The sequence below is a fragment of the Sphingobacterium sp. JUb56 genome (genome assembly GCF_014191365.1).
Taxonomy (GTDB): domain Bacteria; phylum Bacteroidota; class Bacteroidia; order Sphingobacteriales; family Sphingobacteriaceae; genus Sphingobacterium; species Sphingobacterium anhuiense.
Genome location: NZ_JACHWL010000001.1, coordinates 2,018,504 through 2,076,174, shown reverse-complemented (window position 1 = coordinate 2,076,174; position 57,671 = coordinate 2,018,504). Strand labels below are relative to the sequence as shown.

The 57,671-nt window shown below is 39.3% G+C and carries 48 protein-coding genes (1 of these 48 cut by a window edge); 20 read left to right on the top strand and 28 right to left on the bottom strand.

What is annotated here, in order from left to right:
* The 7 genes from FHR29_RS08645 to FHR29_RS08615 form a co-directional block, all read right to left on the bottom strand.
* On the bottom strand, positions 1-156 hold the 5' portion of the coding sequence (locus FHR29_RS08645) for a HEAT repeat domain-containing protein (RefSeq protein WP_260291985.1). It extends 2,070 nt beyond the left edge of the window; only the first 156 of its 2,226 coding nucleotides appear in the window; its start codon is at positions 154-156; its stop codon lies beyond the left edge, outside the window.
* Between the two features lie 31 nt (positions 157-187).
* Entirely contained in the window at positions 188-1,750 is a 1,563-nt protein-coding gene (locus tag FHR29_RS08640; protein ID WP_183913832.1) for a DUF6850 family outer membrane beta-barrel protein, read from the bottom strand.
* 5 nt (positions 1,751-1,755) lie between these two features.
* On the bottom strand, positions 1,756-2,958 hold the full coding sequence (locus FHR29_RS08635) for a DUF4876 domain-containing protein (RefSeq protein ID WP_183913830.1): 1,203 nt from the start codon (positions 2,956-2,958) through the stop codon (positions 1,756-1,758).
* A 6-nt stretch (positions 2,959-2,964) separates the two neighbouring features.
* Positions 2,965-5,736: a TonB-dependent receptor gene (locus FHR29_RS08630; RefSeq protein ID WP_183913828.1), complete on the bottom strand. Its 2,772-nt coding sequence runs from the start codon at positions 5,734-5,736 to the stop codon at positions 2,965-2,967.
* A 622-nt stretch (positions 5,737-6,358) separates the two neighbouring features.
* Positions 6,359-7,198, bottom strand: coding sequence for an SDR family NAD(P)-dependent oxidoreductase (locus tag FHR29_RS08625; protein WP_183913826.1), 840 nt, complete (start codon positions 7,196-7,198; stop codon positions 6,359-6,361).
* Positions 7,199-7,270: 72 nt separating this feature from the next.
* A complete protein-coding gene (locus FHR29_RS08620) occupies positions 7,271-8,179 on the bottom strand; it encodes an AraC family transcriptional regulator (protein ID WP_183913824.1) in 909 nt (302 codons plus the stop codon).
* Positions 8,180-8,328: 149 nt separating this feature from the next.
* Positions 8,329-10,086 carry a M60 family metallopeptidase gene (locus FHR29_RS08615; protein WP_183913822.1) on the bottom strand — a complete coding sequence of 586 codons (1,758 nt, stop codon included), beginning with the start codon at positions 10,084-10,086 and terminating at the stop codon, positions 8,329-8,331.
* 669 nt (positions 10,087-10,755) lie between these two features.
* Between FHR29_RS08615 and FHR29_RS08610 the strand changes: the two genes are divergently transcribed.
* The 10 genes from FHR29_RS08610 to FHR29_RS08565 all read left to right on the top strand — a co-directional run bounded on the left by FHR29_RS08610 (position 10,756) and on the right by FHR29_RS08565 (position 24,636).
* Positions 10,756-11,412, top strand: a complete 657-nt coding sequence (locus FHR29_RS08610; protein WP_183913820.1) for a MarR family winged helix-turn-helix transcriptional regulator — start codon at positions 10,756-10,758, stop codon at positions 11,410-11,412.
* Between the two features lie 252 nt (positions 11,413-11,664).
* On the top strand, positions 11,665-13,989 hold the full coding sequence (locus tag FHR29_RS08605; protein ID WP_183913818.1) for a TonB-dependent receptor: 2,325 nt from the start codon (positions 11,665-11,667) through the stop codon (positions 13,987-13,989).
* Between the two features lie 4 nt (positions 13,990-13,993).
* Complete coding sequence (locus tag FHR29_RS08600) at positions 13,994-14,794, top strand: DUF4249 domain-containing protein (protein ID WP_183913816.1); 801 nt, start codon at positions 13,994-13,996, stop codon at positions 14,792-14,794.
* 52 nt (positions 14,795-14,846) lie between these two features.
* Entirely contained in the window at positions 14,847-15,683 is an 837-nt protein-coding gene (locus FHR29_RS08595; RefSeq protein ID WP_183913814.1) for a squalene/phytoene synthase family protein, read from the top strand.
* Positions 15,684-15,904: 221 nt separating this feature from the next.
* Positions 15,905-16,459 carry an RNA polymerase sigma factor gene (locus FHR29_RS08590; protein WP_183913811.1) on the top strand — a complete coding sequence of 185 codons (555 nt, stop codon included), beginning with the start codon at positions 15,905-15,907 and terminating at the stop codon, positions 16,457-16,459.
* 53 nt (positions 16,460-16,512) lie between these two features.
* Complete coding sequence (locus tag FHR29_RS08585; protein ID WP_183913809.1) at positions 16,513-17,505, top strand: FecR family protein; 993 nt, start codon at positions 16,513-16,515, stop codon at positions 17,503-17,505.
* Position 17,506: 1 nt separating this feature from the next.
* A complete protein-coding gene (locus FHR29_RS08580; RefSeq protein WP_183913807.1) occupies positions 17,507-20,545 on the top strand; it encodes a TonB-dependent receptor in 3,039 nt (1,012 codons plus the stop codon).
* Positions 20,546-20,549: 4 nt separating this feature from the next.
* Positions 20,550-21,893, top strand: coding sequence for a DUF4876 domain-containing protein (locus FHR29_RS08575; RefSeq protein ID WP_183913805.1), 1,344 nt, complete (start codon positions 20,550-20,552; stop codon positions 21,891-21,893).
* A 32-nt stretch (positions 21,894-21,925) separates the two neighbouring features.
* On the top strand, positions 21,926-23,470 hold the full coding sequence (locus FHR29_RS08570; RefSeq protein WP_183913803.1) for a DUF6850 family outer membrane beta-barrel protein: 1,545 nt from the start codon (positions 21,926-21,928) through the stop codon (positions 23,468-23,470).
* 20 nt (positions 23,471-23,490) lie between these two features.
* Positions 23,491-24,636, top strand: coding sequence for a cytochrome-c peroxidase (locus FHR29_RS08565; RefSeq protein WP_260291983.1), 1,146 nt, complete (start codon positions 23,491-23,493; stop codon positions 24,634-24,636).
* Between the two features lie 143 nt (positions 24,637-24,779).
* On the opposite strand, the gene FHR29_RS08560 is transcribed toward FHR29_RS08565, so the two are convergent.
* The 5 genes from FHR29_RS08560 to FHR29_RS08540 form a co-directional block, all read right to left on the bottom strand.
* Positions 24,780-25,787: a tartrate-resistant acid phosphatase type 5 family protein gene (locus tag FHR29_RS08560; protein WP_183913800.1), complete on the bottom strand. Its 1,008-nt coding sequence runs from the start codon at positions 25,785-25,787 to the stop codon at positions 24,780-24,782.
* Positions 25,788-25,799: 12 nt separating this feature from the next.
* On the bottom strand, positions 25,800-27,449 hold the full coding sequence (locus tag FHR29_RS08555; RefSeq protein ID WP_183913798.1) for a RagB/SusD family nutrient uptake outer membrane protein: 1,650 nt from the start codon (positions 27,447-27,449) through the stop codon (positions 25,800-25,802).
* A gap of 15 nt (positions 27,450-27,464) precedes the next feature.
* A complete protein-coding gene (locus FHR29_RS08550; RefSeq protein WP_183913795.1) occupies positions 27,465-30,491 on the bottom strand; it encodes a SusC/RagA family TonB-linked outer membrane protein in 3,027 nt (1,008 codons plus the stop codon).
* 29 nt (positions 30,492-30,520) lie between these two features.
* Positions 30,521-31,618: a FecR family protein gene (locus tag FHR29_RS08545; protein WP_183913794.1), complete on the bottom strand. Its 1,098-nt coding sequence runs from the start codon at positions 31,616-31,618 to the stop codon at positions 30,521-30,523.
* 162 nt (positions 31,619-31,780) lie between these two features.
* The gene (locus FHR29_RS08540; protein ID WP_183913792.1) at positions 31,781-32,305 is read right to left on the bottom strand and encodes a sigma-70 family RNA polymerase sigma factor; all 525 of its coding nucleotides are present in this window, start codon (positions 32,303-32,305) and stop codon (positions 31,781-31,783) included.
* 342 nt (positions 32,306-32,647) lie between these two features.
* Between FHR29_RS08540 and FHR29_RS08535 the strand changes: the two genes are divergently transcribed.
* The 3 genes from FHR29_RS08535 (at position 32,648) to FHR29_RS08525 (ending at position 34,459) form a co-directional block, all read left to right on the top strand.
* Positions 32,648-33,022, top strand: a complete 375-nt coding sequence (locus tag FHR29_RS08535; RefSeq protein ID WP_183913790.1) for a hypothetical protein — start codon at positions 32,648-32,650, stop codon at positions 33,020-33,022.
* A 146-nt stretch (positions 33,023-33,168) separates the two neighbouring features.
* Entirely contained in the window at positions 33,169-33,549 is a 381-nt protein-coding gene (locus FHR29_RS08530) for a hypothetical protein (RefSeq protein WP_183913788.1), read from the top strand.
* 31 nt (positions 33,550-33,580) lie between these two features.
* Positions 33,581-34,459, top strand: a complete 879-nt coding sequence (locus tag FHR29_RS08525) for a helix-turn-helix domain-containing protein (RefSeq protein ID WP_183913786.1) — start codon at positions 33,581-33,583, stop codon at positions 34,457-34,459.
* Between the two features lie 148 nt (positions 34,460-34,607).
* Here the strand turns inward: FHR29_RS08525 and FHR29_RS08520 are convergent, their stop codons facing one another.
* The 9 genes from FHR29_RS08520 to FHR29_RS08480 all read right to left on the bottom strand — a co-directional run bounded on the left by FHR29_RS08520 (position 34,608) and on the right by FHR29_RS08480 (position 42,047).
* Positions 34,608-35,099: a cytochrome c family protein gene (locus FHR29_RS08520; protein WP_260291978.1), complete on the bottom strand. Its 492-nt coding sequence runs from the start codon at positions 35,097-35,099 to the stop codon at positions 34,608-34,610.
* A 56-nt stretch (positions 35,100-35,155) separates the two neighbouring features.
* Positions 35,156-36,067, bottom strand: coding sequence for a transporter (locus FHR29_RS08515; protein WP_132840622.1), 912 nt, complete (start codon positions 36,065-36,067; stop codon positions 35,156-35,158).
* 116 nt (positions 36,068-36,183) lie between these two features.
* Entirely contained in the window at positions 36,184-37,248 is a 1,065-nt protein-coding gene (locus FHR29_RS08510) for a cytochrome-c peroxidase (RefSeq protein ID WP_183913784.1), read from the bottom strand.
* A gap of 3 nt (positions 37,249-37,251) precedes the next feature.
* Complete coding sequence (locus FHR29_RS08505; RefSeq protein ID WP_183913782.1) at positions 37,252-38,133, bottom strand: MbnP family protein; 882 nt, start codon at positions 38,131-38,133, stop codon at positions 37,252-37,254.
* Positions 38,114-39,226 (bottom strand): cytochrome-c peroxidase, encoded by a 1,113-nt coding sequence (locus tag FHR29_RS08500; RefSeq protein WP_221197826.1) that lies wholly within the window; start codon positions 39,224-39,226, stop codon positions 38,114-38,116. The genes FHR29_RS08505 and FHR29_RS08500 overlap by 20 nt, the downstream gene beginning before the upstream one ends.
* A gap of 1 nt (position 39,227) precedes the next feature.
* On the bottom strand, positions 39,228-40,094 hold the full coding sequence (locus FHR29_RS08495) for an MbnP family protein (RefSeq protein WP_183913780.1): 867 nt from the start codon (positions 40,092-40,094) through the stop codon (positions 39,228-39,230).
* Between the two features lie 34 nt (positions 40,095-40,128).
* Positions 40,129-40,962, bottom strand: a complete 834-nt coding sequence (locus FHR29_RS08490; RefSeq protein WP_183913778.1) for a FixH family protein — start codon at positions 40,960-40,962, stop codon at positions 40,129-40,131.
* A gap of 24 nt (positions 40,963-40,986) precedes the next feature.
* Positions 40,987-41,646, bottom strand: coding sequence for an SCO family protein (locus FHR29_RS08485; RefSeq protein WP_260291976.1), 660 nt, complete (start codon positions 41,644-41,646; stop codon positions 40,987-40,989).
* 191 nt (positions 41,647-41,837) lie between these two features.
* Positions 41,838-42,047 (bottom strand): hypothetical protein, encoded by a 210-nt coding sequence (locus tag FHR29_RS08480; protein WP_183913776.1) that lies wholly within the window; start codon positions 42,045-42,047, stop codon positions 41,838-41,840.
* Positions 42,048-42,602: 555 nt separating this feature from the next.
* Between FHR29_RS08480 and FHR29_RS08475 the strand changes: the two genes are divergently transcribed.
* Positions 42,603-43,313 carry a type 1 glutamine amidotransferase domain-containing protein gene (locus FHR29_RS08475; protein WP_183913773.1) on the top strand — a complete coding sequence of 237 codons (711 nt, stop codon included), beginning with the start codon at positions 42,603-42,605 and terminating at the stop codon, positions 43,311-43,313.
* A gap of 483 nt (positions 43,314-43,796) precedes the next feature.
* Here FHR29_RS08475 and FHR29_RS08470 read toward each other — a convergent pair whose 3' ends face one another.
* Positions 43,797-43,988, bottom strand: a complete 192-nt coding sequence (locus FHR29_RS08470) for a hypothetical protein (protein WP_084825366.1) — start codon at positions 43,986-43,988, stop codon at positions 43,797-43,799.
* A 174-nt stretch (positions 43,989-44,162) separates the two neighbouring features.
* A complete protein-coding gene (locus tag FHR29_RS08465) occupies positions 44,163-44,771 on the bottom strand; it encodes a hypothetical protein (RefSeq protein WP_183913771.1) in 609 nt (202 codons plus the stop codon).
* Between the two features lie 207 nt (positions 44,772-44,978).
* Here FHR29_RS08465 and FHR29_RS08460 point away from each other — a divergent pair, with 207 nt between their 5' ends.
* The 4 genes from FHR29_RS08460 (at position 44,979) to FHR29_RS08445 (ending at position 50,026) form a co-directional block, all read left to right on the top strand.
* Positions 44,979-45,428 carry a hypothetical protein gene (locus tag FHR29_RS08460; protein WP_183913769.1) on the top strand — a complete coding sequence of 150 codons (450 nt, stop codon included), beginning with the start codon at positions 44,979-44,981 and terminating at the stop codon, positions 45,426-45,428.
* A gap of 125 nt (positions 45,429-45,553) precedes the next feature.
* Complete coding sequence (locus FHR29_RS08455) at positions 45,554-46,303, top strand: AraC family transcriptional regulator (protein ID WP_183913767.1); 750 nt, start codon at positions 45,554-45,556, stop codon at positions 46,301-46,303.
* 61 nt (positions 46,304-46,364) lie between these two features.
* Positions 46,365-47,072, top strand: coding sequence for a transglutaminase family protein (locus FHR29_RS08450; RefSeq protein ID WP_183913765.1), 708 nt, complete (start codon positions 46,365-46,367; stop codon positions 47,070-47,072).
* Between the two features lie 257 nt (positions 47,073-47,329).
* Positions 47,330-50,026 carry an alpha-L-rhamnosidase gene (locus tag FHR29_RS08445; protein ID WP_260291973.1) on the top strand — a complete coding sequence of 899 codons (2,697 nt, stop codon included), beginning with the start codon at positions 47,330-47,332 and terminating at the stop codon, positions 50,024-50,026.
* A gap of 346 nt (positions 50,027-50,372) precedes the next feature.
* Here FHR29_RS08445 and FHR29_RS08440 read toward each other — a convergent pair whose 3' ends face one another.
* Both FHR29_RS08440 and FHR29_RS08435 read right to left on the bottom strand, forming a co-directional pair.
* Positions 50,373-51,428 carry a serine hydrolase gene (locus FHR29_RS08440; RefSeq protein ID WP_183913763.1) on the bottom strand — a complete coding sequence of 352 codons (1,056 nt, stop codon included), beginning with the start codon at positions 51,426-51,428 and terminating at the stop codon, positions 50,373-50,375.
* Between the two features lie 190 nt (positions 51,429-51,618).
* Positions 51,619-51,948 (bottom strand): DUF6122 family protein, encoded by a 330-nt coding sequence (locus FHR29_RS08435; RefSeq protein ID WP_183913761.1) that lies wholly within the window; start codon positions 51,946-51,948, stop codon positions 51,619-51,621.
* Between the two features lie 408 nt (positions 51,949-52,356).
* Here FHR29_RS08435 and FHR29_RS08430 point away from each other — a divergent pair, with 408 nt between their 5' ends.
* Both FHR29_RS08430 and FHR29_RS08425 read left to right on the top strand, forming a co-directional pair.
* On the top strand, positions 52,357-52,803 hold the full coding sequence (locus tag FHR29_RS08430; RefSeq protein ID WP_183913759.1) for a nuclear transport factor 2 family protein: 447 nt from the start codon (positions 52,357-52,359) through the stop codon (positions 52,801-52,803).
* Positions 52,804-52,862: 59 nt separating this feature from the next.
* Positions 52,863-54,668 carry a serine hydrolase gene (locus FHR29_RS08425; protein ID WP_183913757.1) on the top strand — a complete coding sequence of 602 codons (1,806 nt, stop codon included), beginning with the start codon at positions 52,863-52,865 and terminating at the stop codon, positions 54,666-54,668.
* 66 nt (positions 54,669-54,734) lie between these two features.
* Here the strand turns inward: FHR29_RS08425 and FHR29_RS08420 are convergent, their stop codons facing one another.
* From FHR29_RS08420 to FHR29_RS08410, 3 genes are all read right to left on the bottom strand, one after another.
* Positions 54,735-55,274: a GNAT family N-acetyltransferase gene (locus FHR29_RS08420; RefSeq protein WP_183913755.1), complete on the bottom strand. Its 540-nt coding sequence runs from the start codon at positions 55,272-55,274 to the stop codon at positions 54,735-54,737.
* Between the two features lie 111 nt (positions 55,275-55,385).
* The gene (locus FHR29_RS08415; RefSeq protein WP_183913754.1) at positions 55,386-56,234 is read right to left on the bottom strand and encodes a sialate O-acetylesterase; all 849 of its coding nucleotides are present in this window, start codon (positions 56,232-56,234) and stop codon (positions 55,386-55,388) included.
* 224 nt (positions 56,235-56,458) lie between these two features.
* Positions 56,459-57,538 carry a hypothetical protein gene (locus FHR29_RS08410; RefSeq protein WP_183913751.1) on the bottom strand — a complete coding sequence of 360 codons (1,080 nt, stop codon included), beginning with the start codon at positions 57,536-57,538 and terminating at the stop codon, positions 56,459-56,461.
* Positions 57,539-57,671 lie beyond the last annotated feature (133 nt).

The following is a 57,671-nucleotide window of genomic DNA, read 5'->3' as shown; positions in this document are numbered from 1 at the left end:
ACGTGCACTTTCAAAAGTTTTGCTGTCAATAACAATTGCAAAGCTTGTTTTTGATTGTACAGATGGACGGATCAGCTCTTGGCCGTAGCTATAGGCAACGGCGGCGAAAGAACTTAGCAGTAGGATTGCTTTTTTTATTTTAATGGTATTCATCATGTCTATTTTCCGGATCTTTTTTGAGTGTAAATTAAAATGTATTGATGCCAATTGATAATTGTGTCATGTATCGGTTGTCTCCTTTTTGAATGATGCCGCTGTTATTCATAGCGCTGCTGATCAGTCCGGAAGCTTTTATGTAAAGCTGATTTTCTCTTTTTCCAAAGGGTTTCAAATGGTATTTGATATGTGCTTCATTTGTCCAGGTATTGACCTTGTTGTAATCGTGCATGGGAAGAAATACTTCATGGGCAACGAAATTACTGGAGTAGGATTTGTCGGTGTACAAAATTTCATCGTGAACAAGAAAGTCATAGGCAGATTTAAGCTGCCAGGATAGGGCTCTTTTGTTTGACAATGGATAGCGTTTATCAAAGCTTAGATCCAGATTGATTTTATCGATCAGCTGTTTGTTCTTTGGGTTTGCATATCTATTATCAAGACTATGATAAGCGGCAGTCCCTTTTAACCACCAATCAACCTGACCATCTTTTCTTTCTTTACTCAATAAATAGGAGAGACGGGTATTGTTTCTTAACATGGTGCTCATGATACTGGAGTATACGGTCTCATACTGCTTGGTATCTGGATTTTGTATTTGATGATATTCCGTATTGTCCATGTCTTTCAATGTCCATGTTAGCCCGATCTGATGGGAAGTTCTATTTATTTTCCAATCGAAGGAAGAAGATGCCTGATATTGTTTAAAAGCGTGTTTTCCTGCTTGCTGTAAGTAGATGCTCCCATCTGTGACGTCCTCGTATCCATTGCGGTAATCCAAGTTTATTGTCCATTGTTTTCCGGCACTGCGATGAACGTAATCCACTGCTCCGCCCAATGTGCGGCCTTCATAGGTGCGATTGTAACCTACCGTTAAGATATAGGGCGCACTATTCTGGTACTCGCCGGCTCCTAATAAGCGATATAAATTAAACTGACGGTTTTTTCCAACTGTTTCTATACTCAGATCCTCTTTATAGAAAAAGTAATTTCCTGTAAGCCCAACGATATTTTGATCATCAAGTTTATACGTGATGCTGGGCGACAGGCTGAGGTTGCTGGAATTGTCAAGTGGTCGTGGATCTTTCTGCCGAGCTCCGGTCTGCATATCGTACTGAATACGGATACCCGCATTTATTCGATCATGTGCAAAAGTCGGTGTGGCGACCTGAAGCTGTAAGCCATATTTTTGTTTCTTCCAATCGGCAGATAGTGAATCGATCAGTTGGTAAGGGTTGTCACGGTAGGGATCGGTGTGTGCCGTGAGTCCTACTTCTTTATCTTTGCTGGATTGAAAATTGAAATGACCATAGAAGGTCCAATCGTTGAGACGCTGATAACGAGCTGACGAAAAATTGACTCCCTGGGTTGACTTTGAGCTGTAAGGCGAGCGGAAGTCTCCACCTTTGTAGTACGCTCCAATTTCATTTTCTCCCTCTAATGGAAGGGTCATATAGCGTAATAGTGCCGCATTGGAACTTTTGAGTAGGGGTTCTTTGATTTTAAAATAATCGAATGTTGGTACTGTTTGTGCCATAGCAACATGACCAAGACCGAGTATCAGATATATGCTGGCAAATAGGTTCGTTTTCATGATTACTATTTAATTTTTCTTGGTGTTGGATTGTTGTTTACTTCAAAATCTTCGGATGAATTGTTGGTATCCATCAGTACAGCCCGTTGTCCGATTGTACTTTTGACTTTCCGGATCACCGATCTGCCGGAATTAGCAACCCCGACGTAAGTCAGTCCGGCATCTACCGTTTCGGGCAATCGTTTCTTGTCCATCGTGATGGTAGAATTGCCGACGCAATCTACGGCATCGAGTACCGCACGCACTGGTACCTGTAGAAAACGTGTTGTACCGCTTACATTAGGTTCTGTCATCGAGGGGAAATCAGCTACTGAAGCATCTCTGAATAAAACTAATCCTGCACCATTGATCCCAATATTCCAGTCAAATCCAGCAGTGGTATTGTAATATTGATGGATCATGTTAGGGACATCGGGGTTGTCGGTATCCCGTATATTAGTACCTGTAGGATTGAAATAGGTCTCAAAGTCAGCAATACCTTTTCCTAGGTCGGTCGGGGAATTGGGGTTACCGTTTGGATCTGTTTTGTGATTAAGTGCTGTAACAGCAATTACAATAGATGCTCCAGGTTCTACCGGATATTCTTTACCTGAGCCGGGAACCATCCAAGCCTGTGCGAGGTAAACATAGTTTTTGTCTGGATAAAACCCATAGACTGAATTGGATGATGTTTTTGTATTTCCAACCACGAGACTATCGGCATATTGCACCGCTGTGCTATTGTTGTATATTTCGATGAAGCCATCATAGAGATAGTTGGTTCCTGCGGGAGTTTTTGATCCGGTATAATAGAATTCCTTGATCACAAATCCGCCAGCTACACTTCCAGTTAATTGGATCGTACTGGTTGCCGCTTCGGTGATCCGAAGGGTCGGGATGTTGCCATTGCAGAAGATTTCTTCGGCAATACCTACCAATTGTTCTGCTTCTGCAGGGGTGATCGTTTTGGAAGCAGTGACGGTATAGATACCGGGTGTGATATCCGTCATACTGATACGGCCTTCACTATCGGATCTGTATTCTTCACTGGCTCCGGTAATGGTATTTTTAAGTGTTACTTTGACTTCACTTGCCAGCTTTGTGCTGTAATTTTCGGGATAATGTACGGTAAAATTATAGTCCAGTGTATCGTAGCTGTAATAGTCTTTACGACAGGAAGTCAGCAAGAATAGGAGCCCGCTTAGGATCAGTATATGAGTGTTTTTCATGTCAGTTTAGAATTTAATCGTTATTTCTGTTCCGTAGAACATGCTGATATTACGTTTCGAATATTCTTGTGGATATCGCGTGCTCGCTTGTAATGGACGATGGTTGAAAACATTGTTGGCGTAGAATGAAAAACCCATGTTATTGGCAAATTCTTTTGTCATCTTGAGATTGAAGAGCCATAGCGGTTTCCAGCTTTCGGCCTTGAAATAACCATCATTTAAACTCAGGTAAATATCGCGATCTGCTTCTGTGATGGATTGGCGTTCGGTTTCTGTAAAATAAGTGATCTGAGGTGAGCTGCCGGCAGCACCTACAGGGATGTAACCAACCGGTATGCTGGAATAATTGAGATATTGATGTTTATCTTTCCAGATGGTCTGTGCGGTGGCGGTAATGATAAACCTAAATTCTGGGATGTTATGTATCGCCCTTAAAGTGGTTACAAATCGCTCTTGCTGCATACCTCTTGCTTCAAATACCCCAATTCTCTTTAGGGGCATATTAGGCGCATTTTGCAATAGGATATACGGATTAGCGGTCGTTAATTTCGTGGATAGGTATGCTCCATTTAAAACAAATGATGTACGGATATTGTCGAATCGACCAAAATCAAAATCAAACTCTATTCCTTTATTGAGGATATTTCGATCATTACTCGGGGCGTTGAATGTTGAAACAATGACGCTTTCGCCAACTTCGGTGCTAAGTACAGGAGGCTGACCTACGGGCGACTCCAGGACAGAATACGTTGGAATGGAGAAAAATTTAACACTATTGAGGTTGGTGTTCATCTCATAGCCGTTTTTGGTCTCTTCATGGTAGCCCGTCACCGAAAATCGTTTTTTACCGCGCGTATAATCCAGTCCCAATTCTTTTTTTGTGGCTTTTGCAATCTTCAAATCTGGATTTGCGGTATCAAAAACCCGTGTGCTGATGATGGCCATTGCCTCTACAGGATTTTCCTTATAATGATTTAAGCTGAAGGCGTCATAATAAGCGCGATCTGGATAAAGATAGAGGAGAGTAGGCGATTTTGCAGTCATACCATATCCACCGCGGATGGTAAAGTCTTTGATGAATTCATAGGAAGCATTTATTCTTGGGGCAAGTACGGATTGCGAGAAACTTCCGAAAGGCTGTATCTGGTCCCAACGTACTCCTGCCTGTACATGTAGGTCACGATCAAAAATCTGCATGGAATAGCGATCTTCAAGATATACTCCGAATTGATTTAAGGAAGGGATATCTTTGTAAGAACGTGGTCTAAACCCTAAAGGATCGGCTGTTCTGTAAGGATTGTTTGGGTCAACTGTTCGACCAGAGCCAAAGTTGGCATCTAGGCGATAGTCTGCTCCGAGAAGGAAACGGTGTGTACCTTCACCTGTTTTCAGGTAAAAATCATCAGAGAGCTTGGCAAAGATGTTGAGAGGCTTGCCCTCGATCCATAACTGATTGAGGAATGTCGCCGGTAGATAAGGGACTTGCTGCGTTACATTTTCGGTGGCCATACTATTAGCTGACACACTGAGGGTGTTTAAACGTTGCTGATATCCTTTTTGTAAACTGTAGTTACCCGATAGGGTATAATTAAGATTACGGGCAAACTGCTTGTTTAATTTCCATTTACCATTGGTTGAAAACTGGTAAGCGTAATTTTGTGCCTTATTGATGATCTGCTCTGCTTGATAATCGGGATCTACTTTGTTGTCATCCAGATTCATACCGAAGGAGAATGTCGTATTGGAATATAGCGGACGTTCTTTTCCAAAGGTATTGGTATACTGCATGGACCCGGTCATGCGTTCGTATGCAGAATAAGCAGTTATCTGGTTGTCGTAAGCCTTTGTAAAATCAAGATCGACAAATAAATTGCCTTTATTTTTTCCGAGGCTAAAACCTTGGCCAGCCCAAAACTGCGTGAGTTTGGGATTGAGCCTGGCTTTTACCTGTAAGGGTTCTACACCGGCTTTGGTACTCACAAGTATAGCTCCGGAGGTAAGATCGCCGTATTCAACGGACGGAATCCCGCGTATGACTTCTACCGATTCAATGTTGTCTGCTGAAAGTTGACGCATGTCTGTACCCATACCACTGGATGTAGAAAAACCAGCAAGCACACCGGAGGTGACCGTGTTTATGGACTGGAGGTTGGCGTTGTTAGACTGCGGTGCACCATTGACAATGACCGATGTACCCATTGAACTCATATTGTCGCCGGGAGATGCGGCATCTCCTGAATATTGGCGAATACTCGTTTTATTAGGGTTTGTGAAGCTCGGATTGGAGACTATCGCTCCCGGTAACAGCTGTAGGATCTCGCCCAAATGTGTTGCCTGCATATGCTCGATAGCCTTACGGGAAATCACTGTTGAAGTGGCACCATCTCTACGTTGTTCTTTTCCAACAACAACGACATCTTTTAGGGTAATGCTGTTTTCTGTCAACAGAAACTGAAGCTCACCGGTTGGAAAGCTAATTTTTTGTTGTTCTTCCAGCATACCGAGATATTGTACGACTACGGTACAAGTACCTTTTGGGATTTTAGAGAAAGAGAATTTGCCCGATGCATCGGTTTTACTGTATAAACCCAGTTCTAAAATTTGAACGGTGGCTCCGACTAAAGGATCTTTATTGCTGTTTCGTCTCACAGTTCCTGTCAGATTTTGTTGTTGCGGCGATAGCTTTGTTTCTATTGATGCTGACTGTTGGGCCATTGAATCATCAATAAGCGTGGTTTGCAAAGATAAAAGCGCAAAGAAAAGTATAGGTTTTCTCATTGTACTCGTATATCAGAATAAGTTAATATTATGCATGTTGGTGCAGATTATAGGTGATGTGCCAGCAAAGATAGGTAAATCATTTTATTTAGAAGCTGTCTAAATAAAATGATTTGTCATTTATATGTCGGCTTTACATTTCTCTGACGATTGAAGCGAAATACGTTGAAAGTATTAATAGACGCTCAGGCTACCTATTTATAGGAAGTAGCTATAGTTGCCACTTTTAGCTTTTACCTCGGGTAGCATAAGATTTTATTGCTCGTAAAGACGCTACGTTTTGGGAGTACGTACTGAAAAGCTTATTTTATTGTTAGCATAATCGGCAAAATTCGGCAGAATAGAAATAGTAGAATTCATTTGTCACAGGTTCTGCTAAATATGATTTGGAAGGAAATATTGCGATTATCAATATTTTACACAAACGTAATTATCAAAGCGGTATCGATGGCGATATTAATGCTAGAGTTATGTAAGATTATCAAAAAGTGATTGATGGTAATTTTACCCATCAATCACTTTTTTCTATTACTTTTGACAATGCAGATTATTATATAAGTACCCTATCTTCTTCTGTAAAATATCCTGCCATGCTGCATTCATTTCGTTCCTTAGAACATCACTACAATGCAGTTGAGAGGGTATAACTTTTCCATTGTTCAACATCATGTGTGATGATATCCATTTTTTTGTAGACAACGTCATAGGCATCACTTCCTAAGAACAAATGCACCGGTGGGTTTTCTTTCTTGCTTATCGCGATCAATACATCGGCCGCTTTTTCGGGATCATTGGGCTGGTTGCCATCAATGTCATTCAAGTGTGCTTGTTCAGACTGGCGTGCTGCTTCGTAATCTGCTATGGTATGCTGCGGTGTTTTGACCGATCCTTTAGCAAGGAAATCGGTGCGAAAATATCCGGGATATACAACCGTTGCTTTTATTCCGAAACCTTTTACTTCTTCAGCTAAACTTTCTGTTAAACCTGCAACAGCAAATTTAGTGGCACAGTAAATACCCCAACCTGCAAATCCACCTGAATAACCACCTATTGAAGCGATATTGAAAATATGTCCCGATTTATTTTGACGTAAGTGGGGCATTACGTTTCGAATGATATTCAAGGTGCCAAAGACATTGATGTCAAAATTGCTTCTTGATTCCTCGTCCGTTAGTTCTTCTATGGTGCCTATCTGTCCAAAGCCCGCATTGTTAACAACAACATCCAGTTGCCCAAAATGTGCGATACTTGTTGCAATTGCTTTTTTTACATCCTCGTTATCGGATAAGTTTACTTCTATCGGAAGGAATAGATCCGATATAGCGCCGATTTCTTTGATTAATGGCTGTGTATTCCGTGAGGTTGCAATAACCCGAAATCCTTCTTGTAGTAATTTTTTTACTAATGATAAGCCTAAACCTTTCGAGGCACCTGTTACCAACCATACTTTTTGTGTTTCCATCGTTTTGATTTTTATGATAACACAAATGTAGGGCGACGATGAGGGAAGGGATAACGAAAAGCTAACAATACCTTACGAAATTCTAACATTTCGAAATTGAGTCGGATTAATAGCTAAGTGTTTTTTGAAAAAATTATTGAAATGGGTCACCTCGGTAAAGCCTAATGCAAATGCAATTTCAGAAACGTTCCAATCGGTTTGGATTAAAAGAACTTTAGCCTCTTGGAGCAATCGTTCGGCAATGATTTGAGTTGGCGTTTTATGTGTGGTTTCTTTTACTACTCTGCTCAAATGATTGACATGTACAGCCAATTGACCTGCAAAATCTGATGCGGAACGGAAGTGAACTCTTTGTCTTGCATCTTCAATGGGAAATTGCCTTTCCAGTAATTCTAAAAATAAAATAGCAATACGGTGTGAGGCATTGATTTCCTGTTTTTCAATCTTTTTTGCGGGTTGCATTTTTAAGGTCTGATGCAAAATTTCAAATACCAGATTCCGCAATGCATCGTACTTGTGCACATAATCGGAATCGATCTCTTCGAACATACTCAGGTAAATATGTTTTATCTTTTCGGTTTGTTCGTTGCTCAGTTCAAAAATAGGGGTTCCATTGGGCTGGAAGACTTCATAATTTCTTAGGTTACCAAAATGATGAAAAAATGAAGGTGTAAATACACAGAAAAAACCGGACTGCTCGTCATCGAGAGATTCCCAATTATAGGGAATCTGAGGATTGGCAAATAGTAGTGCCTGTTTTTTTATCTCGATTTCCTTATCGGCATAATAAATTTTGTTTTTACCAATGATCAAGCTGATTTTATAATAGTCTTTTCTGCTATATGGAACTGGTTTAGCATGGCTACCAACAAAATCATCAAGCCTAAATACATTGAAATGGCCAATCTCTTTTCGGATACTGTCAGGCACCCAATTGAGTTTGGTTTTATAAAAATCTTCGATTGATTGTGTCTTTTCCATTTTTCAAAGTTACAAAAAACAAACATACAGTTTTGTGCTCGTCTTTCGGTAATCATCTTAATTCAAAAAGCCCTCAGAAGGTTACTCTATTCTGAGGGCTATTGAATTAATGTATGGTTACCCGTGACGTTAAAATATAATTTCAGCTTTTAATAAACCGATACTTCTGCCATGGCGGCATTTTGGGTGAAGTCAAATGCGGATTTGAAAACAAGTTTAAAATAACGGAAGGATTGGGTTGATGGTAAGTCAATGTTTTGTGGCACACTATTTTCCTGCAGGGTAAATGTTCCTAAATTGGTCCAGTTTGTGTTGTTCTGACTCACCTGAATTTCAATTTCTCTTACTTTACGAGAACCATTTCTTTGGGTCAGCGTAAATCCGGAAACCGTTTTGCTGGTTTTCATATCTACTGTAATAAAATAGGGATATGTTTCGGGATTGCTTGACCAGCGTGAATGCCAGAATGTATTGGCATTGCCATCAATTATGTTCGCTGCCCTTCCATTTTCTGCACCGGTTTCCTGATTGGTATAATCGATCACAAGCCACTTATTTTCCCAATTAGGATCATCGGTCTTAGTCGTAAGATCCTCAGTAGGTGTTGGTAAATTGAGATTCTGTATTTCTGTATATACTGATTCATCGACTTTAAGTCCCCATTTGCGGAAAAAACCGCTTAGATTTTTACCTGAAATTGTACATGCTTTTAACATAAAATAGCGCATCTTCTGTGCTCTTGTCGTCACATTAGGTTGCTCTATTCTGGTTTCTTTGTGCAAAGTTTGATAGAAAGTATCTCCAAATGCTAACCAGAGTTGCTGGAACATGGCTAAGCGCGCAAATACACTGGTACTTGATGCATTAAAATCTTTTTCAGCATAAGGAATGATGAGGTAGTCCATGACCTCTGTCCATACGTTATCACGGGTCAGCCTCGAGTTTTGAGCGCCCATTTTTCGTTCCGCAGCCAGGGAATAAATGTTAACGGTGGTTTCACCTAATTCTTCCCATGTCCAGGCGGACTGCTGATGCATATGTCCCAGTTCATGCCACGGACCCCAGCCGTCATTTCTAGCACCGGTTACTGTGAGCAGTGTATTCATTGTGGAGGTGTAGTAAGCAGTCCGATACCAGGTGGCAACCATGAAATAGTCTGCATTATCGGTCTCGGTCATTAATATTTTATGGATATTCTCATCATGCTGTGCCGCTGAACCGTCTATACCACTGATCGCATATTCTGCTTTGACAATTTCATCGTATGTCTGCATGAGCTGTTCTTGATTTTCCAGTCTGTGGTCTAAGGCCTTTCCGCGGGAAGCTACTAACATGGTCTCTTCGCTTTCTAATAGCACATCGGGTGCTTCAGTCCAGGTATTCAGCATGACCTGCCACTGTGCATTGGTTGTTTTTCCGAGTATGTAATGTGGGACAGGTTTATGACCTGCTCTGAATTCTATGCGGGCTTTACCGCTCGGTAAACTGTTGTCATTCGCATTATAACGTATATATAATAAGCCCCCGTACTGATCTGCCTGTATGGTATTGAGGCCCTGTGTCAGCGGAACAACTGTCGGATTCCATTTGTCTTTATAGCGTGAATAGGTTCCTATTAATAAGGTCGGAAGGCCGGTGCCATCTTCCAGCTGGTCTACGTAAATGGATAAAGTGCCACTTGGTGCTACGTAAAACCCGGTAGCGGTAAAATCTGATGCGGGAAATGATTGCCCAAGTCTTTTAGATTCTTTGACTCCCGAGGGCAGTTCATTGAAAACCTGGATGGTATCGTAGCTGATCGCTAAACTATCAAGCGGGATTGTTTCGATAGGAGCTATCGTTTTTTGACAGGCTGAAAGAATGGCGATGAACGCTATCAGCCCTAATTTGAATGTGTTTTTTATCATAATTAAAGTTTAAAATTTATGTAATTGATCTGTAAATCTATCTTGATATCTCCCCATATCTTTCTCGCAAGATCTAAAAAAGGGGCGTTTCTTTTTGAAAAACGCCCCTGATCGCCACTTATAATCTACCTAATTTTCGTTTATTCTCACCTTATTTCAAATAGGATGTTTATCCAGCTTATATCTTGATATTTAAGATCTAATTTAATAAATATTTATGGATAAGATATTTTTTATTTTGTTTTTAATATAATTACCTTGAAAAGTTTGTCAGATCTTTCTTCTCGCAGATATTCTTTTGTAACAGTGTAGTTAAGTTTGTAGCATGAAGTAACAATCTTCGATTTTTACAATCAAAATGTTGTCCGAATCCCATCTAATTCTGTAAATGAGCAAAGGCCAAATGGAATCGGAGCGATCATTGGTCTGTTATTACAGCATATCATTGATAGGCTGTGATTGTATTAACAGATGAATTTTTAGTTCAATATCATATGTAAATTATCAACCTGTTATTGGTAACGATAAGCAAAAGGTGATCTTTGCTGAAAATTGGTGTCAGCATATAAAGTCCATCAACCTTAAATAGTAAAATTATGGAATCAATTGTTGGTTTTACTTTTTTTTTACCAGTAAAAATGCTTCATTTGTAAAGAGGATAAAGATGCGATGATAAGAAAAGATCTATTGATAGAAATAGCTGAAGAGCTTGAAGATTACTGCTCGAATGAGTCAGCTAACGGAACGCTCGCTGATTTTTTGAATTACATGTATCTGAAAAACTCTATTGCGCTAACTCAATCACGTAAAGTGGGAGGTGATCATGCTATTGTTGAAGGGCGTGATGTGCCGGCAGAAGATTTGGGGAAACTACTCCTGATGATGAACCGGTATGCCAAACATTATATCAAAATAGCCTTTGAGGGGAGCTTGCTCCAGACTCCGGAAGACTTTACATACCTGATGGTTCTGTTTTCTTATGATAAACTGTTGCAGACAGATCTTATACGTAAAAATGCCATGGAGAAGGCCTCGGGTAATGAAGTCATCAAGCGCCTAATGCGGTTAGGACTTATCGAAAGTGCCGCTAAAGTCGATGACAAACGTGCTAAACCAATTTCAATTTCTAATGCAGGAAGAGCTGAGCTGTTTAAAGTATTGCCAAAGATGAAAACGGTTGGTAATATTTTGATCGGAAATCTGTCTGCTGAAGAGCGTGATTTACTTATTATACTTCTTTCCAAGCTCGATCACCATCATCATGCGCTGATGGATAAAAAGGATGTATCCGAACTGGACCATTATCTTCATCGAGATTCTGATTAAACTACTCTGCTCAGAGGGTCAGTAATTTTGTCAATAATATCGGGGGGCAATCCTACTCTAATAAATTTCTTTCCATTTCTTTTTTATGGCTTTTATATGCCATGAATGCTATTGGTATCGCGTTGATCATTTCATCGGGTGTATGGAATCATAATGTGCGGCATCATTCTTTTTTATATAAATTGTAGTATTTAATACTAAAATAGTATTTAAATAAACTATATTTGTTTGTCGATTATTACAAATTAATATATGATTAGGAAGAAATACTATTTAACCACTTTATTTACTACTTGCATGATGGCAAGTTTTGCACAGCAAACTGTACTTTCCGGTACCGTTAAAGATGCAAAAACTGGAGAAACACTGATTGCCGCTGTTGTGGCCGATTCAGAAACGCAACAGGCGACCGCAACAAATAGTTATGGTTTTTATTCTCTTTCCTTACTTAAGGGTGAACGGAACGTTATTTTTAGTTATGTCGGTTATCAAACACAAACCATAAAAATCCCTTTAAACGCACCAATGAAATATGATATTGAGCTGATGCCCAATGAAAATGCCCTTGAAGAGGTGGTTGTGTCCGGGACAAAGCGGAATCAAAATGTGAGCAACCCTCAAATGGGTGCATTTAAGTTCAGTATGGAAGAAATAAAGAATGTTCCCGTACTATTTGGAGAACGAGATCTGCTCAAAACCATCCAATTGCTTCCGGGTGTTCAGAGTGGAGGTGAAGGAAGTGCTAATTTTTTTGTTCGGGGTGGCGGTGGCGATCAGAATCTGATCTTGCTGGATGAGGCAATAGTTTACAACGCTTCCCATCTATTAGGTTTTTTTTCCACCTTTAATGCTGATGCTGTTAAGGATGTGCAATTGTACAAGGGGGGGATTCCGAGTCAATATGGTGGCAGAATATCTTCAGTTTTGGATATCACGATGGTCGATGGTAACCAAAAAGAATTCGCGGCGGAAGGTGGGGTAGGTCTGATTGCCTCCCGACTCAAAGTTTCTGCTCCATTAGGTCATGACCGTGGCTCTTATATGATCAGTGGTAGACGGACATATGCAGATATGTTTCTTAAACTTTCTAAAGAACAGGATGTTAAACAGAGTAAATTGTATTTTTATGATCTTAACGCCAAGTTGAATTATAAAATAAATGAGCGAAATAAAATTTTTTTCTCGGGTTATTTTGGAAAAGACGATCTGGGATTTGCAGATCGGTTTGGATTTAACTGGGGAAATGCAACTGCAACTGTTCGCTGGAACCATATTGTGAATGAAAAACTGTTTAGCAACACCTCTTTGATCTACAGTGAATTTAATTATAATGTTGGCGTGACCGGCAATAGTGGGGATTTTGATATTGCTTCCAAAATAGGCAATTGGAATCTGAAGCAAGATTTTTCGTATTATGCATCCAATAAGTCAACATTTCGATTTGGACTGAATGCGTTACGTCAAACCATACGACCGGCCAGTCTGAATGCCGGGGAAGATGCAAATGTTAATTCGATTACTATTGAAAAACGAAATGGCTTGGATATCAGCGGGTATTTGTCCCATGAATGGAAGCCTACTGATCGATTATCAATGCTTTATGGGGTGCGCATTGTAGACTTTATGGTTATGGGGCCAGGTACATATTATCGCTTTGATCAGGCTGCTGACGTTGTTGGACAGGAGGAATATAGGAGCGGTGAAATTGTCAAACATTATATCAATCTTGAGCCTCGACTGTCAGCAAGCTATCTTTTAAATTCCAATAACAGCATTAAGGTTTCCTACAACAGGCTGGCGCAAAATCTCCATCAGCTGACCAACTCAACTGCTGCACTTCCAACTGATCAGTATGTGCTGAGTAGCCTAAATATCAAGCCTCAATTGGCAGATCAGGTTGCGGTGGGGTATTTCAGGAATTTCAAAGATAATTTATATGAATTTTCAGTAGAATCCTATTACAAAGCCATGAGCAATCAGATCGATTTTCGCACAGGAGCAGATTTGCAGGCTAATAATCTTCTGGAAGGAGAGCTATTATACGGCAAAGGCAGGGCTTATGGTCTTGAATTTTTCCTTCGTAAAAATTCTGGCAAACTCAATGGTTGGATCAGTTATACGCTTTCAAAGAGTGAACGAAAATTTGATGAAATCAATAAGGGAAACTGGTTCAATGCACGGCAGGACCGAACCCACGACTTATCTGTGGTTGCAATGTATAAATTATCGGATATTTGGACTTTAGGTGCCAATTTTATCTTTAATACGGGTAATGCAGTTACCTATCCTGCCGGGAAGTATGAAATTAACAATACGACACTTTTTTACTACACAGATCGAAATACACATCGATTCCCTAATTATCATCGCTTAGATCTATCGGCGACTTACGAACCTCTACAGGTAAATAAACGCTTTAAGTCGAGCTGGACATTTGGGTTATATAACGCTTATAATAGAAGGAATGCTTATATCGTGGATTTTAGAGAAAATGAAAATAATCCTAATATTGCTGAAGCATATAAAATCGCTTTGTTCGGAATTATTCCTTCTGTAACCTGGAATTTTAAATTTTAAAACAATGAAAACAAGATACTTTTTACTACTGTCCTTAACTTCTTTTTTAAGCTCATCATGCGAAGAGGTAATTGACCTTAATCTGGATAGTGCTGGTCCAAGAACCGTGATTGAAGCTAATTTAAACGATTTAAGTTCTGGTCAAACGATAAGAGTTTCCAAGACCATCGCGTTTGGTGTAAATGGGAGAAATACACCCATAGAAGATGCTGCAGTCGTTGTCCGTTCATCGGCAAAGGAAGAGATTCTATTTACCTATGATCGGGATGGATATTATCGTGCCAAGAATTTTGTGGTCAAACCTGGAATTACTTATTTTCTTGACGTAAAATCGGAGGGGGTTAACTATGTTAGCCAGTCACAGATGCCCGAATACGTAGCTATTGATTCGTTAGGAATTACAAAGGAAAAAGTATTCAATGAGGAACGCTTTTATCCAACATTTACTTTTAACGATCCGGTAGGAATAAAAAATCATTACCTGTATGAAATAGCGATCAAGGGTTCGCCGATTCGCTTTGCCTCTACGTATAATGATAAGTTCAACGATGGTAAGTATGTGACACACGAGATCTCAGACCGCACAATTGATCTTGAACTGAATGATGAAGTGAAGGTCATCCGCTATTGTATTGATGCCAATGTTTATCAATACTGGAGTGATTTTCAGTCTGCCAATCCTGGTGGTGCTGCGCCAGGAAATCCTACTTCAAATATATCTAATAATGCACTGGGGTACTTCTCTGTTGCTTCTGCTAAGAAGCATAAGTTTATAACGAGCGTATACATGGAAAAATACCAATGATGACAACTCAAGAATAGTTCGTCGAGAAGGCAATACCCTAACTGATAAACGTATGAAAAAACTGTTTGATGAACTCGCTTATGAAGTGAGTAAGAAAACTACGGTTAAATATAGCACCAGCTTTTCATTAGGTATTTTAGCATTAAAACCCTGTATCCGGGATAGTATTTATGCTATTTATGGTTTTGTGCGCCTGGCTGATGAAATTGTTGACAGCTTTTATGCTTATGATAGGCGGGTACTTTTGGAAAGACTGCAGTTAGAGACAGACTTGGCATTACGGGAGAATATAGCCCTGAATCCTATACTGCAGTCTTTTCAAGAGACTGTACATAAATATGGTATTGACCACCAGCTTATTGATCAATTTATGAACAGTATGCATATGGATCTTAAAAAGATAGCATATAATGCTGAGCTATATGAAGAATATATCTACGGATCGGCAGAGGTAGTCGGGTTGATGTGTTTGCAGGTATTTACAGAGGGTAATAAAAAATTGTATCTGGAACTAAAACCTTATGCCATGAAGCTCGGATCGGCATTTCAAAAGATAAATTTTCTAAGGGACTTAAAAGATGATTATCATATACTGGGGCGTACTTACTTTCCTAATATCAATATGAAGTTCTTTGACGATACAGTAAAAAAACAGATAGAAGAAGAAATTAAAGATGAGTTTCTGGAGGCATTATCGGGCATTAAAAGACTTCCGAAGTCTTCTAAATTTGGTGTGTATTTAGCCTATAAGTATTACCTCTCTCTGTTTGCAAAAATAAAAAAGAAGTCTTCGAAGCAGATTTTGACTGAGAGAATCAGGATTCCGAATCTAGGAAAAATATATGTCGCGTTTAAAAGTTATGTGCGCTATCAAATGACTTACTTATAATCTATAACCTGTTAAAAACAAAATTTTAATGTGTTTTATCTAAATTATTAATACCGATTATTGGATTCACGATCAATACTTGGTTTATAAAGCTAGACTACCAATTAGCTTTCAATCATTTTTCGTTGCAATGTTTATATTTCGGAGAATAGTATTCCAAGTATTCGTTATTTTTTATTTGGAATTAATCTAAACAATATAGTATCTTAGCGACCTCGAAAATGAAAACGCACTGGGTCAATATTACAAAAGGGGATAAGGAAAGTTTCTTTGTTTTCTATGATGCTATTTATAGGTCTCTGTTCCAGTATGGTATGGTTATCGGTAAAGATAGAGAAATCGTAAAGGAATCGATCCATATTCTATTTTATGAACTTTGGGAAAAGCATGAACGCCTACCGCAGGAAATCAAAGATCCTAAATTCTATGTCTTTGTTTGGTTGAAGAGGATTATATACCGGCAACTTAAATCGCAACAGTCTTCGCTGGAGAGTATACTAAATGAACCTTTTGAGGAATCTGTGGAAGATCAAAAAATAAAGGTAGAGGAAATCATCGAGAAAGAGCAGTTGCTGCATGCTGCACTGGCTAAGCTCACCAAAAAACAGCGCCACTACATAGATCTGAAATTTTTTCAGAACAAGTCCTATGAAGAGATTGCAACCGAGGAAAATGCGGCCGTTCGGACCGTATATAACGTTATTTACGAAGCCATAAAGAGCCTGAAAGGTAATTTAACGCCTATTTTGATTTTTATTTTAAATTATTATAAATAAAATAGGTAAAATTCGAGGGTTTCATGCACTACTCTTAAAATGCATGAAAAACAATGGTTAACCCTACTATAGAAAAACTCATCTGTGATCCTTCTTTTATTGACTATTGTCTGGATCATGAATCAGAAAATTTCGTTTACTGGCAAAAATGGATTGCAGAAAATCCGCAATATGAACATTTGATCGTAGAAAGTAAAACGTTGATTTTACAGCTCCAGGCTATGCCGTCTGAGGAAGAGATTGCAACGGAAAGACTGCGTCTGTCTCAAGCGATTGATGAATTGCATGTGAACCGCTTCTTTCAGTTTCGCAAATGGTTGCCCTATGCCGCAGCATGTTTGGTTGTTTTGGGTATTTCCATCTTTTTCTACCAGGAAAGACAGGTTCCGCTGCAATCCTCAATGGCAACAGTGGAATTTTTAGAACAAAAAGTGCCTGCAGGTAAGTACATGAACATGCAGTTGATGGACGGAACAAAAGTACGATTAGGCCCTACTTCGACATTAAATTATCCTCAGAGATTTACTCACGGCGAAAGGAAGATTGCACTAAAAGGTGAAGCTTTCTTTGATGTTGCACATAATGCCGACCAGCCATTTATTATCCAGGCTGGTGAATTTGATGTGAAAGTGCTAGGAACTTCATTTAATGTTCATGCTTTTGAAGAAGACAAATTAGCGAAGATTGCCTTATTTACAGGAAAGGTCGAAATCTCCAATGAGAGCATGCATCTGGTGATCGTGCCCGGACAGGCATTTGTTTATAACAAAGCCTTAGGAACTTATACAATAGAACCTTTTGATCGAACCAAAGAACGCGAAACAATGGAAGGAATTCTACACTTTAAGCACGCAGGTTATTCGGAAATTGGTTCACAGCTGGCTCGTAAATATGGTGTTGTTTTTCAACCTGATGCAACTATAGAGCTTGATTTTTCTGGATCGATTGCACATGAAAGCTTGGCACAGGTGCTGGAAAAATTAACTTTAACTACCTCATATCACTTCTCTCTTGAAGAGAACACCTTAATTGTCCGTAAAAAATAATATGAAAAACAATAATAAGCCCAGCGCAATCTGGGTTCGTTCTTTATTTGTTGGTGTCGCACTGACCTGTCATGGTTTTTCAGTGACTGCACAACAGCTTAAAGTCGAAAGTAAAAGTCAGTCGCTTAAATCTATTTTGGAGCAGATCGAAAACCAATCGGGCTATACTTTTCTATATGATGAAAAAACCGTCAATCTGAATCGTAAGGTTTCTTTACAGATGAGTGGTTCTCTGACTCAGATTTTACAAAGTCTGGAGCAGCAGACCTACTTACAGATGAAGCTGTCGGGACGAAATATTTTAATTAATAACGGTTCTGTAGGTCTTTTAACGGGTAAAGTTACTGATGAGGAAGGACTACCGTTATCATTGGTCTCGGTATTCTTTAGAGAACTAAACCAATATTTTTTAACCGAGCAAGATGGTTCGTTCAGATTCCAGTTTCCGGCACACCGTCTTAAATCTGCCGAAGTCCGTTTTTCGATGATCGGGAGGCAGGGGACAACCATAAACCTATCGCTGGACAAACAGCAGACAGTTGCATCGACTGTTACCTTACCGTTATTAAGTGTGGGACTTGAGGAAATTTCAGTAACTCCGCGTACGAATCAGAATTTAGAAAGTAATACTTCGCTGTATATAAACCGCGAAGTGATTGAGCAGTCAGGAGCGCTCAGTCTTAATGACCTGTTGAGTTTGGTCCCTGGACAGAAGATTGCCGCGCCTTCTTTACAACAGGTGCAACAAGCTAATCTGCGCAGTGCTTCGATGGGGACAAATTCTCTGGGGACAAAAGATCCTTTTTCATTAAATAATTCGTTTGGTATTGCTTTGATTATGGATGGTATAGCACTTTCTAATAATGCAAATATGCAGACGCTTAATCCAGGGATTAGCGGAATGGGTAATTCTTATGTGGGCGGTGGTATATCGGGATTGATGGGGAGTGCTGACCGTGGCGACCGATATACCGGTGATTACACGTTTGGAGGAACAGATTTACGTCAGATTGCGACGGACAACATTGAGAGTGTGGAAGTGGTGGCTGGTATTTCCTCCGCAAAATATGGGGATATGACCAATGGTGCTGTTATTATCAATCGGGTAGCGGGTGGAACTCCTTTCAACTTTAATATGCAACTTCGTGATAATGCTACGGTATACGGATTGACAAAAGGGTTTAAAACAAAAAAACTGGGCGCTTTTACTTTTGGGGGTAATTTTACACGTTCGTATAATGATAACCGTGATAAATTAAAATCGTATGACCGTGTGGGGAGTAATCTGATGTGGAGTACTGCCGCTGGAAAGGACCGTGCTTTTACCAATACCTTCACAGCGGATTATGGTCGTCATCTGGATAATGTACGCCGTGATCCGGATGATCCTACGGCAACCATACTGCGCTATAAAGCTTATAACTTTTCTATAGGTAATCGTCTCAATTATAGAATTGACAATAGTTTCTTGACTAATATTGGTTTTAATGTACGCTATAGTGAGACCTATCAGAATACCTACAAAGAGCAGTATATGAATAATACCTACATCATATATACCGATGCAACTGATGTAGGAATCACCAATGGACAATATGCTTCTGGTATCTACACGGCAGTGACCAATCTGGAGGGAAAGCCTGTGGATTTTACAGCCAGATTGGATTTGAATGGTAGTTTCCATACAGGCGATATCTTGCACCAGTTGAATTTTGGATCCTCTTATAATTATTCTAAAAACAAGGGGCGGGGGCAGATCGTTGATCCGACACGTCCGCGAAATAATACCTCGGTTGCAAATGGAGACAATCGCTCGGAACGATATTATGATTTTTCACGGCTACATGCTCAAAATCAAATCGGTCTATATGCTGAAGATGTTTTTAGAACCACTATAGCGGACCGTAACCTGAATGTGCGGTTGGGTACACGATTGGATCTCTTTGAAGGTTATGTAACCTTTTCACCGCGTACAAATATCAATTATGAGCTTACACCCGATTTGCGTATTGGTTTAGCTTATGGTTGGGGAAGTAAAGCACCGGGATTGGCGCAGTTATATCCAGGTCCCGTTTTCTATGAAATCCCCTTATACCAAAAGACTGCGGTAAAAGATAATGGTGCCGTAGATGAGGCGAATAGTGTGTACTTGCTCTATGTTGATAAATTTACACCAGACAATAGCAAGCTGAAACCTGCGCTTTCTCAACAGTTGGAGTTCTCGGTAGCCTATGAGCACCGCGGATTTAGAGCTGGGGTGAATGTGTATAGTAAACGCAATTATCGGGATGTATACTCCGAAATGTCTTATACACCGATCATTTTGCCAACCTATGTAGACAATCCTGATCCAGAGGCTGAGGTACCTTATGTTACTTTAGGAACTAAAAGTCATCGTTTGTCCCGCTATACTTTTGTGAATGGTGGAACCACAAAAAATCAAGGTGTTGAACTCATGTTATCCACACCAAAATGGACGGCGATTGAGACATCGCTTAATCTGCGTGGCGGGATCACAAAATCAATTTATAGACCGGTTCAAAATTTTAGAAATTTCACCAATAATACCAATAACCCAAATTATGCTGTGACAGGTCTATATCCTGTATTTGAGCGTTCTACTTGGACAAGTAATGCCGCAATTACTTCGAGTACGCATATTCCAAAGGCTAAGCTCTTATTAAATTTTACGACCGAATTTAATATTTTGAATAGAACCAATACACAAGCGACTGACGGTATTCCGCTGGGTTATTTTACAGAAAATGGTGTCTACCATGAGATTAATGAATTTGATGAAAAAAATATTGACTATAAGCATCTATTGATCCCTATTGAGGAAGTGAGAAACCAAAACCAACCGGGGGTATATACTAATTTTCACCTCAATTTATCTAAAGAAATAAGTAAGCGCTTGAGCTTAACATTTCATGTTTACAATGTTTTCAATTATCGTCCGCAGTATAAACGATCGGATAATACGATGGTTATTCCGAATGGTAAACCGAGTTATGGTGCACAATTACGACTTAAACTTTAAGTATATGAAATTACAAAAATATTTAATGCTGCTGTTTATCTGTACGGGTTCATTTAGCAGCTGTCAAAAGGAACTGACGCCAAATAATGGGCCGGTGGATATCACGGCAGATGTTACTTATGCAAGTCAGGAATATCAAGAAAAATTACCTGTGGACACCATCACGGTGAATATCTATTCGTTAAAGGGAAAATTGATCTATAGTGCTAAGACTGGGCAGGATGGACATATTGCTTTTCCGGATCTTGCGCCAAATACGTATAGAATCCAAGCTGTGATCAGTTTTAAGGTCGATCTATTCAATCAATTGTTGAACAGGGAAGAAGACTTTGACGTAACTTTTAGTTCCGAAATAAAGGAAATAATGGTCGGTAGAGAAGTTGAAAATCATTGGGATCTGTCGTTGGTAAGCGGCAATTCTAATCCAAATGGATTGGTGATCAAGCAGATCTATTATGCGGGTTCGCATGCGACCTTGGGTGCAAGTTTTAGAGATCAATTTATTGAGATCTTTAACAATTCAAATCAGGTTCAATATGCCGATAGTTTATGTATTGCTGAAGCCTATGGAGCAAATAGTAACAATGCGCTGTACGCTTACCAAGCGAATAGTAAACAATACGATTGGAGTAAATCTTATGAAATGCCTCCAGATATGAAGGCAAATGCCGATTACGTTTATGCGCAAACGATTCTCCGATTACCGGGTAGAGGTCGGGATTATCCGATTGCTCCGGGTGAAAGTATTGTCCTAGCAGCTACGGCAACTAATCATAAAGCACCATATGAAGGAGCAGATGGTAAAGTGATCGCTGTTCAAGATCCAAGTTTAACGGTAGATCTCAGCAACGCTGACTTTGAAGCTTATTATGCTCCTTATATCGGAACGTCAAGACCATTGGCATCGGATGTTGATAATCCGAATGTTCCGAATGTTGAGGTACTGCGCCGGGGTAGTGGGTTAGATCTGATTATGAATCAGGCAGCGCAACAGAGCTGGTTTATCTTTCGTGAAGATGAGGTATGGAATGAAAAGAAGTGGAAGGGCTATGGATTGCCTTTTGCTGATGGACGTGTCAATACCTCGGGGACTTATATTCAGGTACCGATTGATCTTATACTGGATGCTGTTGAGCTTCAGTCTTCTACTTCAACACAATATCCAAAAAAGTTTTCTGCTCAAAATGATGCGGGATGGACGGCTGTTGACGGTGGGGCGCGATCTTCGTATGCTGTGATTCGGAAAACAAAAGAGCTGGTTAATGGCAGGCGGGTGCTGCAGGATTCAAATAATTCTAAGGATGATTTTGTGTCCATTAAAGCTAACCCAAAGGGATTTGCGGACTAGTTTAGGGGCTTGATTACAAATAATACGATTCAATGAAGAAATTACATATAGTAGGACTGTTATTTTGTGTCTGGGGGACTTATCTTCCTGTATATGCGCAACATGCTGTCGAGCAGGATACCATAGCACGTCGTATACGTGCGTATACCGTGGATAACCCCATGTGGTTGGAGAAGTCTGTGGAACCTCGATACAGCCTTATTCAAATGGGGTATAGTCAGGTAAGTGGTGAATATCGCACCGCTCAGGATGCGCAGAAAATAAAAAATATCAATTTTAATTCGGAGGGTGCGGTAACGATCAAAGATATTCGCCTTTGGGGAAGATTTGCTTATAACCGTAGTACGGAAGATAGCACGAGATTTGCGCATCAAACGCGGGAAAATCCAGCATCGCCCTGGTATTTTGGTTCATATGGATATAATCATTATGAGAGAACCAATTACTTCATTCAGACAAGGGGGCAGAAGTATTTTGCAGATCGTAAATACTCGGTCTTTGGTGGGCTGGATTACCATGTAGGCAATCATTTTAGTAACAACGACCCTAGGAGCACAATCGATGCGATTCAGGTCAATGGAAGTCTTGGAGCCAGTGCCCGTATTAGCTCAGGATGGGAGCTCGGGCTAGAGGGAAAATATGGTTATGGTCAAGAACGGGTAGAAATAGCTTACCGTAATGAGCAATATGCGCTAAGTGCTGTTGAATCGCCGTATATGAACTACATCGTGAGAGGCTACGGTTGGAAAGTGAGCGACTGGCTTAGTGAGCGCAATATGTTTTACCAGAATAATATGAAGCGTTATGGTGCGAAGGGTTATTTATCTTGGGGCGGTGATCTGGGTAAATTTTACGGAAATATTGGATACCTACAGGAGGTGCAGCACTATCGACAGACACTTAGAAATGATTCGCGGATCAATGAATTGAGTAAGTTTAATCTGGATCAGTTGAGTTATCAGCTCATGTGGAATTTAAAACGGGGTAACAAAACCTATCTGGCTTCTTTTAATAGCTTGAACCATAGTGGTAAAGACTGGGTCACTGAAAGTGGTAATGCACAGAATTATGTGTACAGAAAGGAGCGTCAAACCTTAGATCTTTCGTATTTGATTAAAAAGAATAAGTGGCAGCAATTTTATGAGGCAAATATCGGTTATACCCATGAGGTACGCCATGACGGCGGTACGGAAACTCGATTGGATTATGATCGGATGGACTATGCCTTGTCTACATTGTTGACTTATGCTACAACTCGAAATCAAGAGGTGGAGTTTGGGGTGACTGCTTTTGCCGAAACAAACATGGGTACTTCGTGGACGCTTCCTTTGATTAACGAGAATGTTTTTCACCAGTATGTGTTTTACCATGATATTCGCTATCATGAGGCAGATGTATGGGGAGGTAAGCTACGTTTAGGGTTTACGCAGCGTCTTAAAAAAGGTAATTTCATTAAGTTGGTCGGTACGTATACGTACCGAAAAGCAGATTTAGGGAGTGCGCTGGATCGCGTGAATTTGGCTCCTTTGGGTCGCACTCGTGAGGTAGGAAGTGTACGTTTAAGTTATGGTTTTTAAGTAGGGGCTCGTTGATTTTGATGAAGAGAAATAAGTTTTTGATAGCATTAACAGTTTGTTTACCGATGCTGATCAGTGCTTTTGTGGATCAGGTGGATACCGTTTTACCTCTGGCTGATCTTCGTCGCCGCTATAGCAGTGGTGATGTTGGGCAGTGGCCTGAACCGCATTTGGATGCTTCTGTTCAGCAGGGATTTGTTGATATCGGTATTTTGCCAGCTGTTGCATATCCGGCGTCAAATCCTTTTAGTAAAGAAAAGGCCTCACTTGGGAAACTCCTGTTCTTTGATGCGCGATTATCGGCATCGAAGCAACTTTCGTGTGCGAGTTGCCACGATGCGCAGCTCGGTTTTGGCGACGGTAAGAGTTTGGCGCATGGTCATGGTCGAAAAGAGGGGAAACGCAATGCCATGACGCTCTATAATGTCGGTTATTACAAGAGCTTTATGTGGGATGGAAGAGCTAAAACTTTGGAAGACCAGGTTTTGTTGCCGGTTCAGGATCATGTGGAGATGAATACGTCTTTGGATACGATGGTGGCACATGTTCGCATAATCAAGGGGTATGGTCCTTATTTTAAAAGTGCTTTTGGAGATGATCAGGTGAATTTATTGCGCATCCAACAGGCAATAGCAACTTACGAGCGTAGTATCGTGAGTTATCCTACTAAGTTTGACCGTTTTGTTTCGGGTCAGTCCGATGCACTTAATGATCAGGAGTTAGAAGGACTTCATCTTTTTAGAACAAAAGCACGTTGTATTAATTGCCATAATACGCCATTATTTTCGGATAATCTGTTTCATAACGATGGGCAGACTTTATATGGAACGAAGCAGGAGGACTTTGGACATTACCATATAACAGGCGACCAGAAAGATATTGGGGCATTTCGGACACCTTCATTGCGTAATGTGGGTTTGACCGGACCTTGGATGCATCACGGAAACTTTCCCACGCTTAGGGATGTGGTAGAACTATATAATCTGGGTAATCCGGCTCCTATACAGCGTAGGGTGCAGGTGGATGAAAAGACAAGACCGATCCCTTCACCGTTATTAAAGAAACTTGATCTTTCTAAAGCAGAAGTAGATGCGGTACTCGCATTCTTGCAGGCTTTGAGTAATCCGACACAACGTCGGATAGCGATGCCTGATTTTCCGGAATAGGAAGGGCATTTTGTTATTTTGCATAAATACCGTATGAGACTATACCTGAATACGATAAGTGCTTGGCCATGTTGAAATTTAAATGTGAGCTCATAGATAAACTCCCGAGGGATGCAGTACCTCGGGAGTTTTATTTGATATACCTATGGGGTTAAGGGGATAATGGTACTGTAGATCATCTTTCCTTCGTGATCGATGCACTGCGCCTGTAATTGTTGTTGATTTAGAGCGAAGTACATGAACCCATAAGTTGAAGCTTCAAAGCGGCTATAACTTAAACCTTTTTTGACAGGGGTTACTTCAGATCCGCTTCCGGAGATGAACTGATGGAAACAATTGTCCTGTACTTTTAAGTGTTGCATGGAATGTTCATGTCCAGACAAATACAACGGAATACGATGTTTTTCTAACAGGGGTTTCAAGACCTTTCTCACGGCTAATGTGTCATAATTTTCTGTGCGGGGACCTGCTGTATAGACCGGATGATGACCAACGACGATCTTCCATTTTGCTTTAGAAGATTGCAGTAGATGGTCTAACCACTGCAGTTGTTTTTCTGGTTGCTGCCCTTTGACATGTTGCCCATATTCGCTATTCTGATAGAATTCTGGTATCAAGGGATTTGTATCTATAAAAGCGATCAGGACTTCATCGTTATCCTTGATTTTAAATGTTTTGCTGTAATAACGTGCTGGCATCTTCCATCGACGGCTGATGTTGCTGTAGCGTACTTGGGCATCGGGATCGGATTTGTAATCATGGTTGCCCAATATGGGATACCAGTCCCACTGTAAGGCGAAATCGGTGTAAATATTTTCAAATGAATAATGCCATAAGGGGTCGTGTTCGCTGACAACTCCTGATGGGTAAAAATTATCACCTGTTGAGATAATAAAATCATTTGGATGCTCGTTCGCCCATTTCCCCATCTGCTGTGCCACCTGGACTTGATGATCGGCACCATTACGCCCCCAGTCACCGATCGCTAAAAAATGCAGCTCGTACTCGTCCTTTAGTGAAGATCGGCTGTTGATATCTTCACTTTCTATTCTTCGATTTGCGCCAGTGGCTAAAGTCGCTAAAGGTCCGGCAGAAAGCCCCGTAGCCACAGCTGTTCCTAATGTACTTTTTACAAATTCTCTTCTTTTCATACTCAACTGTGCTTAATATCCGCTATTCTGTTTCCATTTTGTGTTGACTTCCATGATCGGTCGGGGGATCGGAAATATGCGGCGAAAGCGTTCGGATAATCCTGCGCTGTATAAGGATTTGAAGCCCCAGTCTTCTTCAAATTTTCCATAACGGATCAGGTCATTTCTTCGCCATGATTCATCTGAAAATTCTCGTGCGCGTTCGTCCAATATCGCTGCTAACGTTGGTTGGGCTGTTAAAGCAGGTGCGTTGACATAAGCACGTATCTGATTCATCAGCGACATCGGTGTTTCGCCATTTGTAGGTGCCGCTCCTCGGAGGATGGCTTCGGCTTTCATTAACAAAATGTCGGCATAACGGAAGATGGGTACATCATTGCTTTGGTTTCTATTGTTTGCCGCTGTCACGTTTACATCCATGTAAAATTTAACCGATCGGTAACCCATTGATCGGCCTTTTTGATCATTTCCTGCATTGAGGGTCGGACCTCCATCGGGACGAAGTTTGATTTCTTTTGTTGTTTCCATATGCCAGTCAAACGTTACGTTTGCATCGCTGCCTGTGTAGTCCTGGTCGATGCCTTTTTTAGAGGTTTTGATTAATAACGGACGATTTAAATCTGGTGCATAGTCCGACCAATAGTACTGTAGTCCACCCATGTAAGCCGCATTTCTGTCGTCACCTTGGAGGTTGAATTTGGCTAAGAAAGTAGGTAATACCCGAAATGTGCCGCCTACACTTTGTGGCAGTTTGGCAAATTGATTTTGTCCGCTGCGGTGTATCCAAAAACGTGCATATGTCATGCCTTGCTGTTTTTCGCGGTCGAAAGGCATGGCAAAGATGAAATCTTTGACCTGAGGACCATTGTCGGGGCGGAATTTTTCCATGAACTTGTGGCTGCTCAGGTTAAATTGACCTGAAGTAATAATATCATCACACATTGCAACGACTTGTGCTAGTTTTTCATTGGGCATATTGGGGGTGTAGGAAGCTACATCGGTAGCGGTATAAACCGACCAATTGAGGTATAGTTTAGCGAGTAGCGCATCGGCCATATAACGCGTTGCTTTGCCATATGTGGCGGGAGAAACTTCTTTGGGTAAACGATCTCTGACGGCTAGTAATTCGCTGGAGATGAAGTTGGCGATTTCGGCTCTTGAGGAGCGATCCGGAATCTGGTCAATCTTTCCTGTGATCAGTGGTGCTCCTCCAAAATTATCCATCAGGATAAAGTAAAAATAAGCTCTCATGGCGCGCATAGGCGCAGCCTTATCGCTTTCATTATCTCCAAAAATAGCCAATACATTATTGGATAGATTGATGCCTGACATGGCGGCATTCCAAACATCTGGAAGAATGGCGTTGTCGGGAGTCCAGTTGTGAACATGAAGTTCGCGGAATCTACCGCCGTCATAGTAATCTGTGCCTAATGCAAGACTGACTGCTTCGTCTGATGATAAAGTTTGTGTCATCCAATGGTTGTAGCCCAGTGCACTTCGGTATGCGGCATAAACGTCAGCTGAAATGGCCTCAGCCGCTTTATCCGTGGTTGGAAATTCAGTGTACTGTGATTTGATATCCACATCAAGATCGGTGCAAGCAACTAATGTTGCCGCAAATGTAGTTAAGGTAAATAGGCGGATATATTGTTTTGATTTCATGATTTGTTTTGCTGATTATAGGTTGAAGTTTAGACCGAATAAAATGGTACGGGTACGTGGATAAGTCTGCCTGTTGTCAACACCAGGTGTAAGGCCACCAAGATCTACCTCGGGGTCTACTCCCTTGTAATTCGTGAGCACAAAGACATTGTTCATCGAAGCGTATAGCTTTACATTTTTCAACTGACCACCGATATTGCGGATGTTGTAAGAAAGGCCCAAATTGGCTAAACGCAGATAATTCCCACTTTCCAAGTAACGGTCTGATAAATAATGTGCGTTGATATCTGTTGCTTTCTCCGTGTCGATTACACTGGCCAATAGATTTTTCTGTCCGGCATTGCCTACGACATTGGAGTGTCGGGCGCGGGTCGCATTCATGACCTTATGACCAAATACACCCTGGAACATACCGGTTAAAGCGAAGTTTTTGTAGGTTACGGTATTGTTCCAGCCTAAAGTCAGTTTTGGCTGTGCGCTTCCCGTTACGGTGCGGTCTTTATTGGTCGGGGTAATGGTGGTTTCACCTGTACGTTCCTTCGTTTGCGCATCGCGTACATAAAAAGTCGAGATACCGGCATCATTATAACCTGCCCATTCCCAGGTATAAAACTGACCAATAGGTGCACCTTCTTGTAGGCGTTGCTGAAAAGCATTACTTTGACCGGCGCCACCCAAGTCTGCTAAATCCACGTAGTCGGTTGAAAATTCCTGATTCGTAATACGGATGACCACATTTTTATTGTGCGAGGCCACAATCCCTGTGTTCCAGCTGAAATGTGTCGTTTTTACGGGGACAGCATTTAGGGTCAGTTCAATTCCTTTGTTGTTGATCTCACCGACATTGGCTGTTAGTGAGCGGTAGAGATATTTGGTTGTGGACACGGCATAGTCGTAGATAAGATCGGTGGTGTTTTTATCGTAATATTCCAAGGTTCCGCTTAATCTATTTTTCAGGAATGCAAAGTCGATACCCAGGTTAAGCATCCCTGTGCGTTCCCACCGTAGATTGGGATTTGAATTACGAAGTGCAGCCAGAGTACGGAGATCGTTTCCGAAAGCATCGGTGTAGAAACTCGAGGTGGCACCATAGACCTGTCTAGCGGTAAACACATCGAAACCTAAAGAATTGCCACTGACGCCATATCCGGCACGCAGTTTTAGATCATCAAAGAAATTCATATCGCGAATAAATGGTTCTTCCGATAGTCTCCATGCTCCTGAAATAGAAGGGAAGGTGGCCCATCGGTTGTTTGCACCAAATGCCGAAGATCCATCACGCCTTACTGTCGCCTGAAAAAGGTATTTATTGTTGTAAGCATAATTTACACGTCCGTAAACAGAGATCATACGCAATGTTGAAAGGTAATAATTGCCAAATCCCAAAATATCGACAACATTGGCCATGCCGGGATTATAATAACTTAAACCATCATCGTAATAGTCTGAAGTTGTCAGTTGAAATCCATCGTCATTGTTGTTTTCTTCCCACGAATAACCGGCAAGAGCTGAAAACTTATGGACATTTCCAAATGTTCGATCGAAGCTTAGATTCATTTCCATGATCTTTCTTTCGTCTTCTACTGCTGCACGGATCGATTTTCCATTTTGATTACGTGCTGCCATGGATAAACTCGAGTAGTACTGTGCGTTGTTATACTGGCGGTTTTGCAGGGACAGGTCGATGTTGTAGGTTAGGCTCGGTAATATTTTATAACCAAGTTTGGCATGTCCCTGTATCATTTTCGTTTTGGTATAATTGGTATTCTCCTCTATTAATGATAGCGGATTCACATATTGCGAACGGTCTGTTTTTTCAAACCAAGCGCCAGATTCTGTCCGGACAGGGGATACTGGCAAGTAGTAATACATCGCGTCGTATACACTTAAACCATCGCCAAGGGCAAGGACATCATTTTGTTTGGTAATACTGGTATTGATATTAAAAGAAGCCGTAAGCCGTTTATCCAGCGCGCTTGTTTGTACAAATCCGCGTGCGATCTGACGGCCCAGGTCTGTTCCTTTGATAATACCGTTGTTTTTAAACGTATTGAGACTGGCACTGTATTGTGTTGTTTCGGTTCCGCCGATCAAAGAGACATTGTGATTATTGGAAATACCCGTTCGCTCTACCTCTCGTTGCCAATCGGTATCTGTTCCTAGATCATCGGTCGGTTCCATCGCGAATTTGTTAGCCGCAATATAATTTCGGTACTGTTCACCGTTCATCATTTCATAGCGTTTTGCGATCTTGTCTATCGCTAAATAACCGTTGTAGCTAATGCTTGCCTGTCCTGCTTTACCGCGTTTGGTTGTAACGATAATGACCCCGTTTGCGGCTTTTGAACCGTATATCGCTGTTGCTGATGCATCGCGTAACACATCGATCGATTGGATATCGTCTGGTGCTACTAGTGCGAGTGATGCTCCGGGTACGCCATCGATCACATAGTAGGGTTCCATCGCTTCGCCACTTCTCAAAGTAGAAGCACCTCTTAGACTGACGGATGGGGTTGCATTAGGATTACTGTTGTTGGTTGATATGGTCAGGCCCGGGACCTTTCCCTGAAGCATCTGAGCAGGGGAGGTCATAACACCGACATTCATGTCTTCAGCTTTGACTGTTGTGATGGAGCTGGTGAGGTCTTTTCGAGCGATACGTCCATATCCGATAACGACTTCATCGAGTGTTGTGGACATGGGAATAAGTTTGACGCTTAAGGCTAATGGCCTTCCGGGTTGCACACTGTAGCCCGAGAGCGTATCTGGCTGATAACCTACCGAAGAAAATATAAACTGATAAGGACCTCCTTCTGGCAGGTTGTGAAAAGAGAAAAGTCCTTTTTCGGAAGAGCTCGTCGTGAATGTTTTCCCCGATTCCCGATTTAGGGCTTTGACGCTGACGCCAGATAAAAACTTTCCATTTTCATCTTGTGTTGCTCCTTTTACTTGATCCTGTTGCGCCTGTGCGTAGGATAGCCCCGTCGCAAATAGTGCAAAGAATAACACGCTTTTTCTGAATTGGTTCTGTTTGTTAAACATGATTTTAAATAGTGATTGATTTTATGGATTTATAGTTGATCGTTGCTGTATTCATTTTGACGATAGATGGTATAAGAACCATCCGTTTCTTGTACATAGCGCAGGTTATTAATCAGACAGATGACTGCAAGTACGTCTTGTAACTGTTCAAGTTGCGGGTTTATACTGCCAGTGTATTGGATTTTGGAAATGTCCTGTTTGCCTATTTTTATAGGCGTGTTATAAGTCGTGCTGAGGGCAGCAAAAACCTCCGACAAAGGTATATTGTTTAGTTCAAGCAAGCCGTTGGGCTTGTTCTGACTCGGGGACTTGCTCGTACTTGCTTCTTTTTTTACAGTACCGCTGTGATGCGCTACGAGATGCATGTTTGCATCAAAAGACAGGGACTCACCTGCATTTTTTAGGAAAACATTTTTAAATGTAGGAATGGCCATTATAGATGCAACAACAATCTTTCCGGTGTGTAATTGCACAGCTATATATTTTGAGCTGCTGCGCGAATCAATGGTAAAGGATGTACCTAAGGCGGTCGTTTTTGTTGCACTGGCGTATACGCTAAATGGGCGGGAACCATCTTTGTATACCAAGAAATAAGCTTTTCCATTTAAATAGATCTCCCGGCTGTGATCTGTGAAGTACTGCGGGTAACGTATGGTACTCTGCGCAAATAGTTTGACCGTAGATCGGTCGGGCAGGGTATACGTTTGGATTGAGTTTTGGTTATTGGTTACTGAAACCCAGCTCGTATCTTTTTTGAGATCTGTTTTTTCCTGCCACTCAACTAAAGTTGGACTGTTGTTATCAAAAGCTGGTTTTATCCATAGCCACATGCCCAACGATACGAGTAGCAATGCTGCAGCTGCCGCGTAATAGCTAAATCGCTTGAGGTAAATGTTGTTATTCTTCTTTTCCTGTTTTTGTTTACTTTCCGTGCTAATTTCGTCATGTATATGATGCGCCATTTTAGTCGATGGGATAAACTGGTCAACATCTCCCAGATGTGATTCCCATTCTTGATCGGGAAATATATCATCAATTATGGATGGATCTTTCCATAGTTGCTTCCGTATGTATTGCTTGTCAAGACGATTTTGCTGCTTGCCTGTTTTGTTTTTTCTGAACCTCATAATAGCATTACGTGGTTCAAGGGGATATCCCTAGCGAGTTAACAATTATTTAATTTAGGAATTAGCAGGGGGAAGAGCTTTTTGATAGGTATATGTTTTGTTGTCAGTGTGATGCGTTGTAAGGGGCGAATTTATTTTTTAATCGATCGCTGGGACATTATTTTATAGCATAATCGAATAAAGATGCTGCTTGAGTTGCATCAAGGCTTTACCAATATGGTGTTCGACCGTTTTTGGAGAAATGGAGTAGAGTTGTGCGATTTCTTTATGTGTTAACCCTTGTTTCCGACTTAGTTCAAATATCAGGCGACGCATTTTAGGCATATTTTCGATATCCTGCTCCATGATCTTCAAGAGATCTTTACTTTCAATCGCAGTAATTAAGCTGTCCGTGAATGGGGTATTTGCCGATTCGCCTTCATATTTAAAACGGTTGGACTCTTTTCGGAGCAGATCGATCATGACTTGTCTGGCCATTCCAAAAATTTGGATATGAATTTCTAGATGCTCATTTAATTGCTTACGTTGCTTCCATAGTTTGATGAACGTGAGTTGGGTTACTTCTTCAGAAATGTATTCAGAACGCGTTTTCAGTATAATAAAGCTATAAATCTGCTGGTGATATTGTTCATAGATCTGATTAAAAACTTTATGGTTATCTTCTTTTATCGCTTTAATATGTTCCATACTTGAACAAAGTTAAAATGTCCGAGCTGATTAATGATTAAGCGAATATTATGATTATGTAAACAATCTATCCATTTAATCTTGAGCTAAAGGAGTAATCCTTGGTTTTGTGAAATGTCTTGTTGTATACCATAATGCGAGTGAGGTTTTTTTTTGCTGATCAACTGTATGTTTCAAAATATGTTTATCGCTATTTGCGTATTCTTCTAATTAGATATGAAAAGCGGCTTCATCCTAATATGATATTACGGCAGGTACATGCCTATTATTGGGGTGAGCGAAGTTATTATTTAACTCTAAAACTTTTTTAAGTTCCTTATTAATGTATTATCTTTGAACTTTATGAAAAGAGTACTTTTATATTTCTTATCTACGCTCATGCTTATTCAGGCATGCTGGGGTATAATGATTATAAGTGCTTTTTATATCAATCGTGATTATATAGCGCAATATCTTTGTGAAAATAGAGATGCTCCTCAATTGCATTGTCAGGGTACCTGTGTCTTGATGAAGAAAATGAAAAAAGCACGTGAGGATGAAAGGAAAAATACGGAAAATAAAATAAAGGAATCGCATGTATTTGTTGTAGCACCGGTTGCTGTGCTCGCTTTCCCTTCGTATCAAAACAATGCTGTTGAAAAAGCAAATTTTGATATGCGAAAATCACACTATACTTTTGATCGTGTTCATCGTATTTTGCGTCCACCTAGTTGTTAATACCCTCATCGAGTCTTTCTGACTAATAATCTTGCTATCTCTGTTTGAAATAAACCGATAGCTAGGCCCCCTTATTTATTTTGCATTTCTCGTGTTTGATAGTCAATATTCATGACTGCAGCATGCTATTATTTATACCGTTTTTAATGCGCGTTAAATTATCGATACTCCTTGTCTTAGCCATTTTCATACAAGCGACTAGCTGTACCTGGATCTGTGTTGGTTTTGAGCTCAATCGCGAATATATTACAACAGCATTGTGTATAAACAGATTTACTCCTGCAGTGACCTGTAGTGGATTCTGTTATATCGATAAGCAGGTGGAAAAGGAAAGGGAACAACAGGATCCTGCTCCTAAAGCGAAGCAGATCGATCTGAGTGTTTATCTTCCGCTGACCTGTTTTTTAGTGAAGTCTGACGATGATTTTACTGATTTGCGATGCTCCGACGTGTTTGTACGACGCTATCTCATTTTGGAGGGAACGGATAGCCTTATTTTCAAGCCACCCATTTTGTTTTTTGTTTAGTCGGTTATCTCACTTTACAATTACATTATTTATGGTTATTAAAACAGAAAATATCAATACATTCACATTAAACACTATTGATCCCGATCATATTGGTTTAGTTGTCTTCGATCTTAAAGACGACTACAGCTGTTTACAGCATTTGCATTTGACAAATCGAAGATCATTTTATACGGTCATCTATTTGATATCTGGAACTATGCAGCTCTCTATCGACGGTTATTTGAGTAAACTGGAATGTCAGCAGGTTATCTCTTTCGGTCCTGGTACAGAACTGCAGTTTCCAATTGAAAAAGAGCAAAAAGAAGGTTGGATCGTTCTATTTGAAAAACCTTTTGTCACAGCACGTTACAATGATCATGTCCTGCATCATTTTAACTTTTTAAAGAAGCAGAAGGTGGAGCCGCATCATGTTCCATTTTCGGAAGGGCTGGGCTTGTCTATGATTTTGGAAACGATGCAACGAGAATATGCGTATAAGCATCCGGATGCGAAGGATATATTGCGTTCATATCTCCATATATTTTTAGGAACACTGGGTAGAAGTATCTTTCCTGAAGCTATTGTCGGTGTTAAAAACGAAAAGGAAGAGAAGGTTCTTTCTTTTGAGCGCCTTATTAGCGAGCAATATGCGAAGGAGCGTCTACCTTCTTTTTATGCTGATCGGTTATTTATTACGACCAATTATCTCAATCGCTTATGTCAGGAAAGACGCGGTAAATCTGCGGGTCAATTAATCCGTCAATATGTGTTGCTGGAAGCAGAAAATCTACTGATTCATTCCGGCAAGAATATTTCGGAGATATCTTTTGAGCTGGGATTTGAAAATGTATCTTATTTTATCACATTTTTCAAAAAGAAATTTGGCGTTAGTCCGGATGGATTTAGAAAGAATAATAGTAAGATTTAAAGATCTTATTTTGATCGCTTACAATTCCTCAATACACGCTGAACTTGTATTGAGGAATGTTTTGCGCTATCGTAATAAAGGTTGCTGCTTCCTTTATTGATACTATTGTTTACAGTTCATTTTTCCTTGATAGAGGAGCTGTAAATGACTATTTGGAATCTTCCTGTCTGAGGTATTCCAGAATTGCTATTGCTTCTTGGGTTTGCAGTCCTAACGCGGTCATTGTTCCGACGTAAGATTTACTGAGTAATTGCGCATCAGGGTCCTCCGCTAACATCTTATCGGGATTCAAGATCATGTTCATCATCCATTCTGGCGTTCTTTTTTTTGTGACGCCATAAAGTGCTGGACCTATTTTATCTTCCTTGATTTCATGACACATGGTGCACTTAACAATAAATAATTTATTGCCTTCATCGGCTAATTTTTGATCGAATGGTTTGTGCTCGAAACTTGTGATGCTCCCAATACCTTTGTTTCCTTGTTTTAGAAAGTCTGTTATCGGTGTTACAGTTGTTTTTTCTTCCGTTTCAGATTCTCCAATTTTAGTCTTGGAGTCGTTGGTGTTGTTGGTCTGACAGGCGATCATACCCAATGTGCAGCAGGATAGGAGCATGAAAAGTGTACTGATAAATTTCATAAGTTATTGGTTTTAGTGATTGCTACATTTTTTTAGTAATATTTTCATAATTTGTGTTAAAAGCTAAAGGACAAATGAGTTAAAAACCGATTGCCAGCTTCAACACGCCCTCCTGCAAGATTTTGATTTAAGGGAGATTGATAATTTCCACCAAATGATATTTTCCCCATATTGACTTCTACACCCACTATACCGGTCGTGGAATTTCCTCCAGATTGTGCGACATCATATTTGCCGAATACGACATCCTGTGGCTGTGTTTCATAAGTGATGCCGGCGTTTGGCGCTATGCGTACTTTATTCTTCACATTAAATTTATAGTACGCGAGTGCATTGGCTGTAAATTTATTAGCATACCTGTAATCGTATTTGTTTTCCGTATTCAGTTTATAGGTTGTATTGACATTCACGCCCAGATCCATGAGCCTTACATCATAGGCGAGATTGAACATAAAATCTGTACTGGCGGTTCCTAGTTGGAAATTGTTTGGCGAGTCCTGTGCGGCATTACTGCGTTCACCGGCATCATACCTTCCAGTAGGGGCTTTGACACCAGCACCTATCCAGAGGGAGTGGACGAGCATTTTATTGGATGCGGTGCCTTTCGCCTCTTCAAATATTTTGTAATAGCCCATCGCTACGACATCACCCATTCCATTTTTTTTCCCTTGTTCTCCGCTGCCCTTTATGTTGCGCGTATTGAAGTTATAGGGCAAAATTGCCATGACTCGCCAACGCTGACCAATATTCCAAGCTCCCCACATTTCCATGCTTTGATAAGTTTCATCGGCGGTAATTGGAGTCCGGTTGCCGGTAGGACCTAAGTGCGAAAGCAGTGATTTATGCTGATATCTTAGCCCTATAAACCGCTTGTTGAAATCGGGGAGGATGCCGATGTAATAACTACCTACGCCACATCCACAGATGTCACAGGCTTTTGATAAGGGGATCATTAGGCCACATGCCATGATGGTTAATAAGGTGTAAATTATTGCTTTACTTTTTCGATTATCGTTATTCATTTGTGTCTTATTTTATGATATTATTCATTAAAATGTATGGTTTAAATGACGAAGGAACTTGCCTAATTCACAACAAATCCTGATTTTATTTCTGGTTCTGCCAGTAGTTTATTTGTGAGAAAATCACGGTCATCCAATGTTTTTAGAAAAGCGATAAGATTATCCTTCTGCTCTTCTGTCATTTTTATGCCCAGAGAGCCGTCAGCCTGTCTAAAAATAGGATCGAGGGTCGGAGAGTCGACCATGCCTGTACGATAATGTTCAATGACCCGGTTTAAGGTCAGGAAACGCCCATCGTGCATATAAGGGGCGGTATAGGAAATGTTGCGAAGGCTAGGCACTTTGAATTTATATCGGTCAGCGGCATTTAACGTGACGGAATCACGACCCGTGTCATTTACTCTATTGGGTGCAAGCCCATTATTACGGTAGCTTCTGTCGGTGAATAAAGGTTCGCTGTGGCATGAGGAACAATTTTTCTGATAGAATAGATAGCCTTTTTCTTCCTGTTCGGTAAAGGCATAACCTGGTTCTTTGCGCATCACATGATCGTATTTGGCGTTGCTGCTTACAGCCATGAGCATGTATTGCGATAGGGCTTTGAAAAAACGTGCATCTGTTATTTCATCTGTTCCAAATGCTTTTTTAAACAGTGTTGGGTAGTCGGGATGTGCTCTTAATTTTTTGAGCACGTTGGGCACTGTTTCATCCATTTCAACAGGGTTTGTGATCGCATTTACTGCTGCAAGATCTAAATCAAATACACCTCCGTCCCAAAAGAATTCTTTTTGCCAGGCCATGTTCATAATAGGCATGGGATTGCGTATGCCTAGCCGATCGTCAATACCATGGCTCACATCGTGACCATGATGGGTGAATGCAGCAGACTGGATGTGGCAACTGCCACAGGCGATGGTATTATTACGGGATAAGCGCGGTTCGAAAAAGAGGCGTTTACCTAGTTCAAATCCATCTTTTGTGATCGCGTTTCTAGTAAAATTATAAACTGGCTCCGGAAAATTATTTGGCTTTACAAAGCCTGTGAAGAGTTCCGGTAGTGTATCTTCACCTTTCTTGCATGCCCATACGAGGACTACAATTCCAATTAGTACGAATATTTTTTTCATCTTTTATAATTCGTCTTCACTCTTTACAAAATTTTCAGTGTGATCATGTGTGAAAAAATGTGGGAAGTTATTGGCAATATTGACACTGTATTCGCTGAACATGACATTGGGATGCTCGACGATGCTGAATGTATGGGGGCCATTGAATATTTTCATGATATCAACAAACAGGTGGACATTACTGCGCAAGCCTGCTCTGACCTGCGCTATGCCCGCAGTTTTAAGATCTACTGTAATTGTCTTGATATTGTTCAAGGTAGGGGCATTGTAACCTCCAAACCCACCGATATGGTATTTGAACTGTTTATTTCCAGTGGGATCTCCCTGTTGATTGTCGGAGATCAAATCGCAGTAACCTTCCATCTTAAAGAAGATATAACCGCTGTTCCATCCCCAATACATACCTCCACCTTCGTGTCCTTCTTCTGGATTAAAGGACAATACACCAGTCCGCTTTTCGACGGGCATTGTATTTCGTAAACTGTCCACTCCAATGATAAATTCGACTTTTTCATAGTTTCCTTCGGGTACTTTTACTTTCGTAAATCGTGTGGTACGATCTGCTGCATTTACTAAGAAATAACTGTCATCCTGAGGTACTGTATAGCTGCTGCCATCTGCTTTATAGAGTTTGATGTTGCTGATGAAGTATTGTAGTAATTTAATTCTAAAGGATTCTCCCTTTGCATTTTTATAAACCCGGGGTTCGAAGCCTAAAGTTTCTTCACCTACAATGTTGTCAAATTCGATGGAAAACTGCCCGGTCTTTTCGGCATCAGGAGCTGGTGCATCTTTTTTACTGCAGGCAGTTATAAGGGCGATGAAGAGTAACATCATCGCTGTAAGTACGATTTTATTGTTTATGTTATTTTTTTCTGTTTTCATTTTTATGCGGATTAGAAAAATTGGTTTCATTTAAAAATATCTCATCTGTAAGTGCCTCCAAGAAGGATTTTATATCGTTCATTTCCCCATCGCTCATTGCTATGCCAGGGTTTTCATTTTGATCGTAAAGAAGTCGGTCTGTGACCGGGCTATGCTTAATACCGGATCTGTAGTGTTGCAACACCTGATCAAGCGATGTAAATCTTCCATCGTGCATATATGGGGCAGAGCGTGTTATGTTTCTCAGTGTTGGTGTCTTAAAGGCTCCGAGATCTCCTGGATTAAAAGATATGCGATAACGTCCGCGATGTATCCATTCGTTCGAGTCATCGGTAAAGTCATCGTCAATACCATTATTATGGAAAGCATTGTCTGTGAACAGTTCACCACGATGGCATCCACCACATTTTTGTATGACGAGATGCATGCCACGTTGTTCACTTGCTGTGAGCGCCTGCATATCTTGTCCACTTCGATAACTGTCATAACGTGAACTGGCCGATATCAAGGTTCGCTGGAATTGCGCCAATGCTTTTGCGGCACCCTGTGCTGATGGTTTTTCATTAAAAGCTTGCTGAAATAAGTTGACGTAAAGTTCACTAGCCATCAGACGGTTGGCCAAAGTGACTAAGGACATTCCCATTTCATCGGCATGTGTAAGCGGTCCAAAGGCCTGGGATTCCAAATTTTTGGCTCCACCGTCCCAGAAAAATCCTTGATCTGCCCATGCCAAGTTGATTAAAGTCGGGGAGTGTCTCTCCAGCTTCTTTCCAGATACACCAGCCGCAGTAAGGGCCACTCCATCTGCAAATGCTCGTTCTTGATGATGACAGCTTGCACAACTGACTTGCATATTTGCAGATAACAAAGGGTCATAAAACAACTGCCGACCTAAATGTACTCCTTCGACTGTGAGTGGATTATCAGGCATTTCGATTGGTCTGGGGAAATGTGGCGGAATTTTTAATAACAAAGGGGTAGGAGCTTGGTCATTTTCCAGGGTGCCCTGTTGCTCTTTTTGACACGATAGCATCAATACACTCACTACAAAGCAAATGATGGCTCCTACTTGTAAACCTCTGTTTTTATTCATCTTATTTCTTGGTTGCGGTAGCAGTTGTGCTTTTTAAAGTGATAGCCTTTGTCAGCAAATTGTTTTTTAGTTGTGTCATCAGCTCTTTTTGGGAAGCACTGATCAACCTGTTGGACCAAGGGTTTTCAATGTCGATTACTTTTTTAACATCCATTTCCATGTTGATATTGGTCGTCATTTGAGCATTAATCGTGATTGCTTTGTCTAGCTTGATCTCTTTTTCAGCATAGAGATCATTGGAAGCGAAGTCCCAAAAGAATGTTTGTAAAGCCGGAGCTTCTGGAGATGCTTTTACCCAGGTCATTTTTCCATTTAAGACAAAGAATTTGTAACTGGTGAGCCACATCCAGCTTTCAAAAGCCATACCATTGAGAGCGGATAATTCTCCAGCGCGCAAGGTCAGATTGTCGTTGTATTTTGAATCAACTCCGATAGCAAATTTTACTGCCGTATATTCACCGGCGGGTATCGCTGCGATTTTAATCTGCTCTCTTTTATTTGCAGGATATTTCTTACCGAAGGATCCGTCCTGTATTGGAATTTCAACATTTTCCTCGATGAGATAGTAGGATTCAGGCACTTTAAATTCTTCACCAGCAGCATTGACTAAACGAACGTTGCTCACCCAATAGCGCAGTTGATTAAATTCATATTTAAAGTCGAATTGTCCTGTGGTATTGGTGAATTTATAATCATATGCTTTGTTCAATTCGAAGTCAGCATCACCATATCGGGCATCAAATATTAAAGTGGTACTACCTGATGCTGCATCAATGTTAGGTTGAACGACTGTTTCTTTTTCACAAGCTGTTAATAAAAAGATGCACGAGAGGAGGCTGCATACTCCTTGTTTTAAATAGTTTTTCATTTTCTTTGATTATTTTTTTGAATAGGATTGCTCTTTATTTTATCTTGATCGGGTAAACTAGGCTATCCTGAGCTACGGATTCTCCATTTTTAAGGAGCTTTACTTTTACGATCCATTCGCCAGGCATCGTGAAATTGACTATTCCAGAATAGCGTCCGTTACCTTTATTTACCGCATTTTCATTCTCTGAAGAACCGTGTTTCATTGCGGGCATAAATGTTTCTACGGCTATGGTATAGTCATTAAGCTCTGTGAAGTTTTCCTTGTCCATTTTATGTAAAGCAAATTCGATCTTGTGTTTTTCTGCCGGCAGTTCAGGAGGAAGTAAACAGGATACAAATACACGATCATCTGTTGCTGTACCAGTAGGTATTGTGCGTGGTATAGTAGTTTGTTGGACAGGTAGCGCAAAAGTTAGTGTATCCGTTTTATCTTTGCCTTTGAGAAAGGTTTTAAATAACCAGCCTTTGCCCATATCTTTCATGTTGGCCATGATAAATACCACATCCGCTTGATAGATACCTCTACCCTTGTTTACGAGAGGGGAATAAGGACCGCTATGTGCCATCATACCCATATCCATCTTAATTTCATAGTCCACTGCTAGATCCGATACCGGATTTCCTTTTCCATCTTCAAACTTCAGGTATAGGCTTTCAAATTTATTGGTCAGACTATCCGGGGTCCAGAGCGATACCTGATGTCCTTCAAAGGTTGTATCTGCTAGCATGATCATCTTAGATAGATCGGAATTATCAGTAACACTCTGATTTTCTATCTGAGATGGATTGGGTTTTGTGGCGTTATTACAGCTGTATACGGTTGTCAGTCCCAGAAATATGAGTGTGTTTAGTTTTATTGTATGCATATTTATTGATGTTATTTTAATCGGTTAACGTTTGTCTAATAATAGCTGAATGTCTTGTATTGCAACTTGGACTGAGTCCATTTCAATACCACTGTATACACCTCGCACATGACCTTTTCCATCTACGAGTGTAAATACTCCACTATGGTCAAAGCCCCCTGGCGATTCAGGGCTTTCTGTTGCGAATGAAAAATAACCTGCAGCTCCCGCGATGTCATATACTGTTGATTTTGGGCCATTAACAAATTTCCACAAGTCTGGTGCACCCAATTTTTGTGCATAAGTTTTCAGAACCGACGGTGTATCATGATCGGGATCGATGGTATGAGATATAATAGCGAAGCGTGGTTCATGCTGAAAATGCTTAGCCACCTCCAGCATGTTTTTTGACATGATCGGACAAATGGTCGGACAGCGGGTGAAAAAGAAATCGGCAAGGTATATTTTACCAGTTAAATCTTCGTTGCTGATCCAGTTACTATCTTGATCGACAAAGCGAAATTCAGGTATATGATGGTATAGGGTATCCATTTGTGTAATACCATCTTTTGAAGTGGAAATAATTTCTTGCTCTCCTAAAATAGGCAGTTCTCTATTTTGGTTGGATGATGTGCATCCTACCACACCCATGAACAGCGCAATAGATACACAGCCAAGAAGTGTATGTTTATATTTTGATAACATTTATCTTCGTGTTATGACTAATGATTTTGTATATGGCTAATCTGTGCAATAGCTATTGCTCAAAATGAATACGATACAGCGTATCTATTCAAAATAATGAATAGCGTGTACTGGATAGCCTATATAGGTATCAATTAATGTGAAAAATGAAAAGACTCAAATGACAGATGATGTCACTTGTTTTTTTGCAACTAGATGGAAAAGAGGGGTGGGTGGAAAATTGTTTCTGCAAAAAGGAAAGTATAGCTCATATCTTGTGGATAGTGCTTGGTAATACGTCGTGCAATGTGATTATTTTTCGGAAATTCGAAGGTGTCAAGATGATGAATAGAAGCTAACTGTTCTAAGTTAACGGTTGCTTGTTTTGCTTCTTTTTCAGCCTGCTTCTTCAGTTTTTTCATGAGTACGCATTGCCCGTTGCAGTGTAGAAGCGGTTTATCAATGTTCTGACAGGATTTAAGGTATTCGATCCTGTTTAATTTGTAATCAACGAGCATACCTATTTTGCTAAACGTCTGGAATAAGAACGTCATCAAGAGTATGGATATGGTCAATTGTTTCAAATCTGTAAATTTTAAACAAATATACCGGCCTTTTACAGATTGTAATTATGTTTTTCGTGCACATTGTATTGTGTTTCGGGACATCGTTCAGTTGTGGTAATCGTTATTCTGTAAAACTATTTTGAAATCGACCGTAAGTGCTATGTGATTTGTTAAGTGTTCTGTGAAGTATGACATATTATCAAATACATTGTTTGGGGTTTGCACCGTGTTGGTGATCTTTGACTAAAGAATTCTCGGATTGAATGAAAATCCTACTGTTGTGTAGATGTTCATTAAGTGACATTTGAGGTATTTATTGTCCTAGATTAGGTAGTATGCCTGCAAACTTTGCTTTGTTCGAATTGTTATCTCTGTCTATTGGCATCCATGTTTACTTAAAGGATTTTTAAAATGGAAAATAAACGGAATATACTCATGATATTGAGCTCCCATGATAGAATGGATGGGACAGATAGTAAAACTGGGGTATGGTTAGGTGAAATGACAGACCCTTATTATAAATTTGAAGAGGCCGGATATCAAGTTCTTTTGGCCAGTCCATTGGGAGGTGAACCACCTCTTGATCCGATGAGTAAGTTAACCGAACACTTGACTAGTGATAACCGTAAGTTTCTGGATGATGAAAACGCACAGCAAAGATTTAAGAATACCGTTCAATTGGAAAGCGTTCAATCTTCTGCCTTTGATGGTGTTTTTATTCCAGGGGGGCACGGTCCTTTATGGGATCTGGCTCGACATCCTGAGGTGTCACGTTTACTGGCGGACTTTATCAAAGAGCATAAACCGATCGGGGCTGTGTGTCATGGTCCTGCGGCTTTAGTCGCCCTTGCACAAACAGATCCTGATTTCTTGGTTGGTAAGCACGTGACTGCTTTTACTAATATGGAGGAAAATCTCGTAATGCGAAGTGATTATATCCCTTTTAAATTAGAATCCAGATTAAAAGAATTGGGAGCTTCATTCGGTTCGGCTCCGGTACCTTTTGTACCGCATGTGGTGCGCGATGGAAACTTGGTTACCGGGCAGAACCCACTATCCGCTGGTCCAACAGCGGCGAAATTGATTGAAGTGCTTCAAGAGATAAGTCCTAAAGATATTTAATCGTAAAGAAATGATAAGATTAGGGATGAAAGGGATGCTGTGTCAGTTAGAACGTTATTATCCTGTAGTTTTTTTTCAATGCAGTAATTGTATCATGGGTAATACAGAAACTGCTTTTACTTAAACAATTACTTGAAGAATAATATTCCGCAGCCGCTGAAGCCAAAGATATTTTTATTCTCTAAATTTTGGGAGCTTTTATTTTTTCTATACTTAAAGTTCTAAAGGTTCAATCGCGGTGATTGAACCTTTTTTATGAAAATAATAGCGAACATTGTTTCATATATTTATTCGTTCCCCTAACTTTTTTTACATAAAGCTTCGTTAATTTTATTAAAATTATCAATGTTGTCCCCGCAGTTTTAATGAAAAATTCTGTCGTAAATCAATATAATAACTTTCATTCAAGCTTTTCTAGAGCGTTTTTAATCGCATCTTATTGTTTAGGAAAGTGCTTATGCTCTTAATGATATTTTAAAATAGTTAGCTTCTGAAAATTAGGTAAAGAAGTGCTACAGCAGGGAAGATGAATATGCCCAATATGACAGAACTGATGGGTTTTGCAAAATTCAATGTGTATCCGTGTATACTCGAGCGTGTTTTAGGTACTAATAGACGAGGGTCTGAAGGGTTATAATAGAATACACCGAACTTATAATTTTTTAAATTATCCATTGTTTGTAATTAATGATTTATAATTATGCGTGATAAAGCCTTTAAGTACAGCCCTAAACCCGCTTTTGGTTTCATACTAAAGGTAATATATTTCAAGGTTAATTTCAAATTTTGTTGCATTTTAATTGATTATGCCCAATGTGGACAATTAGATTTTATTTCCTTGATGAAATATTAAGAAATCCATGTAGCATTATGTTTAACGACGATCCATTTATCTTTAATTTTGTTAAGGATAAAATTTGATCCTCCTCCACAAAGAGGCCCGCAATTGTAATCTAGGGATACAAAGGCTTTTTTTCCATTATGTGATAAGATAGGTATGTGGAAATCATATCTTGAAAAATAATATTCTGGCATTTTTAATTTATTACCGTCCAATACTTTATATACAATAGCAATTTCCTTTGGTACAAAAACCGTATTTAAATTGTTTGTTTGATTAAAATATCCGATAGAATCTAGAGCAGTATTACCTATTACTGTAAGTAATTCATTAATTGTTACACCATTTGGCGATGGTGGTAATTCATCATTAAGTGTATCAATTGAAATTTTGATAAATTGATTATTGATAAATGCTTGGGGTTTATTAGTTTTCATTAATTCATGGTATGAAGAATCATAGATCAGTATAGCAAGTAATATCTCTTCATAATCTTTTTCTAAAGAGATATGGTTAAATGAGTTTTTTTTAATGTTTTCATTTATACCGGTTTGCTTCTCAATTTTATTTTGGCAAGCGAATAGAACGAATAAAAACGGCAGAAGGTATACTTTCATAAAAATTCTTTTAAAGGGAGATGATAAAATTAAAGAATTTTCATAATATAAATATGGGTCATTGATTAGATTGTTCGATTGTGAACAGGTAGTGTCCGATTATGGTTAACCTGTTGTTCTTATCATTCTTCAATAACCTGTTAATGAGTAAAATATGTTTTTGGTAGAATAGTTGGCATTGAGATTCATGAAAAATATAAATTAAAAATGATTATTCAATTTATTGACTCTACTCTTGGAAAAATCGCTAATCATGCATTGATTATTTTATTCAGTTTGTTGTTCATGCTAGCATATGATCAGCAGGAGAAAACGATAGCGAGCACAAAACTTGATGAAGGAGTTGAAATACTTAATTTTTTCTTGAGGGGCACTTATGGATCTGATCCCAGTTCTGAAGCTTCTAGAAATATTGATCGAATTGTTGAGGATGATGCATCTTATGAGAATCACAAACTGATAAGCTTTTTTACAAAAATTAGGGCGGGAAATAGCATTGACTATAATGCTGTGATGAGCCTAAAAATATATTATGATTATGATTTAAATCTAAAAATAGTTTATAACGATGGATCGTCTGAAGCACAATGGAATAATTATAACGCGATCAAGTATTTAAAGTTATTGCAGTATTTCGTGGTAGGTGCGTTTTATTAAAAAAGGTATGAATATTATGATGATCAGGCATCGTTCAGATGTCACCGAATTAAAGGTTCTAAGTCGAGTACTATTTTTGAATACGCAAAGATTTTTTGCATATTACAACGATTAATAATCTTTAAATGAATGATAAAATTCTAAATAAAACATATTTAACTCCAAGTTGGGGACTTTTTGTTGGAAAGTTTGATGATAACGTCCTACATAAACATTATGCCATACAGGTCAGTCTCGCCTCTCGAGGTCATTTGACTGTAACAGATCAATATAATACACAAAAGGATTTTACAAGTTGCTACATCAACAGTAATGTTTTGCATCAATTTACATCTGCTCAAGCGACTTTGATTCTTTTAATTAATCCGCTTAGTAGTGTTGGGCATATGTTGTCAAAAAAACATCAAAAGACTTCTATCACCAGCTTAAACCATGATTTAAAAAAGTTGTCGGATGTGTTTAATTCTTATCTGTTAGCCCCAGATGAGTTTACCGATTTTACGGACAAAATCTGTCAGGTTTTGATCGATTTTAAATGCGGTTGTGAAGCTGAAAATCATGTTGGAGATGACAGAATATATAGAGCCATCCAATATTTAGAACAAAATTTTGACCGTGTCGTCTCACTTAAAGAGATTGCGAATAATTGTTTTCTATCTGAAACCCGTTTTTTACATCTGTTTAAGGAGCAGACAAATTTGAACTTCAGACGCTATCAGATCTGGAATAAACTCATTAAGTCTCTGTCTTTAGTACAAACGCAATCTTTAATTGAAACTGCACATCAGTTTGGTTTTACGGATAGTTCACATTATAACAGAGCTTTTAAAGAGACATTCGGATTATCACCAAAATTTTTATCTAAGTTAAAATAGCCAGTTTATACAATTTTCCTCATTTCAAAATACTGATCTTTGCTATATAAACGGGATGGGGATGAACAATTATTTAAAGGAATCCAAGCTATTAAATTATAGCGACTTGTCGATTCAAAAATTAGTGTCGCAAAGACGATGGAAACAACTTGATGAAGTTGCAAAAATCAGAACCATTTATGACTTTGTGAGGGATGAAATAAAATTCGGCTACAATGCATCGGACGATATCTCCGCTTCTGAAATTTTGAAAGATGGTTATGGACAATGCAATACCAAAGCAACGTTGCTCATGACATTGCTAAGAGCAACAGGAATTCCAAATCGCATTCGAGGTTTTACAATTGATAAAGCACTGCAAAAGGGAGCAATTACTGGAATCTGGTATGTACTTACACCTCGAAACATCTTGCACAGTTGGGTAGAAGTGCAAGTGGGTGATCAATGGTACGCGCTGGAAGGTGTTATTGTGGACAAGCTGTATTTGTCAAAATTGCAGGAGAAGTATGAAGATTGTAAAAAGATTTTCTGTGGTTATGGTGTATATACCAGCAATTTTGAAAATCCACCAATAGAGTGGAATTTAAACAATACCTATATTCAGGATAAAGGAATAAATGAAGATTTTGGTTTATTTGATACGCCAGATGAGCTTTATGCTAAGCATGAACAGATCTTAAATCCGATCAAGAAATTTTTGTATCGTATTTTGGTGCGGCACTTGATGAACAAGAATGTAGCTAAAATTAGAATGGGTAAGCTGTCTTAAATTATTTAGTTTTAAATACAGTGTGTAATTTCCCCTTCTTTAGTCTTTTCTTACTTATTTGTTTTGTTAACGTGCAGGAGCAGGTTGGTACGGGACAGTTATTGTATCAATAATGCTTATATTTGGTCTGTTTGCATACTATTTGGAACCCGTTTTATCTACGTCTAATTATAATTTGCTAGCATAATCTTTTTGAGGTTGATGTCATGGAATGCGCGTTCCTATAGCTAATCTGAAAAATAGATAAACCTAAGCCAATGATTCATACGAGTTATACGCATATTGAAAAGATGAATAACAATAAATCAAGAATGAAAAATATACTATTGCTGGTGAGCTTATGTGCTTCCTGCAATCTTTATGGTCAGAAAAAGGCAGCTGACTTTGAACCTATCGCACTTCAATGTGAACATCTGGTCAATCCATTGGGTATTGATGTGGAGCAACCCAGATTTACCTGGATGCTGAAAGACGATCGGCAGGGGGCTAAGCAAGTGGCCTATCAAGTTATAGTGGGAACTGACTCATTGTCAATCGTCAATAATAAAGGAAATATATGGGATACTGGCAAACTGATGAAAGACAATATTCTTGTCCGTTATGCGGGTAAAGATCTACATGCACTGACACGATATTTCTGGAAAGTTACTGTATGGGATAAGGATGGAAGACCAAGTAGTTCGGACGTTGCTTCTTTTGAAACGGGCATGATGGCAAGGTACAACTGGAAAGGTGCATGGATTAGTGATCATGCGAATGAAAATGATAAACCCGCACCATATTTTCGCAAAAAGTTTACAACGAATAAAACAGTTAAGTATGCTCGGGCCTATATAGCGGCAGCGGGTCTTTATGAGCTTTCATTAAACGGAGCAAAAGTTGGAAAGAACATCCTCGATCCTATGTACACGCGATTTGATAAAAGGCTGTTATATGTTGTCCATGATGTGACTGCACAGATTAAAAGTGGAAATAATGCAATTGGAGTGATACTTGGAAATGGTTGGTACAATCATCAGTCACTTGCTGTATGGGATTTTAACAATGCGCCTTGGCGCAACCGTCCTACATTTTGCATGGATTTACGTATTGTATATACCGATGGGACGGAAGAGACAATTTCATCAGAGCGCGATTGGAAAACTTCTTCAGGGCCCATTATATTCAATAGTATCTACACAGGTGAACATTATGATGCGAGATTGGAGCAGAAAGGATGGGATGAAGCGGATTTTGATGATTCAAAATGGAATGGTGTGCGGTATCGTAGTGCACCTGCTGATTTGATTGTGGCGCAACAGACGGTTCCAATTCGTATGGTAAATACTTTTACGCCCAAAAGTGTTAAAAGAATAGATGACAAAACCTACGTTTTTGACCTGGGACAGAATATGTCAGGCATCACTAAAGTGAAAGCGAGTGGGACAGCAGGAACGGTATTAAAGATTAAACACGGAGAACGATTACATCAAGATGGACGTCTGGATCAGTCTAATATTGATGTTTATTTTAGAGGTGACAAAGAGACTGATCCTTTTCAAACGGATATTTTAATACTGAGTGGCAAAAAGCAGGATGAGTTCATGCCAAAGTTTAACTATAAGGGGTTCCGTTATGTAGAGGTATCCAGTAGTGAACCATTGGACTTGAAAGATCTGAATATTACATCTTATTTTGTCCACAGTGATGTGCCTGCAAAGGGTGAGGTTAAGACGTCGTCGAAGTTGGTCAACGATCTTTGGAAGGTTACTAATAATGCGTATTTATCCAATCTCATGGGGTATCCTACGGATTGTCCGCAACGGGAAAAGAATGGCTGGACGGGTGATGGCCACCTGGCAATCGAAACAGCATTCTATAATTTTGACGGAATAACTGTCTATGAAAAATGGATTGCCGATCACCGTGATGAGCAACAGCCCAACGGTGTTTTGCCGGATATTATTCCAACAGGTGGCTGGGGATATGGTGATGCAAACGGACTGGACTGGACCAGTACAATCGCAATTATTCCGTGGCAGGTATATATGTTTTATGGCGATAACAGGCTTCTGGAAGATTCCTACCAGAATATTAAGAATTATGTCGATTATGTAGATCGTATCAGTCCGGAAGCACTGACTACTTTTGGACGTGGAGACTGGGTACCTGTTAAGTCTACCTCAAATTTAGAATTGACATCGTCCATCTATTTCTATGTGGATGCGACAATTCTGACTGCTGCTGCGAAAATGTTTGGAAAACAGGATGATTATGAGAAATATGATCGTTTGAGTAAGAAAATCAAAAAGGCGATTAATGAAAAGTTTCTGAATCGCTCTACCGGAATTTATGGAAGTGGAACGCAGACTGAATTGAGCATGGCCCTGCACTGGGATGTTGTTCCTGAAGATGTGAAAACAAAGGTCGCTTTTAATCTGAATAAAAAAGTTGAGGAATCCGGTTTTCATCTAGATGTTGGTGTATTAGGAGCAAAAGCCCTGCTGAATGCGCTCAAAAATAATGGCTATGAGGAGTCCGCTTATAAAGTAGCTGTTCAAGATTCTTATCCATCTTGGGGATGGTGGGTCGTTAACGGAGCTACTACATTACTGGAGAATTGGGATCTTGATGCGAAGCGAGATATATCGGATAACCATATGATGTTTGGGGAAATAGGGGGCTGGTTTTTTAAATCTTTGGGTGGGATTTTACCAGATCCTGAGCAGCCTGGATTTAAACATATTCTGCTGAAGCCCATATTTCCGAAAACACTGGATCATTCCGAGGTTACACATGTTTCGCCGTATGGTGATATTGTATCAAAATGGAAAAAGAATAAGAATATTGTTATTTATGATGTAACAGTTCCGGCCAATTCGACCGCAACTTTTTCGCCGCCTAGCAATGCAAAAGATCAACAGGCGGTGGAGCTTGTGGCCGGTAAGCATCAAATAAAAGTACAGCTATTATAGATAGAGATGCACCGGATGTCACTTTTTTGCTGTAAATCTATATGCGGATACTTGTACTACTACTAGGAATTAAGACAGATTTGGGTTTTACAAGTCTTATTGAAGTTATGAGCGCAGTACGGCGGAGTTGTTGTCGAAAGGTATGTGACAACTTATCGTTTTGGAAGTTCTAAACTGTTCTGTCATTCAGAATAAATACGCTTATCTATGATTGGGTAAGCGTATTTATTATAGTAGTTTTTAAATTTGCGGAGCTATTTAAAAAATGTGTAGTTAACAGGTTTGAAAATGAATACTTCATTGCCCACATTTCTGCTTGAATAGCCATGAAGTGTAGGCCTCATCTTCATTTCAAAAGATTGCCTTCTTTAAAGATTCTTCTGATTTCCTGTTCAAAATGATAGGCAATATCAAAATTTTCATTCCCTACATTTTCCATTATGATAACACTGGTTTTTGTTTTTGGATAGTATAAATTAACCGCCGTAAAACCTTCTGATGGGTGAAATCCTGTATGGCCAATTTCAGCAATACTGTCTTTATCATTTATTCGCAAACCATAGCCGTAACCAATAGGATTTTTACTGAAAAGCTGATGTGTGTTGGTTATAACATAACTTGTCATCACTTTGTAGATGGTAGGTTTTAGAACTTTTCCCTGATGTAAACATGCATTCCATTTTGCAAGATCGGGTGCAGTAACAATTAAGTGACTGCCAAAAGTATTGTTAGCATCAAAACTTAATTGTTCGTTGCGTCTAAAAGTTCCGTCTTGTAGGATGGTATGTCCTTTTGTTAGTAATTGGCTATTGATTTCATTTGGATAATAGCTATCGCTCATGTGACAATTTTTAAATAATGCTGTCACTAAAGCTTCAAAACTTTTCCCACTTTGTTTTTCAAGAACAAGTCCCGCAACATAATAACCCACATTAGAATAACTGAATGAAGATCCTGGTTTAAATTTCAATGGTTTGTCTATATCGTCGCTGTATAATCCTGAAGTGTTGTTGAGCAGTTGATGGACGGTGACGGTATCCGCCCAAGTATATTTCAAATCAGGCAAATATTTACGAATAGGTTTTTTCAAATCAATTTTCCCCTTTTCTACTTGCTGTAAAATAAGTGCTGCGGTAAATTGTTTGGCTATGGACATGGTAGAAAACTTGTCGTCAATTTTTAAGGGGATCTCTTTGCTTAAATCAGCTCGTCCGTATGCTTTTGCATATTTTGTTATTCCATTTTGTTCAATGTAAACTACCCCACTAAAATCTCGTGGACTTTTAGTTAGCAGTAAACTATCAATTTTTGTTGAATAGTTGTCTTTTAATTGTGCTGATGAATGGCAACTTGTCAATAGAACTGTTGTTGCAAGAAATATTAGTTTTAAAATTGGCTTCATTTAGCTTCGGGATATAAATATCAAAGTCTAGTTTTTAATGTCCGTCGATAATAGGTAATGAACGTGAATCAGTTCTAAAATAATGGTTTTAGTCTGCTCTTGATGTTATGATTAATAGTTGCGCTCTTTGTTTTTTCTCTGATCATCAATGGTATGATTATCTAATAATTACCTTTTAAGATCTTGTTGATCAATGCCATTGACAGTCTTGCCAGTCTGTTAACATATGAAAGAGTAAACCAACCGCAATAATTCGAGTTTTAGGAAAAAAGAGTAAGATAAAGTATACTGCAATTGCATAATAGGAGTGAAGTGGATGAAAGCCTATACTGCAACGATCTGGTGCGAATATTGGAGTCGCTAACAAATGATCAAGATCAACCAGCATTGTAGCAATCATGATTAACCAGGCACGTTTCCATTGTTTTCTAAAAAACACATAAGAAAGTAATCCTGGAGCTAAAAAATGTAAGCTATAATGAATGAATGTCTGTAGGTAATGTAATTTCTCAATATCCATTTAATAAACAAAATAAAGTGATAGATGTCGTTTTTCGGCCTCTCTAATTTCTGCAAATATAAGGATCAAAAAGTTAAATATTGAAGGAAATCACATCCTGATTATCGGTCTTTTTTGGTGGAAGAAAGACGGCTAAAGATGATGTTTGATCCTTCATCTTATAGAGTTTTTATTGAAATGATCAGTAGCATTATCGCCCTCATTAATCGTCTTGTATAAATTTTGGAAAGTATCGCTATTTGGCGCAATTGCAATTCAGGTTGATGTACATATTTTCACCTATAAATTCCCTGTATTCACCGAGTTTTTCCTGAGCTTAGTCTAAATGTCATCGTGTTCGATTGATTTACAAACTATTTTTGAATCAATAAAAGAACGACTAACCATCAATATAAAAATAAAGACATTATGAAAACTTTAGCAAACACATTCGTAGCAGTAGCCTTGATCGTAATATCGACTTTCACTATGGCGACCGCAAAACCAAAAGTACTGAATAAAAAAACAGTTGTCAATCTATCGACAGCAGCGCTAGCTATCGACCATTACGTAGCGATTATGACTGCGGGTGAATCAGCAGGGCTAGAAAATCTTTTTACTTCAGATTTCACACAAAAGATAAACGCAAAAGAAGGGCGGACCAATAGTCGTTCAGAAGTCGTTTCATTCTTAAAAAAACAAAAAGGGGATCAACTGAACTGTAAAACGAGTACCACAATCGTAGAAAATTCCGTTGATTATAAAGTAGCGAGAATAACCATGCAGTTTGAAGGATTTACGAAGACTGATCTTGTAACTTTGGTCAATGACGGCGGTAACTGGAAAGTGTCGCAATCGATTAATACATATCAGTAATTCATTTGCAAATCATAAAGGAATTCAGTGTTCAATTTTTACTTTTAGCCAAGATAAATATGATAATTATAAAACCGCTCTCCCTTACAATTATTCTCGGAATGTTGGTGGGAAATGCTTCTGCACAAACTCACATGACGATTCAAGAAGGTATTTCCAAGGTCGAAGCTGGATTAATCCCACCAGTCCGTTTTGAGGGCGAAGCTTCTTGGGATATCGTTTCCCGGATGCAGTTTTATAACGTTCCTGGGGTGAGTATAGCTGTTATAAAAGATTCAAAAGTTATCTGGAGTAAAACGTATGGCTATGCAGATCTTGATTCTAAAACGCCAGTAACTTCAAAAACACTTTTCCAAGTAGCGTCGATGAGTAAGCCTGTAAGCGCTTATGCGGCTTTGAAAGCCGTGGAAGAGGGAAAGTTAGACCCTGATAGTAATGTTAATCTATATCTGAAGTCATGGAAAGTTTCTGAAAATGAATGGACTAAATCGAAAAAAGTTACACTAAAAAATATTGTGAGCCATACTGCTGGTTTTACAGTAAGTGGATTTCCTGGTTATAAGGTAAGTGATCCTCTTCCTACTGCTGTTCAAGTGTTGGATGGCGTAAATCCGTCCAATACTCCTGCAGTTTTTGTTGATAAGCTTCCGGGGGCTAATTTTCGATATTCAGGTGGTGGATATACGGTGATGCAACAGATGCTTTCGGACCTCGAGGGGAAAGATTTTACGACTATTATGCATGAAAAAGTGCTCCTCCCTCTTGCTATGCACAACAGCAGTTTTGCACAGCCACTTCCAGTAGCACAAGCGCAGTTCACAGCAACAGCCTATGGTGTCGATGGACGTAAAGTGGAGGGACGATACCATATTTATCCGGAGCAGGCTGCTGCGGGTCTGTGGTCTACGGCCGAAGATTATGCTAAGTTTGTCATCGATATTCAAAATACACTTAGTGGCAAAAGCAGTAGGGTAATTTCCAAAAAAATGGCAGAAGAATTTACGAGTCCGTTTATTGAACCTTTTATAGGTTTGGGCATTTTTCTAGAAAATTACAACGGAGAGGTTTATGTGACCCATGGTGGTTGGAATGAGGGATTTAGTAGTGGTTTTATTGGAAGTAAAACAAGTGGTGACGGAGTTGTGATTCTTACAAACACCAACAAACCCCTGTTTATCAATGAGCTCGTGAGATCCGTTGCATTAGTCTACCATTGGCCCAATTATATTGCACCAACTAATCAAATTCTGCCGTTAAGTCCGCAAGATTTAAATTCTCATTTAGGGAACTACAAGTTTGAAAAATATGGTTTTATCAAAGTCTATAAAGAAAATGGTAAACTGATGACAGTTCGCAATGTGGATGCTCCGGTGGAACTTATCAAAGTTGGGGAAAATACATTCGCTATGCGAGACTGGAATTTCAAGGTGAGTTTTGATATAGATTCAAGTTCTGGTAAAAAAGAACTTGTACAGACTTTAGCTGATAAAACTGTTCGATCTAAAAGTCCTCAGATTGGTAGCAATGAAATTGTACCCTTAGCATTAATTTTAGAAGGTCATTTTGAAAAAGGTGTAAAGGCATATCAAAAGGCAAAACAAGAGGATAGCCAACATGAGCAGCTTTCAGAAGGTTTTCTGAATGGTACAGGATATGAACTGCTCCATCAGAAAAAAAATGCTCAGGCTATTGCTGTTTTTAGCATTAACACGATCTTGTATCCAGAGAGTGAAAATGTCTACGATAGTTTAGCTGAGGCTTATCTCAAAGACGGACAGAAAGAAAATGCAAAGCTGAACTACCGAAAAGTGCTTGAAATCAATACTAAAAATGAAAAAGCCCGTAAAATCTTAGAAACGTTATAACCTTTCATGAATGCCATAGTCACAAAACTAAATTTAAGACTATGGCATTTAAACTTGTTTTTATGATTATGGTCTTAACGTGTAAGTAACTATATTTTCTATGTTTACGTGTTTGTTGTTGTAAGTCTGGTTTTCAAATACAAAATTTAGCTTTTTCAATATTGCTACAGAATTGCTATTATCTGATGAAGGAAATGCAGTAATTACTGCTGCTTTCAAATTATTGAAAGTGAATGTAAGAACAGCCTGCAAAGCTTCTTTCATATAGCCTTTTCTCTGAAATTCTGTTAACATTTCATAACCAATCTCGACCATATCAGATTCATGATCAAAGTTCCAGCAACAGACCGAACCGATTAAAGCATCATTATTATTTAAAGTGATCACCCAGTACAGACATTCGTTCTTTTTTACCATTCCATTGATTCTTTCAATGTATTTGATTGCCTGTTTTAAATTGGTCGCATTGTCCCGGCCAACAAAATTGTTTGTAACTGGATCGGAATGTAGTTTATGAATGAAGTTATAATTCTTCCTGAGTATTTTTTTTAATGTTAACCGTTCTGTATGCAGCGTTGGAAAATCTGTAAAATTTAAGTTCAGCATATGTTCTGTTGAAATGATTGAAAAGGGCTTTTTAGAATTTCTTATTTAATACATGTATTGGAAAACTTATTTTGTTATGATAAAATCAAACGTTATTATTTTTTGTGCTACTTATGAAATACCAAGAGCTTTCATTTTTATTAAAAATTCTTCTTGAGAAATCTCTCCAGAACCAAATCTGTGTTGCAAGAGCAGCTTATTTTCATTTTCAGTCATAGGTCTTGTATATAGATCTTCTACTCGTGCTTTTTCATTTAATAATGGTGTAGTTATGTGCTGTAATTTGGCAAAAGCCTCATAATATCGAACCCCTAATATTCTTTGAGATTTTGCATCGAAATGAAGCTGATCTTCATTTGCAGTCAAATTTTTGGCTGTTACATAATAACAATGTGCGTGTGATTGTGCATACTTTAACAATTCTTCATTGACTTTGGGGTAGCTTGTAAAATATTGGCCATAAAGCCCGTTTGTTAAGAAGTTTCCAATCTCACCAATAATCAAAGGCAGATGCGGAGCGTCCAATTGTGAGCGTAATTCAGTTATTATTTTTTCAAATTTATCACTATAATGTGCCGCAGTATGGTCAAAACTATCGTTCTCGCCCTGATGCCATAGTATGCCTGCTAATTGGCTGCTGCGGATCGCTAACTTGGCCTGCGCAACTGCATGATCAAAAAGTGCACCCCCAATAGACCAGTCATCTAGGCTTGTGCCACCATCTGCACAGGGAATGAGTCCAATTTCAAGTTCTTTGTTGTGTGCTTGCCATGAGGCTGCGAATGAAGAACTAAGGCCAACCCCTGCGGTAGAGCGGTCATTATGGATAGGTTCAAACATGATCTGCCACCTGCCATTGCGTAAAACTTTAATATTTTCATTTAATATCTGAGGTACATCATTTAGGTAACCTCGGCCTGCCATATTTGATTGGCCAATGAGTAAAAAAGACTGTATCATTTGACTGTATTCAATTATTCCTTATTATAATATCAAACCTATAGGAAAAATACGACATAAATGTAATAGCGATGAATTTTTTAATCGATAAAGATGCTAAAGTAATTGCAAGGAACTGAACTGATGCATGTCTTAAAAAAGGTTTTGAAAGTAAAATAAAAGGTGCGGAATTTATTATCCCGCACCTCGTTAATTGTTTGCATCGTATTAATAGTTCTCACTTATTAATACCTGACTTGCAATGCGATCTCACCTAAATCAGCTAGGTCGGTCTGAGTTGTAAATACAACGCGACCTTTTTTAGACAGTACTTCCCAAGCGATATTGCTAACAATATCATCTATGGCATCTTCTAGGTTCGCATCGTCAACGAGATCAAATGTTCTTTCGTCAGTCATGACTACAGGCTGCGAAAAATCATTATTAATAATTAGAAGTTCCCCGCGACCATCCAGGGAAGCTTGATAGATTTCTTGCAAATCCGTCAGTACTTTACCTGTTCCTACGGCTTCTTTCATCTGACTGATGGCGTCGGTACGTTGCTGCTTTTGTAATGTTTCAATAATCTCCCAAGATTGCTTTACAATTTCATGAGGAGCAACGTGATTATAATTTATTGGAGCATGTCCAATATAGGCCGCTGGTATATCAGCTACTTCTTGTAATTTGACATAATTATCTTCTGTACTGATGACCACACAAGCCAATCCGGTATCGTGATGCAGTTTTACGAATGCCTTATCGACGGTATTTAAATATTCACGCACCATATTATCTACTTTCCGGGCATTACTGGCTTGATCTGCGTTGGCCACCTGAAGCGTATTCTCCGGAAAGGGAAAGTCATCATTCTTTATTTCAGTAACTATGCTATCATTTACGGCTTCATAAATTTGTACACCACTTTGTGATAGTAACATCAGCAAATAGTTTGTACTTCTATTATAGGATTTGATAAGTGAGCGAACAGCGAATCTTTCGGAGATATGTACGCCTTCACGACTTGTTTCCCATGCTGATTTTATTATTTCTTCGGTATCATTAGAGAGAAAAATATGGAGACTGTCCAGATTATAATTGAGATCGATCTGCGTCGTTATCGTTTGTATTTTTTCCAATAGGGGGGCTATTGTTTTTTTATCAAACGTTGTTGTTAATCTATCTTCGGCTTCTTTAAGTAAATTCTTCAAGGAAACTGCATCTGTGAGGTTATCCGGGTGAGTACGATGCGTATTCAGCGAGATGGTTACACAAGGATTACTTTTTACATTGGCGATTTTCTGTAATTGTTCTTTTAATATCATAACTTTTACATTTTATTTATCAGAAATTTAATTTGAAACTGATAATTGTTGAGTGTTTTGTTAAGATAGTTAAAAAATGTTTAATATCAAAGAAATCAGGGTACAATAATCACATTTCAAAGCTTGAAATTCT

Excerpts from the sequence above, each read along its gene's own strand:
- FHR29_RS08585 (WP_183913809.1), top strand. The coding sequence starts at position 16,513 with ATGGTTAACCCTACTATAGAAAAACTCATCTGTGATCCTTCTTTTATT.
- FHR29_RS08445 (WP_260291973.1), top strand. The coding sequence starts at position 47,330 with ATGATTCATACGAGTTATACGCATATTGAAAAGATGAATAACAATAAA.
- FHR29_RS08415 (WP_183913754.1), bottom strand. The coding sequence starts at position 56,234 with ATGATACAGTCTTTTTTACTCATTGGCCAATCAAATATGGCAGGCCGA.
- FHR29_RS08430 (WP_183913759.1), top strand. The coding sequence starts at position 52,357 with ATGAAAACTTTAGCAAACACATTCGTAGCAGTAGCCTTGATCGTAATA.
- FHR29_RS08520 (WP_260291978.1), bottom strand. The coding sequence starts at position 35,099 with ATGAAATTTATCAGTACACTTTTCATGCTCCTATCCTGCTGCACATTG.
- FHR29_RS08605 (WP_183913818.1), top strand. The coding sequence starts at position 11,665 with ATGATTAGGAAGAAATACTATTTAACCACTTTATTTACTACTTGCATG.
- FHR29_RS08495 (WP_183913780.1), bottom strand. The coding sequence starts at position 40,094 with ATGAAAAACTATTTAAAACAAGGAGTATGCAGCCTCCTCTCGTGCATC.
- FHR29_RS08425 (WP_183913757.1), top strand. The coding sequence starts at position 52,863 with ATGATAATTATAAAACCGCTCTCCCTTACAATTATTCTCGGAATGTTG.
- FHR29_RS08535 (WP_183913790.1), top strand. The coding sequence starts at position 32,648 with ATGAAAAGAGTACTTTTATATTTCTTATCTACGCTCATGCTTATTCAG.
- FHR29_RS08625 (WP_183913826.1), bottom strand. The coding sequence starts at position 7,198 with ATGGAAACACAAAAAGTATGGTTGGTAACAGGTGCCTCGAAAGGTTTA.
- FHR29_RS08575 (WP_183913805.1), top strand. The coding sequence starts at position 20,550 with ATGAAATTACAAAAATATTTAATGCTGCTGTTTATCTGTACGGGTTCA.
- FHR29_RS08510 (WP_183913784.1), bottom strand. The coding sequence starts at position 37,248 with ATGAAAAAAATATTCGTACTAATTGGAATTGTAGTCCTCGTATGGGCA.
- FHR29_RS08505 (WP_183913782.1), bottom strand. The coding sequence starts at position 38,133 with ATGAAAACAGAAAAAAATAACATAAACAATAAAATCGTACTTACAGCG.
- FHR29_RS08500 (WP_221197826.1), bottom strand. The coding sequence starts at position 39,226 with ATGAATAAAAACAGAGGTTTACAAGTAGGAGCCATCATTTGCTTTGTA.
- FHR29_RS08470 (WP_084825366.1), bottom strand. The coding sequence starts at position 43,988 with ATGGATAATTTAAAAAATTATAAGTTCGGTGTATTCTATTATAACCCT.
- FHR29_RS08440 (WP_183913763.1), bottom strand. The coding sequence starts at position 51,428 with ATGAAGCCAATTTTAAAACTAATATTTCTTGCAACAACAGTTCTATTG.
- FHR29_RS08435 (WP_183913761.1), bottom strand. The coding sequence starts at position 51,948 with ATGGATATTGAGAAATTACATTACCTACAGACATTCATTCATTATAGC.
- FHR29_RS08600 (WP_183913816.1), top strand. The coding sequence starts at position 13,994 with ATGAAAACAAGATACTTTTTACTACTGTCCTTAACTTCTTTTTTAAGC.
- FHR29_RS08620 (WP_183913824.1), bottom strand. The coding sequence starts at position 8,179 with ATGGAAAAGACACAATCAATCGAAGATTTTTATAAAACCAAACTCAAT.
- FHR29_RS08410 (WP_183913751.1), bottom strand. The coding sequence starts at position 57,538 with ATGATATTAAAAGAACAATTACAGAAAATCGCCAATGTAAAAAGTAAT.
- FHR29_RS08485 (WP_260291976.1), bottom strand. The coding sequence starts at position 41,646 with ATGTTATCAAAATATAAACATACACTTCTTGGCTGTGTATCTATTGCG.
- FHR29_RS08515 (WP_132840622.1), bottom strand. The coding sequence starts at position 36,067 with ATGGCATGTGGCCTAATGATCCCCTTATCAAAAGCCTGTGACATCTGT.
- FHR29_RS08555 (WP_183913798.1), bottom strand. The coding sequence starts at position 27,449 with ATGAAATCAAAACAATATATCCGCCTATTTACCTTAACTACATTTGCG.
- FHR29_RS08635 (WP_183913830.1), bottom strand. The coding sequence starts at position 2,958 with ATGAAAAACACTCATATACTGATCCTAAGCGGGCTCCTATTCTTGCTG.
- FHR29_RS08610 (WP_183913820.1), top strand. The coding sequence starts at position 10,756 with ATGATAAGAAAAGATCTATTGATAGAAATAGCTGAAGAGCTTGAAGAT.
- FHR29_RS08460 (WP_183913769.1), top strand. The coding sequence starts at position 44,979 with ATGATTATTCAATTTATTGACTCTACTCTTGGAAAAATCGCTAATCAT.
- FHR29_RS08545 (WP_183913794.1), bottom strand. The coding sequence starts at position 31,618 with ATGAGGTTCAGAAAAAACAAAACAGGCAAGCAGCAAAATCGTCTTGAC.
- FHR29_RS08480 (WP_183913776.1), bottom strand. The coding sequence starts at position 42,047 with ATGAAAAAACTGAAGAAGCAGGCTGAAAAAGAAGCAAAACAAGCAACC.
- FHR29_RS08475 (WP_183913773.1), top strand. The coding sequence starts at position 42,603 with ATGGAAAATAAACGGAATATACTCATGATATTGAGCTCCCATGATAGA.
- FHR29_RS08580 (WP_183913807.1), top strand. The coding sequence starts at position 17,507 with ATGAAAAACAATAATAAGCCCAGCGCAATCTGGGTTCGTTCTTTATTT.
- FHR29_RS08540 (WP_183913792.1), bottom strand. The coding sequence starts at position 32,305 with ATGGAACATATTAAAGCGATAAAAGAAGATAACCATAAAGTTTTTAAT.
- FHR29_RS08465 (WP_183913771.1), bottom strand. The coding sequence starts at position 44,771 with ATGAAAGTATACCTTCTGCCGTTTTTATTCGTTCTATTCGCTTGCCAA.
- FHR29_RS08530 (WP_183913788.1), top strand. The coding sequence starts at position 33,169 with ATGCGCGTTAAATTATCGATACTCCTTGTCTTAGCCATTTTCATACAA.
- FHR29_RS08450 (WP_183913765.1), top strand. The coding sequence starts at position 46,365 with ATGAACAATTATTTAAAGGAATCCAAGCTATTAAATTATAGCGACTTG.
- FHR29_RS08550 (WP_183913795.1), bottom strand. The coding sequence starts at position 30,491 with ATGTTTAACAAACAGAACCAATTCAGAAAAAGCGTGTTATTCTTTGCA.
- FHR29_RS08490 (WP_183913778.1), bottom strand. The coding sequence starts at position 40,962 with ATGCATACAATAAAACTAAACACACTCATATTTCTGGGACTGACAACC.
- FHR29_RS08525 (WP_183913786.1), top strand. The coding sequence starts at position 33,581 with ATGGTTATTAAAACAGAAAATATCAATACATTCACATTAAACACTATT.
- FHR29_RS08420 (WP_183913755.1), bottom strand. The coding sequence starts at position 55,274 with ATGCTGAACTTAAATTTTACAGATTTTCCAACGCTGCATACAGAACGG.
- FHR29_RS08595 (WP_183913814.1), top strand. The coding sequence starts at position 14,847 with ATGAAAAAACTGTTTGATGAACTCGCTTATGAAGTGAGTAAGAAAACT.
- FHR29_RS08630 (WP_183913828.1), bottom strand. The coding sequence starts at position 5,736 with ATGAGAAAACCTATACTTTTCTTTGCGCTTTTATCTTTGCAAACCACG.
- FHR29_RS08640 (WP_183913832.1), bottom strand. The coding sequence starts at position 1,750 with ATGAAAACGAACCTATTTGCCAGCATATATCTGATACTCGGTCTTGGT.
- FHR29_RS08455 (WP_183913767.1), top strand. The coding sequence starts at position 45,554 with ATGAATGATAAAATTCTAAATAAAACATATTTAACTCCAAGTTGGGGA.
- FHR29_RS08560 (WP_183913800.1), bottom strand. The coding sequence starts at position 25,787 with ATGAAAAGAAGAGAATTTGTAAAAAGTACATTAGGAACAGCTGTGGCT.
- FHR29_RS08570 (WP_183913803.1), top strand. The coding sequence starts at position 21,926 with ATGAAGAAATTACATATAGTAGGACTGTTATTTTGTGTCTGGGGGACT.
- FHR29_RS08565 (WP_260291983.1), top strand. The coding sequence starts at position 23,491 with ATGAAGAGAAATAAGTTTTTGATAGCATTAACAGTTTGTTTACCGATG.
- FHR29_RS08590 (WP_183913811.1), top strand. The coding sequence starts at position 15,905 with ATGAAAACGCACTGGGTCAATATTACAAAAGGGGATAAGGAAAGTTTC.
- FHR29_RS08615 (WP_183913822.1), bottom strand. The coding sequence starts at position 10,086 with ATGATAAAAAACACATTCAAATTAGGGCTGATAGCGTTCATCGCCATT.